The sequence below is a fragment of the Novosphingobium aquiterrae genome (genome assembly GCF_042434435.1).
GTDB lineage: Bacteria > Pseudomonadota > Alphaproteobacteria > Sphingomonadales > Sphingomonadaceae > Novosphingobium > Novosphingobium aquiterrae.
In genome coordinates this window covers 53698-111368 of sequence record NZ_JBHLTL010000005.1, presented here as the reverse complement: position 1 = coordinate 111368, position 57671 = coordinate 53698, and the positions used below count along the sequence as shown (strand labels likewise).

Annotated in this window: 53 protein-coding genes (1 of these 53 running past the window's edge); 26 read left to right on the top strand and 27 right to left on the bottom strand. The window is 62.3% G+C overall.

What is annotated here, in order from left to right; all coding sequences use genetic code 11:
- Positions 1–543: the 3' portion of a Bax inhibitor-1/YccA family protein gene (locus ACFFF7_RS09020; protein ID WP_379481156.1), read on the top strand. Its footprint begins 159 nt before the window's first position; 543 of the gene's 702 nt are visible here — the last part of the coding sequence; the start codon falls outside the window, past its left edge; the stop codon is at positions 541–543.
- A gap of 13 nt (positions 544–556) precedes the next feature.
- A complete protein-coding gene (locus ACFFF7_RS09015) occupies positions 557–1180 on the top strand; it encodes an HdeD family acid-resistance protein (protein ID WP_066701749.1) in 624 nt (207 codons plus the stop codon).
- A gap of 73 nt (positions 1181–1253) precedes the next feature.
- Here ACFFF7_RS09015 and ACFFF7_RS09010 read toward each other — a convergent pair whose 3' ends face one another.
- Together ACFFF7_RS09010 and ACFFF7_RS09005 are read right to left on the bottom strand one after the other, a co-directional pair.
- Positions 1254–1490 carry an acyl carrier protein gene (locus tag ACFFF7_RS09010; protein ID WP_379481045.1) on the bottom strand — a complete coding sequence of 79 codons (237 nt, stop codon included), beginning with the start codon at positions 1488–1490 and terminating at the stop codon, positions 1254–1256.
- A 67-nt stretch (positions 1491–1557) separates the two neighbouring features.
- Positions 1558–4509 (bottom strand): Tn3 family transposase, encoded by a 2952-nt coding sequence (locus ACFFF7_RS09005; RefSeq protein ID WP_021226799.1) that lies wholly within the window; start codon positions 4507–4509, stop codon positions 1558–1560.
- Positions 4510–4637: 128 nt separating this feature from the next.
- Between ACFFF7_RS09005 and ACFFF7_RS09000 the strand changes: the two genes are divergently transcribed.
- Together ACFFF7_RS09000 and ACFFF7_RS08995 are read left to right on the top strand one after the other, a co-directional pair.
- Complete coding sequence (locus ACFFF7_RS09000; protein WP_021226800.1) at positions 4638–5243, top strand: recombinase family protein; 606 nt, start codon at positions 4638–4640, stop codon at positions 5241–5243.
- Entirely contained in the window at positions 5240–6601 is a 1362-nt protein-coding gene (locus ACFFF7_RS08995; protein WP_021226801.1) for a DUF7986 domain-containing protein, read from the top strand. The genes ACFFF7_RS09000 and ACFFF7_RS08995 overlap by 4 nt, the downstream gene beginning before the upstream one ends.
- A gap of 23 nt (positions 6602–6624) precedes the next feature.
- On the opposite strand, the gene ACFFF7_RS08990 is transcribed toward ACFFF7_RS08995, so the two are convergent.
- From ACFFF7_RS08990 to ACFFF7_RS08970, 5 genes are read right to left on the bottom strand one after another with little or no spacing between them, the layout of a single operon-like run.
- The gene (locus ACFFF7_RS08990) at positions 6625–6873 is read right to left on the bottom strand and encodes a hypothetical protein (protein ID WP_379481044.1); all 249 of its coding nucleotides are present in this window, start codon (positions 6871–6873) and stop codon (positions 6625–6627) included.
- A 20-nt stretch (positions 6874–6893) separates the two neighbouring features.
- On the bottom strand, positions 6894–7640 hold the full coding sequence (locus tag ACFFF7_RS08985; RefSeq protein ID WP_379481043.1) for a mechanosensitive ion channel family protein: 747 nt from the start codon (positions 7638–7640) through the stop codon (positions 6894–6896).
- The gene (locus ACFFF7_RS08980) at positions 7637–8719 is read right to left on the bottom strand and encodes a transposase (protein WP_379481042.1); all 1083 of its coding nucleotides are present in this window, start codon (positions 8717–8719) and stop codon (positions 7637–7639) included. The genes ACFFF7_RS08985 and ACFFF7_RS08980 overlap by 4 nt, the downstream gene beginning before the upstream one ends.
- Entirely contained in the window at positions 8689–9189 is a 501-nt protein-coding gene (locus ACFFF7_RS08975; protein ID WP_379481041.1) for a mechanosensitive ion channel family protein, read from the bottom strand. Before ACFFF7_RS08975 ends, ACFFF7_RS08980 begins: the two co-directional genes overlap by 31 nt.
- On the bottom strand, positions 9186–10031 hold the full coding sequence (locus ACFFF7_RS08970) for a LysR family transcriptional regulator (protein ID WP_379481040.1): 846 nt from the start codon (positions 10029–10031) through the stop codon (positions 9186–9188). The genes ACFFF7_RS08975 and ACFFF7_RS08970 overlap by 4 nt, the downstream gene beginning before the upstream one ends.
- A gap of 132 nt (positions 10032–10163) precedes the next feature.
- On the opposite strand from ACFFF7_RS08970, the gene ACFFF7_RS08965 reads away from it, so the two are divergent.
- The 5 genes from ACFFF7_RS08965 to ACFFF7_RS08945 all read left to right on the top strand — a co-directional run bounded on the left by ACFFF7_RS08965 (position 10164) and on the right by ACFFF7_RS08945 (position 16055).
- Positions 10164–10583, top strand: coding sequence for a hypothetical protein (locus tag ACFFF7_RS08965; protein WP_379481039.1), 420 nt, complete (start codon positions 10164–10166; stop codon positions 10581–10583).
- Positions 10580–11317, top strand: coding sequence for a superoxide dismutase (locus tag ACFFF7_RS08960; protein ID WP_379481038.1), 738 nt, complete (start codon positions 10580–10582; stop codon positions 11315–11317). The genes ACFFF7_RS08965 and ACFFF7_RS08960 overlap by 4 nt, the downstream gene beginning before the upstream one ends.
- Positions 11318–11379: 62 nt before the next feature.
- The gene (locus ACFFF7_RS08955; RefSeq protein ID WP_379481037.1) at positions 11380–13128 is read left to right on the top strand and encodes an SLC13 family permease; all 1749 of its coding nucleotides are present in this window, start codon (positions 11380–11382) and stop codon (positions 13126–13128) included.
- 6 nt (positions 13129–13134) lie between these two features.
- The gene (locus ACFFF7_RS08950) at positions 13135–14418 is read left to right on the top strand and encodes a cation:proton antiporter (protein ID WP_379481036.1); all 1284 of its coding nucleotides are present in this window, start codon (positions 13135–13137) and stop codon (positions 14416–14418) included.
- Positions 14415–16055, top strand: a complete 1641-nt coding sequence (locus tag ACFFF7_RS08945; protein WP_379481035.1) for a TIGR00341 family protein — start codon at positions 14415–14417, stop codon at positions 16053–16055. Before ACFFF7_RS08950 ends, ACFFF7_RS08945 begins: the two co-directional genes overlap by 4 nt.
- Before the next feature lie 23 nt (positions 16056–16078).
- On the opposite strand, the gene nhaA is transcribed toward ACFFF7_RS08945, so the two are convergent.
- The 3 genes from nhaA to ACFFF7_RS08930 all read right to left on the bottom strand — a co-directional run bounded on the left by nhaA (position 16079) and on the right by ACFFF7_RS08930 (position 22410).
- The gene (gene nhaA, locus ACFFF7_RS08940) at positions 16079–17353 is read right to left on the bottom strand and encodes a Na+/H+ antiporter NhaA (protein ID WP_379481034.1); all 1275 of its coding nucleotides are present in this window, start codon (positions 17351–17353) and stop codon (positions 16079–16081) included.
- A 59-nt stretch (positions 17354–17412) separates the two neighbouring features.
- Entirely contained in the window at positions 17413–18738 is a 1326-nt protein-coding gene (locus ACFFF7_RS08935; protein WP_379481033.1) for a chloride channel protein, read from the bottom strand.
- A 702-nt stretch (positions 18739–19440) separates the two neighbouring features.
- The gene (locus ACFFF7_RS08930) at positions 19441–22410 is read right to left on the bottom strand and encodes a Tn3 family transposase (protein ID WP_379481032.1); all 2970 of its coding nucleotides are present in this window, start codon (positions 22408–22410) and stop codon (positions 19441–19443) included.
- A gap of 66 nt (positions 22411–22476) precedes the next feature.
- Here ACFFF7_RS08930 and ACFFF7_RS08925 point away from each other — a divergent pair, with 66 nt between their 5' ends.
- A complete protein-coding gene (locus tag ACFFF7_RS08925) occupies positions 22477–23406 on the top strand; it encodes a recombinase family protein (RefSeq protein WP_379481031.1) in 930 nt (309 codons plus the stop codon).
- 29 nt (positions 23407–23435) lie between these two features.
- Here the strand turns inward: ACFFF7_RS08925 and ACFFF7_RS08920 are convergent, their stop codons facing one another.
- The 12 genes from ACFFF7_RS08920 to copC form a co-directional block, all read right to left on the bottom strand.
- Positions 23436–23807 (bottom strand): copper-binding protein, encoded by a 372-nt coding sequence (locus tag ACFFF7_RS08920; protein WP_379481030.1) that lies wholly within the window; start codon positions 23805–23807, stop codon positions 23436–23438.
- Positions 23804–26938: an efflux RND transporter permease subunit gene (locus ACFFF7_RS08915; RefSeq protein WP_379481029.1), complete on the bottom strand. Its 3135-nt coding sequence runs from the start codon at positions 26936–26938 to the stop codon at positions 23804–23806. Before ACFFF7_RS08915 ends, ACFFF7_RS08920 begins: the two co-directional genes overlap by 4 nt.
- Positions 26935–28170: an efflux RND transporter periplasmic adaptor subunit gene (locus ACFFF7_RS08910; RefSeq protein WP_379481028.1), complete on the bottom strand. Its 1236-nt coding sequence runs from the start codon at positions 28168–28170 to the stop codon at positions 26935–26937. Before ACFFF7_RS08910 ends, ACFFF7_RS08915 begins: the two co-directional genes overlap by 4 nt.
- Positions 28167–29396: a TolC family protein gene (locus ACFFF7_RS08905; RefSeq protein ID WP_379481027.1), complete on the bottom strand. Its 1230-nt coding sequence runs from the start codon at positions 29394–29396 to the stop codon at positions 28167–28169. Before ACFFF7_RS08905 ends, ACFFF7_RS08910 begins: the two co-directional genes overlap by 4 nt.
- A 137-nt stretch (positions 29397–29533) precedes the next feature.
- Positions 29534–29803, bottom strand: a complete 270-nt coding sequence (locus tag ACFFF7_RS08900; RefSeq protein WP_379481026.1) for a hypothetical protein — start codon at positions 29801–29803, stop codon at positions 29534–29536.
- 68 nt (positions 29804–29871) lie between these two features.
- Positions 29872–30243: a hypothetical protein gene (locus tag ACFFF7_RS08895; protein WP_379481025.1), complete on the bottom strand. Its 372-nt coding sequence runs from the start codon at positions 30241–30243 to the stop codon at positions 29872–29874.
- Positions 30240–30686 (bottom strand): Cu(I)-responsive transcriptional regulator, encoded by a 447-nt coding sequence (gene cueR, locus ACFFF7_RS08890; RefSeq protein ID WP_379481024.1) that lies wholly within the window; start codon positions 30684–30686, stop codon positions 30240–30242. Before cueR ends, ACFFF7_RS08895 begins: the two co-directional genes overlap by 4 nt.
- Positions 30683–30886: a DUF2933 domain-containing protein gene (locus ACFFF7_RS08885; protein WP_379481023.1), complete on the bottom strand. Its 204-nt coding sequence runs from the start codon at positions 30884–30886 to the stop codon at positions 30683–30685. The genes cueR and ACFFF7_RS08885 overlap by 4 nt, the downstream gene beginning before the upstream one ends.
- The gene (locus ACFFF7_RS08880) at positions 30883–33177 is read right to left on the bottom strand and encodes a heavy metal translocating P-type ATPase (protein ID WP_379481155.1); all 2295 of its coding nucleotides are present in this window, start codon (positions 33175–33177) and stop codon (positions 30883–30885) included. The genes ACFFF7_RS08885 and ACFFF7_RS08880 overlap by 4 nt, the downstream gene beginning before the upstream one ends.
- Positions 33178–33362: 185 nt before the next feature.
- On the bottom strand, positions 33363–33635 hold the full coding sequence (locus ACFFF7_RS08875; RefSeq protein WP_379481022.1) for a hypothetical protein: 273 nt from the start codon (positions 33633–33635) through the stop codon (positions 33363–33365).
- A gap of 96 nt (positions 33636–33731) precedes the next feature.
- Positions 33732–34664, bottom strand: coding sequence for a copper homeostasis membrane protein CopD (gene copD, locus ACFFF7_RS08870; RefSeq protein WP_379481021.1), 933 nt, complete (start codon positions 34662–34664; stop codon positions 33732–33734).
- A 5-nt stretch (positions 34665–34669) separates the two neighbouring features.
- On the bottom strand, positions 34670–35053 hold the full coding sequence (gene copC, locus ACFFF7_RS08865) for a copper homeostasis periplasmic binding protein CopC (protein WP_379481020.1): 384 nt from the start codon (positions 35051–35053) through the stop codon (positions 34670–34672).
- A gap of 139 nt (positions 35054–35192) precedes the next feature.
- On the opposite strand from copC, the gene ACFFF7_RS08860 reads away from it, so the two are divergent.
- From ACFFF7_RS08860 to ACFFF7_RS08835, 6 genes are all read left to right on the top strand, one after another.
- Positions 35193–35471 carry a hypothetical protein gene (locus tag ACFFF7_RS08860; RefSeq protein WP_379481019.1) on the top strand — a complete coding sequence of 93 codons (279 nt, stop codon included), beginning with the start codon at positions 35193–35195 and terminating at the stop codon, positions 35469–35471.
- Positions 35468–35908 (top strand): periplasmic heavy metal sensor, encoded by a 441-nt coding sequence (locus ACFFF7_RS08855; RefSeq protein ID WP_379481018.1) that lies wholly within the window; start codon positions 35468–35470, stop codon positions 35906–35908. Before ACFFF7_RS08860 ends, ACFFF7_RS08855 begins: the two co-directional genes overlap by 4 nt.
- A complete protein-coding gene (locus tag ACFFF7_RS08850; RefSeq protein WP_379481017.1) occupies positions 35905–36468 on the top strand; it encodes an RNA polymerase sigma factor in 564 nt (187 codons plus the stop codon). Before ACFFF7_RS08855 ends, ACFFF7_RS08850 begins: the two co-directional genes overlap by 4 nt.
- 69 nt (positions 36469–36537) lie before the next feature.
- Positions 36538–38304, top strand: coding sequence for a copper resistance system multicopper oxidase (locus tag ACFFF7_RS08845; protein ID WP_379481016.1), 1767 nt, complete (start codon positions 36538–36540; stop codon positions 38302–38304).
- Positions 38301–39497, top strand: coding sequence for a copper resistance protein B (locus ACFFF7_RS08840; RefSeq protein WP_379481015.1), 1197 nt, complete (start codon positions 38301–38303; stop codon positions 39495–39497). Before ACFFF7_RS08845 ends, ACFFF7_RS08840 begins: the two co-directional genes overlap by 4 nt.
- Positions 39494–40234 (top strand): PepSY domain-containing protein, encoded by a 741-nt coding sequence (locus ACFFF7_RS08835; protein ID WP_379481154.1) that lies wholly within the window; start codon positions 39494–39496, stop codon positions 40232–40234. Before ACFFF7_RS08840 ends, ACFFF7_RS08835 begins: the two co-directional genes overlap by 4 nt.
- Positions 40235–40424: 190 nt before the next feature.
- On the opposite strand, the gene ACFFF7_RS08830 is transcribed toward ACFFF7_RS08835, so the two are convergent.
- The 5 genes from ACFFF7_RS08830 to ACFFF7_RS08810 all read right to left on the bottom strand — a co-directional run bounded on the left by ACFFF7_RS08830 (position 40425) and on the right by ACFFF7_RS08810 (position 42948).
- Positions 40425–40811 carry a DUF302 domain-containing protein gene (locus ACFFF7_RS08830; protein ID WP_379481014.1) on the bottom strand — a complete coding sequence of 129 codons (387 nt, stop codon included), beginning with the start codon at positions 40809–40811 and terminating at the stop codon, positions 40425–40427.
- A 62-nt stretch (positions 40812–40873) separates the two neighbouring features.
- On the bottom strand, positions 40874–41626 hold the full coding sequence (locus ACFFF7_RS08825) for a c-type cytochrome (protein WP_379481013.1): 753 nt from the start codon (positions 41624–41626) through the stop codon (positions 40874–40876).
- Positions 41627–41658: 32 nt separating this feature from the next.
- On the bottom strand, positions 41659–41868 hold the full coding sequence (locus tag ACFFF7_RS08820) for an SHOCT domain-containing protein (RefSeq protein ID WP_379481012.1): 210 nt from the start codon (positions 41866–41868) through the stop codon (positions 41659–41661).
- Positions 41869–41918: 50 nt separating this feature from the next.
- Positions 41919–42332, bottom strand: coding sequence for a hypothetical protein (locus ACFFF7_RS08815; protein ID WP_379481011.1), 414 nt, complete (start codon positions 42330–42332; stop codon positions 41919–41921).
- Positions 42333–42522: 190 nt separating this feature from the next.
- Positions 42523–42948: a MerR family transcriptional regulator gene (locus tag ACFFF7_RS08810; RefSeq protein ID WP_379481010.1), complete on the bottom strand. Its 426-nt coding sequence runs from the start codon at positions 42946–42948 to the stop codon at positions 42523–42525.
- A 135-nt stretch (positions 42949–43083) separates the two neighbouring features.
- Here ACFFF7_RS08810 and ACFFF7_RS08805 point away from each other — a divergent pair, with 135 nt between their 5' ends.
- The 10 genes from ACFFF7_RS08805 to ACFFF7_RS08760 all read left to right on the top strand — a co-directional run bounded on the left by ACFFF7_RS08805 (position 43084) and on the right by ACFFF7_RS08760 (position 57463).
- Complete coding sequence (locus ACFFF7_RS08805) at positions 43084–45000, top strand: FTR1 family protein (RefSeq protein WP_379481153.1); 1917 nt, start codon at positions 43084–43086, stop codon at positions 44998–45000.
- A gap of 210 nt (positions 45001–45210) precedes the next feature.
- Positions 45211–47193, top strand: coding sequence for a heavy metal translocating P-type ATPase (locus tag ACFFF7_RS08800; protein ID WP_446686287.1), 1983 nt, complete (start codon positions 45211–45213; stop codon positions 47191–47193).
- Between the two features lie 53 nt (positions 47194–47246).
- A complete protein-coding gene (locus ACFFF7_RS08795; protein ID WP_379481009.1) occupies positions 47247–47588 on the top strand; it encodes a hypothetical protein in 342 nt (113 codons plus the stop codon).
- Between the two features lie 122 nt (positions 47589–47710).
- Entirely contained in the window at positions 47711–48979 is a 1269-nt protein-coding gene (locus ACFFF7_RS08790) for a TolC family protein (protein ID WP_379481008.1), read from the top strand.
- A 78-nt stretch (positions 48980–49057) separates the two neighbouring features.
- Entirely contained in the window at positions 49058–50212 is a 1155-nt protein-coding gene (locus ACFFF7_RS08785; protein WP_379481007.1) for an efflux RND transporter periplasmic adaptor subunit, read from the top strand.
- A 3-nt stretch (positions 50213–50215) separates the two neighbouring features.
- On the top strand, positions 50216–53461 hold the full coding sequence (locus ACFFF7_RS08780; protein WP_379481006.1) for an efflux RND transporter permease subunit: 3246 nt from the start codon (positions 50216–50218) through the stop codon (positions 53459–53461).
- Positions 53462–53472: 11 nt separating this feature from the next.
- Complete coding sequence (locus ACFFF7_RS08775) at positions 53473–53817, top strand: DUF190 domain-containing protein (protein WP_379481005.1); 345 nt, start codon at positions 53473–53475, stop codon at positions 53815–53817.
- Positions 53810–56266 (top strand): heavy metal translocating P-type ATPase, encoded by a 2457-nt coding sequence (locus ACFFF7_RS08770; protein ID WP_379481004.1) that lies wholly within the window; start codon positions 53810–53812, stop codon positions 56264–56266. Before ACFFF7_RS08775 ends, ACFFF7_RS08770 begins: the two co-directional genes overlap by 8 nt.
- Positions 56267–56269: 3 nt before the next feature.
- Positions 56270–56956, top strand: coding sequence for a ZIP family metal transporter (locus tag ACFFF7_RS08765; RefSeq protein WP_379481003.1), 687 nt, complete (start codon positions 56270–56272; stop codon positions 56954–56956).
- A 201-nt stretch (positions 56957–57157) separates the two neighbouring features.
- A complete protein-coding gene (locus ACFFF7_RS08760; protein ID WP_379481002.1) occupies positions 57158–57463 on the top strand; it encodes a hypothetical protein in 306 nt (101 codons plus the stop codon).
- Positions 57464–57671: the final 208 nt, after the last annotated feature.

The following is a 57671-nucleotide window of genomic DNA, read 5'->3' as shown; positions in this document are numbered from 1 at the left end:
TTCGGCACGCCGCTAAAGTGGGTGGCGATCTTTGCGCCTCTAGCCTTCGTACTCCTGCTATCGTTCGGCCTACATCAGATGTCGGCCGCCATGGCCCGGACAGCCTATTTCGTCTTCGCCGGCGTCATGGGCGTTTCGATGGCAAGCATCTTCCTGATGTTCACGGGCGAGAGCATTGCGCTCGCCTTCTTTACGGCCGCGGCGGTGTTCGCGGCGATGAGTCTGTGGGGCTATACCACCGGCGCTGACCTGTCGCGTTGGGCCCCCATCCTGATGGTTGGCCTGCTCGCTATCGTGGCGGCCAGCATCGTCAACCTGTTTCTGGGATCCTCGACGCTGCAGATGCTTTTCTCGATCGCGGGCATCGTGGTGTTCACCGGCCTGACGGCCTGGGATACACAGCGTCTCAGGAACGAGTATTACGCCTATGCCGGGCAGGAAGAGGCAAGCAAACTCGCCATCGTTGGCGCACTCTCGCTCTATCTCAACCTGATCAACCTGTTCCAGTTGCTGCTGACCTTCATGGGTCAGCGGCGCGAATAAAGGAGGACGGCACATGCACGATACCTCGCTCTGGCGCGGCGTTCCGCTGGTGGCGCAAAACTGGAAATGGATGATGGTTCGCGGTGTCCTGGCTCTGGCGCTGGGCATAGCGGCGCTGCTGTTCCCTGCGGGCGCACTCTTTGCCTTCACGATGCTGTTTGCCGCTTTTGCTGGCGTCGACGGCATCGCCTCGCTGATCGCCGGGATACAGGGCGCCGCGCACAAGGAGGATCGGTGGATCGCCTTGGTCCTGCGCGGCGTGCTCGGACTTGTAGCAGCCGGCCTCTTCGTAGCCTTGCCGCTGGAATTCACCGTCAGCTACGCGTTGGCGACACTGGTTCTGGTTGCTGCCTGGGCGATAGCGGTCGGCTTGCTGGAGATCGTCGCGGCGGTTCGGTTGCGCAAGGAAATCCGCGGGGAAGTGCTCCTCGCCCTTTCCGGCACGATCACCGTCGGGCTAGGCGTCGCGATACTGGTCCTGCTCTATCTGCAGCCGATCGCCTCGATCCTCTCCGTCGCATGGCTTATCGGCGCCTGGGCCTTGCTCGGGGGCGGGCTGTTGATCAGCCTTGCCTGGCGGCTGCGGGCTTCGCGACAGGGACACAAGGGACCTGATCCAGAGGCGGTGGCGGCGTAAAAGGAAGCGTGCGGCGACCCAAGTCGAAACTTGGGTTCGCCGCATCGATCCCGAGGGTGGCGCCGCAGGCGCCTTAGACCATCGCGGCTTCGATATAGACAACGGCATCCCTCACCGTCACGATCTTCTCGGCTTCATCGTCCGGTATCTGGACGTCGAAGCCTTCCTCGATCGCCATGACAAGCTCGACGACATCCAGACTGTCCGCACCCAGATCCTCCATGAAGCCGGATTCCGGCCTCACCTTGTCGGGGTCAACACCCAGTTGCTGGGCAACCAGGTTTGCAACGCGCGTAGCAGTATCAGTCATGTCTTTGCCCCCGGGCCATGCTGGCGGATGCCGCATGGTGGCCCCTGTGCATTATGCGGACACAGATTCACGGTAGCGGTTTGATGAGCAGCGGCATGAGGCCATTGGCGTCGAGATCGAGGTGATCGGACCAGACATAATCGCCGGTGAGATTGATGCGATCCCAACCCAATGGTGAGAGCCGAGACAGCATAGCCGGATCGATCTGGCTTCCGCGGCGGCGCATTTCTTCGACGGCGTGCCCAAGATAGCGACAGTTGAACAGGATGATCGCTGCGGTGACGAGGTTGAGGGCAGCCGCGCGGGTTTGCTGGTTCTCCAAGCCACGGTCGCGAAAGCGACCGAGCCGATGGAAGGCGACCGCTCGCGCCAGGCTGTTGCGCGCCTCGCCCTTGTTCAACTCGGCGGTGACCGTGCGGCGTAGCGCCGGATCGTCGAACCAGCGCAACGTGAACAGCGTGCGCTCGATCCGTCCTACCTCGCGGAGCGCCGCGGCGAGGCTGTTCTGCTGGCGGTAGGCGGATAGCTTTTTGAGGATCAGCGAGGGCGTAACGGTGCGATCACGCATCGCGCCGATGACGCGTTCGATATCCGGCCAGTGGCTGACGATCAGATCCCGGTTGAGCCTGTGACCGAACAGTGGCGCAAGCCTGCCATAGCGCTTCGAAGGTTCGAATGCGTAGAGGCGCCGGTCGGACAGGCGAGGAATGCGCGGCTCGAAATCGAGCCCGAGGAGATGCATCGTTGCGAACACGATGTCGGAAACGCCGCCTCCATCGACGTGCAGCGCGGTCAGATCGGCGTTGCTGTCATGGCCGAGGAGCCCATCGAGCGCATGGATGGCTTCTCCTGCCGTGCCGGCGATCACCGTCTGGTGCAGCGGCGCGTAGCGGTCGGTGATGGTGGTGTAGATCTTGACCACTGGGTCGCGACCATAATGGGCGTTGACCGCTCCGCCGGCTTCGCCCGGCCCGCCCAGGTAGAAGGCCTGGCCATCCGCGGAAGCCCGGTGTCCTTGCCCAAACCAGGCGGCGATCGGCTCGGCGTGGATGGCGTCGGTCAGACAGGCGAGCGCCGCCCGAAAGGTTTCCTCGCGCATGTGCCATGTCTGCATGCGCAGCAGCGCGCGGCGTGACCCTGCGCCGCATACCTCGGCCATGCGCGACAGCCCAAGATTGGTCGCTTCGGCAATCAGAGTGGCGAGGAAGGCCTGCTCATCGCCAGGCGGCAACCCGGTCGAGACGTGCCCGAAGTGCTGGGTGAAGCCGGTCCATCGTTCGACCTGCGACAGCACGTCGGTGATACGCGTGGCAGGCAGCATACCGTAGCAGGCAAGCGTCAGATGCCGTCCTTCGTCGTGCCCGGCATCATCGTCCTTCAGTTCCTTGGGGAAGCGCAATCGCTCGCCAGCGAACAGGGCAGCATCACGTCCGGCCAGATTCTGGGCGACGTCGCACAAGGCTTTGTCGAGTTGCGCGGCGCGCTGATCGAGCCATGCGTGTGGATCACCGAGCGAGAACACCGGTTGCAGCGCTGCGCCACTTGATGGCGCGAGCAGCACCTCCAGCGACCTGTGCAGCCGTGACCTCGGCACCCAGATATCACCCGATGCCAGTGCATTGGCGAGCGCCCCGTAGGTGGCCATCTCCCAATGCGTCCGGTCGATCTTGCCGGCGACCACGACATGGCGGTGCCAGCGCCGCTCGACATGACCGAGCGGAACGTCGGCAGGGAGCGGCTTGCGCCAGTCGCCATCAAGATCCGACAGGACCGTCATCGCATTGCGCAACGCCGCGGTGCCGGCCCGGCCGTGGAAATCGAGCGTTTGCAGGAATAGAGGTCCTATTCGTTTGAAGGTCCGGTATTCGGCTGCGATCTCGCTCAACACATCGTCCCTGTGAGGTGCCGCGGTACGACGGATGATCGCGGCATCGGCATCGAGCATGTCGAGAGGCACGATATCCCTGAGGGCCGCGCCGATATCTTCACCGGTGCGTGCTACCCGGCTAACTGTTTCCAGCACGGTGGCGATGCGCATCAGTCGGTCACGGCCTTCGCGTCCCGAAATCGCGATTCCCTGTTCCAGGCGTTTGCGGGCACGAAGGTGAGCGCGTCCCATCAAGGCGCCGAACATGGCGATCGCCGCGTCGGTAAGCGTGGCTTCCATCTCGCGCAGCGTAGCAAGCAGGATGACCCGCCTGCGGGAGGCGCGCATCTGTTGGAAGGCCTGGGCGGTATAGCGCACGCCTTCGCGGGCGAACTGCGTCATGCGTGGCTCGTGCAGGGGATCGACCGGAACACAGGAAATTCCGGTCCTGCGGATCAGAGCGACCTTCTCAAGGATTTCGGCGAGCGAGGCTGACGCGACGCGGGGCTGTGGTTCGCGCAGCCACGACAAGCGGCTCTGTCGATCATGCACCTTCTCATCGACCAGCGTATCGAGGCGCTGACGCATATCCGCATCGAGTTTATCATGGATTGCAGCGACCAGATCGGTTTCCACCCGCAGCATCGCCTCGGCCGCCATCCGCTCGACTACGCTGATGCCGGGGATAACGATGCGCCGCGTGCGCAGCTCGTCGAGCAGTCGATCGAGCAGAATACGCCCGTCCACGATGGGCATGGCTTCGATTTCCAGCCAGGTCATCATGATACCGCGCGCTGGCCGGCTCAGATCGGTGAAGCCGAAGCGCGCCTTGATGGCGGCAAGCTGATCGTAGCGGGTCGGCGCTCGCCGCGCGAAGTCGGCGATGGCGCCTGCATCCACCCCGACCTGCTCGGCGATATGGTCGAGCATGATCGCAGGCAACAGCTCGCCTGCGCGCAGATGCCGCCCCGGAAAGCGGAGGCAACAGAGTTGCAGGGCGTAGCTCAACCGGGTTGCCGGAGTGCGCGCGGTGCCGATTGCAGCAAGGTCCTCGGCATCGAGGCCATAGTGTCGCACCACCGCCGCCTCGCTGTCGGGCAAAGCAAGCAATGCGGCGCGCTGCCGCTGGGTCATCGGAATACGTGCGGGCATGTTTCATCCTTCAAAAACCTCTTGCCTTTTGCCCGCTTAATGAAAGAGGATTGTGAAAGGCCCAAGGCTGCGGAAATTGGTGCATCCTGTTTCCACCTCCGGATACGGCCGTTTGTGAAAGAAGCTGGATGACGCGCGAATCCTATCTGATCGGCTATGCCCGCGTGTCGAAGGGCGACGACCAGTCGAACGCCACGCAGCGGCGCGCGCTCGACGCGCTCGGCTGCAAACGTGTATTCGAGGAGACCGCTAGCGGCGGGCGATGGGACCGACCCAAGCTCCTGGAGATGATCGGGCAGTTGCGCGAGGGAGATGTCGTCGTCGTCTGGAAGCTCGACCGGCTGTCGCGCAGCCTGAAGGACATGCTGCACATCATGGAGCGGATCGAGCTCGCGGGAGCGGGCTTTCGTTCGTTGACCGAAGCGATCGACACCACCACCGCGGCAGGGCGGATGATGATGCAAATGGTGGGAAGCTTCGCCGAGTTCGAGCGGGCCATGATCCGCGAACGCACCAGCGCCGGCCTTGCCCAGGCACGTGCCGAAGGGCGGATCGGCGGACGACGGCGCAAGCTCGGCGACAAGCAGCGTCGCGAAATCGCCGAATCCGTCACCTCCGGTCGCAAGTCCGGTGCCGAGATGGCACGGTTGTACGGCGTCAGCGAACCCACGGTCTCGCGCATCGTCGCCGCGCACCGCCAGCAATTCAGTCAGCAGCAGAGGGAACAGGCATGAAGCGTGGTCACGATCTGTCCGGCGTCATGAAGTTCGCCACCTCGCCGGCCTGGGGCGAGCATCTGGGCGAGGCGCTCGGCGATCATCTCGGTCTGGCGATGGAGGAGTTCGACTTCGAAGCGGACGAGCTGGCAGACATCGTCGGCGATCATTGGGCCGGCGTGTTGTGGGGATGCGCGTTCGAGGATCTGCTCACGCGCACCATCGAACCCGGGGACCGGAACATTGTTGATGACTATATTCGGCGCCGGGGTTGGAACGAGAGCGGCTCGACCAAAATCTACCTGCGTGCCCTTCGATCGTCGGTGATGAGCCTCTACGAAGTCAGCGAGGTCGAGCCCGGGAGCGGCTTCCTTGTGCGCGACCTGATCCAGGGCGACGAGCCACTTCGAGTATCCGAGCGCAGCGCCTCGCAGACGCTGAAGCAATGGGACAGGATCGGTGCCCGCGTCGTGCAGGTCGGAGGCAAGCACCTCCTGTCGGGCGGCGTGCTGTCGTTCACGATGGAGGCGGCCGAGGCGCTCGTCGCCGATCTGCGGCGCTCGAAGGGCAAGCGCAGCCCGCGCACCGCGTTGAACCTAGACGCCGACGATCTTGCTGCGCTTCCAGCCCTCATCAGCACGGCATGGCTGTTCGATGTCGTTCCCAAGACCATGGGACCGGCGTCGATCCCTACGCTGCACAACAGTGATGGCGAGGAAGTGGTGTTCCACCGCGTGCGCTTTCCCTTCGCACGCGGCGTGACCCAGGCGCTGGTCGGTGAGCGGCTCGATACTATCCCTGCGCTTCAGCGGGAAACCACGCACTTCTGGAACTGGCTGGGCGAGGAACCGAACGGAATAGCGAAGAGCACCGGGCGTATGGCGTGGGGTGTGACGATGGCGGACGGCACCCCGGTGCTCGGCAATGTCGAATTGAAAGGCCGCGCCCTGATTCTCGCCGTCACCTCGGCCGAGCGGGCGAAACGCGGCACCGCGCTCATGACCGATGCGCTAGCCGGGTTGGTCGGCTCGCCGCTGACCACGATCGAGACGGTCGAACAGGCCATGGCGGCGCGGGCCGAGGGACTGACAATGTCCGAACCGGCACCCGCCATTGCGCCAGAGGTGGCAACCCCGCTCATCCATGCCATGCTCGACCGTCAGTACCGCGCGACGCTCGATGAACCCATCGGCATACTCGGCGACATCACCCCGCGCGCAGCCGTTCAAACGGCCGCAGGCCGGCACCGAGTAGCCGGGTGGCTCAAGCATCTCGAAAACCGCAGCAGCAGCCAACTCGACGCGAACGACCCGATGGCCACCTACGACTTCACCTGGATGTGGCGCGAACTTGGCATCGAGAACCTGCGCAAATAGTTGGCTACCCCTGACGTCGATGCCTACCGTGAATCTGTGTCCCTACAATGCACAGGGGCCAGCCAGCGTCGCAAGTTGCCGTAAGCAAATGCGCGGCAGGCCAGATCAAGCGCCAGAATCGCCGCGATGGCGTAATCGATCAGGAAGAAAATCGCGTCGCGTTCAATAAATGGCGCGGCAACGAAGAAACCTATGAGGGCGACATCGAGCAACAACAGCCAGCTTTGAAAGCGCAAGGCTGACCCGGAGGCGCCATAATATAACTCATGCATTCTGTCTTGCAGGTTCGGTCTCAAAGCGCCCCACCTTCTGCAATATCATCGGCCGCATCATTGGCGGATTTCGCTGGCACATGAGTTGAGGAATTTGGTGGGACATCAGAGTTGCGACCGGAAACGGCATCGATGGCGGCGTCACCCTCGCGGCCGAAGAGGCCTCGGATGCGCAGATCATGCTGAGGGAACGGGATTTCAACTCCGTTTTTGCGCAATGCATCGTCAAGAGCCCAGTAATATGCTGCCATCATACTACCGGGGCGTTTTACGGCATCGAGGCTCGGCCAGACGATCAGGGCAAATTCCAGTGCGGAATCGCCGAACCCGGTCAACCAGACCTGCGATTTTCTATCACCTTCATCCGGCAAGGTAAACGGCACGGAGCGTGCAGCTTCAAGAGCGGCCTGTTTTACGATCTCCTTGTCAGTCCCATAGGCCACGGTGAATGGTACGCGAACTCGCCGCGAGGCACGATCACGGGTCCAGTTGGTCAACTTGGCACCAAGGAGATTGGCGTTAGGAACCACCACATCGACATGATCTGTCGTGCGCAGCGTAGTCGCTCGCGGTCCGATTGCCGCAACAGAGCCAGCGGTCCCATCATCTAGCTGGAGACCCGCAAAAACCGGGTAGTTTGAGGCGGATTGGTCCGCCGAGGACTGCCCCCTATGTGCCGCTGGGCCATAACGACCGCGCCGTAGGTCTGTTTCCGGCGGTAATTCGGGCGGTTTGAGGCGGGTCTCCAGGGTTTTGGGCAGAATCATCCCATGCTTTGGCGGCGCTCGTGGAAGATCAGCCGGTTGAAGTTGTAGGCCAGATTGCAAAGGGTGAGCTTCGCTTCGGCGCGGGCCAGGCCGATGGTGCGGATGAACATCCCGAACCGGTTCTTCTGGTGCGCGAAAACATGTTCGACGTGGGCCCGGATCGAGGACTTTGCGGCGTTGGCCCTGGCGATCGCTTTCGGCATAGGCTTGCCCTTGGGTTTTCGCCGGTGAATTCGCGATGTGAGCATCCGATCCGACAGCCACTTCTCGTTGCGTTTTGAGCGATAGGCGCTGTCTGCCCAGACATCGGAGCCAGTGTTGTCGGTGCTCACGACGTGTCGAAGGAGACGCCCATCTGCGGCCGATGCCGAAGTGACCGCCATCTCCCGGATGAAGCCATAGCGTCGGTCGATGCTGATATGCGATTTGTAGCCGAAGACCGGCAGGGCAATCATGGGCAACGCCGTGCCGTCCTCGCGATAGCGCACCTTGCCGCCGATCTTGAGCGTCCAGCGTGCATCGGTGTCCTTCTGCGCGGCCTTGTTCGGTTCATCGGGCCAGATATCCTTCGCTCTCTTGCCCGACTTGATCGCCTCGCGTTCGCCCTCGGTATTTCGCTGCTTCGGCGCAGGCACCAGCGAGGCGTCGACAATCTGCCCAGACATCGGGATGTAGCCCTTCTTCTGGAGTTGCCAGTCGAAGGCCTTCATCACCCGCTTCAGCGTTCCGGTCTCGGTCAGGCGGTTGCGGAAATGCCGAATCGTGTTCTCATCAGGCGTGCAGTCCCCGAGCGACAGCCCAAGAAAGCGCAGCCAACTCAGGCGATCCCGGATCATGAATTCCATCCGCGCATCCGACAGGTTGTGCTGCGCCTGCAGGATCAGTGCCTTGAACATCATCACCGGATCGAACGGCGGTCGCCCGCCCTTCGCGCCATCGCCGTAGCCCAGCCCCCCAACAAGCCAACCGCGGAAATACTCGAAGTCCACCGTCTGCTGCAGAACTTCAAGCGGATCGCCGTCCTTGCTCAAGGCCTCGAGATGATCGCTCAAACTGAACAGGGACTTTGGATCCACCACGGCTCTCCATGATCGCTCCCGATCAATGAATCACCATAGCCGCCGAAACTCCATCGGTTTTTGCGGGTCTCCAGCTCGACATAGTCGCCAATCTCGATGCTCCCATCGAACAGAAGAATGATCCCGCAAACGAAGTTCTTGACCACGTCTTGAAGTCCGAGGCCTATGCCAACGCCAAGTGCTCCGGCGAAAAGCGACAAAGCCGAAAGATCGACTCCAAGGGCAGAGATGGCTGTGGCAATGGCTGCAAAAACAATGATATACCGGACGACTTGGCCGGCAACGTAAAGTGTCGATGCCCGCCCCTCTCCTAGCCGACCCTGCGCACGTTTCGTCAACTGGCGTATGATCCAAATAGCCGAAGCGGCAAGTACGAGAATGAAGCCTGCGGACAGGAGCGAGGACAGAGTGATGCCGGTGCCGCCTATACTGACAATGGGATGTGCCATCGTTCCATCCAAGCTGTTCATGCAAGCAACCCTCCCATCCACTGTTTGGCAACTACCACCATTTCACCGATCAGGTCTTCGTCCATCGAGGTGCGCCAGCAAACGAAAGGCGAAAACTCCAGATGGGGCATCCCGCCAACAGGGGTTAGCTTGCCCGCACGCAGGTATGCAGTAGCCAGGCGTTCCGGGACATACCCGCAGGATTCTGTAGCGACGAGCCAGTCAAGCGACAGAATACCAAGATCAAGGTCCAGACCTGCCGCAGGCAGGTCCCCGAGGCGGGCGCGCAATTCGGCGGCTGCATTCTCGCCCCAATCGATCCGCGTGAAATTGTCCTGCCAGGGCTGGGATGGACGAGCGGTTACCAGGATCAGCCTGTCCGACGCCAGTTGTTCAATACGCAGCCCGCGGCGTAGAATTGGATCATAAAGAAAGGCGAGATCCATTTCCTCGTCTTCCAGAGCCCGGTTCAGCTGAGCAGGTGCCGCCGCCGTGGCATGAAACGCCACATCCGGTCGCGCATCGCGCATGTCCTTCAGCCAGGGGATGAGAACCGATGGCCAGAGAGCGTGCTGGCCACCCACCCTGACAGCTTGTGTAAAACGCTGCGGTAAGGCGGCTTGCTCGCAGCCTTGTTGCCATGCCCTGAGCAAATTCTGCGCCGGTATCAGAAAGCGCCGTCCTGCGGTGGTCAAGCGGCATCCTCGCTTGTCCCGATCGAAGAGGCGGACACGCAATTCGTGTTCAAGCTGCTTTATTCGCTCGGTCACCGCAGAGGGGCTGGCATGAACCCGTGTTGCCGCCTCGGAAAAGCTGCCCGCGGCCGCTGCTGCGAGAAATGTTCGGATCGTCGCTACATCCATAAATTCTGAATATCAGAAGTTAATATTCTGACAATTCCGTTTCTACAAATTAAATATGAGTGCCACTGTGCCAGCGAAGTCCGAAGCCGTTGTAAGGTTTGTCGGCATTCAATGACCGTTCGGGAGAGGCGGGTGGTTGCGCTGAACGCTGATAGTGACCGAGACAGCGCAACCATCCGACCTGGCAAGGGGATGTCCGACGCGCGGACACGCCAACTCGCTGCAAACAAGAGGCAGGCGTCATTGCAGGCGCAGCTAAATCGGTTGCGGAAACTGGAGGTGAAGGCTGGCCAGAGGCTGATCGCGCACAAGCGACAGTTCGTCACTGCGGACTGGCAACGCGGTTACCATGAGCCTGGGACGACAAAAGCTGTCTACTGGGCGCAAAAATTGTCCGCGGCCCTGCAGGGGTGGCAGGCTGCGGCTACTGAACTGCTGTCGATCACAGGGCAGATATCCATGCTCGAGATCACGATTGCGCAATCCCTGGCAGAACCACGCCCCGATTGCTCCGTTTCGCCAGCATCCCGAATAGTGAAAGGATTCACATGAAAACGTCCGAAACAGATAACGCGGTCATGGATCGGCATCCTGCCCACATGGCTCAAGTCAATCGGGGGATATCTCTGCCATTTACAGCGTCGCCGGGATTTGAGTTGAAGCCCAGGCCGCTGGGCTTTGCTTATGACGCGCTAGAGCCGCACGTCTCGGCAGAAACCATGCATTACCATTTCGACAAACATTACCTTGGCTATCTTGCGAAAGTGAACGCGATGGTTGCGGGGACAAATCTTGCTGCCTTGCCGTTAGAAGATATGGTTCGTCAGGCTGCCTGGAAGCGGAAGCGCGCGCTGCTCATTAATGCCGCACAATCGTGGAATCATGCCTTTTTCTGGGAGTGCCTGAGCCCGGAAGGCAAGAATGGTCCTGACCTGATTCTTGCCGAGGCTTTGGCCAAGGCGTTCGGCAGTCTCGAGAAATTTCGCCAGAAATTTATCGAAAAGGGAATGGCGCACTTTGGATCGGGCTGGCTGTGGCTGGCCTGGCATCAGGATCGAGGGCTCATGCTCAGCACGACCGACAACGCGACGCCCGTCTGGTTGGCTAGCGGCCGTACTCCGCTACTAGTAAGCGATCTGTGGGAGCATGCCTATTACCTCGACTGGAAGAATGACCGAGCAGGCTGGCTGGAGGCTTTCATCACCGATTGCGCGAACTGGCATATGGCGGGCGCACAGCTAGCGGCTCTCGTCAATGGCACTCCCACATGGCGGTTCTCGACATGATCTGGAGAAGCATTCGCTCCGATTAGCTTGCTTACACATAGCCGGGCTCTAAAGCTCGGCGGATGAACAATGCGCTTATAATATCTTTGATCTTTATGGCTGGGCTTATCGGGTTTGCGACCGACAAGCTTCGGCATGATCTCGTCGCTCTCTTGATGCTGGCTGCTTGTCTGATGCTGGGCCTCGTCCCGGCAGGTCAGGCATTTACAGGCTTCGCCGATCCGGTGGTGATTACCGTCGCTGCGGTGATGATCGTGAGTGCCGCCATCTCGCGTTCGGGTATGCTGGCTCATGCGCTTCGGCCATTCCAGCGCTGGATGCGCGCTGAGACTGGCATTGCCATTGTCTATTCACTGCTGTGCGGAGTGGCTTCAGCCTTCATGAATAATGTCGGCGCACTGGCTTTGCTCCTGCCAGCTGCGCTTGCGACTTGTCGGTCGGCAAAGGTCTCACCCAGCCGTATTCTCATGCCTATGGCGTTCTCCTCCTTGCTGGGAGGCCTCGTGACGCTGATCGGGACGCCACCGAACGTCATTCTGGCGGAACTGCGCACTGACTATGGCAAGCCGGCCTTCGGCATGTTTGACTTTGCCTATGTCGGGCTGCCGCTCGCCTTGGCTGGATTGATCCTGACCATCCTGCTCGTTCGTTTTCTTCCATCGCGCGCAGCGAGCGAAGGTGACCCGCTGAAATTCAAGGTGGCCGACTATCTGTTCGAACTGCGAGTCCCTGCTGGCGTTTCTCATAACCTGACCGTGGAAAAGCTGGCGTCAGTCGGATCGGGAGATGATCGGCTTGCGGTTCACGCAATCGATCGTGGCGGGATTCTCGTCACCGCTCCGCGCCAGACCCGTCCGCTGCTGCCGGGGGACATCATTCAAGTCGAGGGACGTGCTCCCGTTGTCGAACAGGCGCTGGAGCGCCTTGCTCTCGAAATCGCTTCCGACGCTGAAGATGACTTGCTTGAGGGCTCGTTTCTGGAATGCGTTGTCACCGAGAACAGCAGCCTGGTGATGAAAGATGATGCCACGAGGATGCTGGCCCAGCAGGGTGCGTCTCTCGTTGCCATCAGTCGCCGGGGCAAAAGCATTGCCAGCGGACTGGCCGCGATGCGGTTGCAGGTTGGCGATGTCATTCTCTTGCAGGCAGACCCAACTCGCACCGGCGACCTTGCCCATGCTTTCGATCTGCTGCCGCTTGCCGAACGGCCATTGAACCTGCGCGTAACCGCAAAGGACTGGCTACCCATTGGCGCGCTTCTCGGTGCCATACTGGCCGCATCGACTGGCATGGTCGGCCTTGCTGTCGCCCTCATGCTTGCCGTGACCGCTCTGGGAGTAACGGGCCGACTGCGCGGGCAAGTCTATCACGACATCGACTGGCCTATCATCATCCTGCTTGCCGCGCTGATTCCCGTGGCGCAAGCCTTCGCGGCCAGTGGTGCTGGTGAATCAATTGCCGGCGTGATCAGTAGTGTTGGCAGAGGTCAGCCAGAATGGATTTTGGTGGGCATAGCGCTAGGGCTGACAATGGCCGTCACGCCATTTCTCAACAATGCCGCCGCCGTTCTGATCATGGGGCCGATTGCGGCTCAGACCGGGCTGGAAACCGGTGTGCCTGTCGATGCCATGCTGATGGCGGTGGCAATCGGTGCATCTTGCGATTTTCTGACCCCGATCGGGCATCAATCCAATACGCTGGTGTGGGGGCCAGGCGGATACCGTTTCTCCGACTATGCCCGTGTCGGCACGCCGTTGACCTTGCTTGTGCTTGTCCTCGGTACCGTGCTCATTGTTTCGGCTTGGGGATAAGGGCAGATGCAAGAAAACGCGCTTGGCCCATTCGATATCGCAGCCGTCCTGATCCTGCTCGCGGCCGCGCTCGGTTACGCGAACCATCGCCTGCTGAAGCTGCCTTCTGCAGTAGGAATGACCCTGATGGGGGCACTGGCTTCACTGGCCATCATCGGCACCGGCCTTGCCTTCCCGTCGTGGGGGTTGACCCCGATAGTCGAACGTTTTCTTGCCAGCATTGATTTCCACGCGGCGCTGATGGAGGGCATGCTGTCCTTCCTGCTCTTTGCCGGTGCGTTACATGTCGACTGGCAGGATATGCGCGCCAACCGGGCGGTGATATTCGGGCTCGCCACTGTCGGTGTCGTGATTGCCACCGCGCTTGTAGGGCTAGGAGCATGGTGGCTGTCTGGATTGATGGGGTTGGGTATTCCGTTGGTCTGGGCGCTGGTTTTCGGTGCCTTGATCAGCCCGACCGACCCGGTTGCGGTTATGGCAATCTTGAAACGCGCCGCTGTGCCGCCTGCACTCCAAGCTACGGTTGCCGGTGAGAGCCTGTTCAACGATGGCATCGGTGTCGTGATTTTTGCAATCCTGCTCTCAATCGCGACGGGATCGGAAGCATTCAACTGGGCTCACGTGGCGAGCGACTTTGCGCGCGAAGCACTTGGCGGAGCGGCCTTTGGCTTTGCTGTTGGCTGGTTTGGGTTCGTGGCCATGCGTTCCATTGACGACTACGGTGTCGAGGTCATGATCAGCCTGGCTGTGGTCATGGCAGGCTACAGCCTGTCGCACGCCCTGCACGTCAGTGGCCCGGTAGCAATGGCGGTGGCAGGCCTGCTCATCGGCAATGCGGGTGTCGCGCAAGCCATGAGCGACGTGACGCGCGATTACCTTATCAAGTTCTGGGAGTTGGTCGACGAAATCCTGAACACAGTGCTGTTTCTGCTCATCGGCCTCGAAGTCGTGCTGGTCACCCGGCAACCGGCACTGCTCCTGTTCGGTGTTCTGGCCATTCCGCTCGCCCTGGGCGCGCGCTGGCTATCTGTATCCGTGCCATTGATCCTGCTTCGTGCGCGGATCAATCTGGGCCGACTGGCCGCCCCTACGCTTGTCTGGGGTGGCCTGAGGGGCGGAATTTCCGTAGCGCTGGCATTGTCGCTTCCGCCCAGTGCTTATCGAACACCGCTCGTTGCCGCGACATTCGTAATCGTCCTGTTTTCCGTTATCATTCAAGGGGGGAGTATTGGTGGGCTGATCCGTCGGCTCAACCAAAAGCATGGATTGCCTGCGGGAGGGGATAAATGACGCCAGACAATGACGCTTCACTGTTCCGGCTCGGTAGAGTGAAAGACAATGCGCTCCGTTCGTTCCAGGCCTTTCGCGCCCAGATCGACAAAACTGGGCTATTCCCCGATCTCAAGGGTGATCTGGGAAAGAACCTGCGCCAATCGGTACGGGATGAGGGGCGGCTGACAAAGTCGTACATGCTGATGTGCGGGCTTTCGGCAGGTATCGCCGCGCTCGGCCTTCTCCAATCCTCAACGGCTGTCGTCATCGGGGCCATGCTGATCTCGCCTCTCATGGGACCGATTGCCTCGATGGGCTTTGGTTTCGCATCGTTTGATGGACACCAGATCAGGGATTCGGTGAAGGTCATAGCGATAGGCGCTGCGATCGGTATCCTGACCGGTATCCTGCTGACCTGGCTCAGCCCAATTCGCAATGCCACGCCAGAAATCATTGCCCGAACCGAGCCGACATTACTCGACCTGGTGGTTGCCATTTTCTCCGGCATCGCTGGGGCTTACGCGACGGTTCAGCAAAAGGGTGCGACTGCGATCGGGGTGGCGATCGCCACCGCGTTGATGCCGCCGCTGGCGACCGTTGGCTATGGGCTGGGCGTCGGCAGCCTGACCTTCGCCTTTGGCGCCTTCCTCCTGTTCCTGACCAATTTGGCGGCGATTGCATTTTCATTCGCACTGGTTGCTCGATTGAGCGGCGCCGCGCGGCCGCTGTCCAATGTCGAAATTACTCCGCGCTATATCATCGCAGGCATAGCTGCCTTCGCCGTTCTGGCAACGCCGCTGGGTGTGACACTCTACCGTGTGACGGCAGAGGCGAAAGCTCAAGCCACAGTCAGAAGGCTACTTGAGGAAGATTTGAAACTCAGGCCGGCCAATATCGCGCAATTGCAGGTTAAATGGCCTCTGCGTGGAACGCCGTCCGTCGACGCCGTCGTTGTTGCTCCACAGTATTCGAACGATGCCGAACGGCGTCTGTTGGCGAAGTTGGAAACGGAATGGGGTGAGCGGCCTGCGTTGAATCTGCAGCAGGTCGTTGCCGCTGACCTCAAATCGCAAACCGCGGCAATCGTCGATGCGGCGGTCGAGCGTTCCGCTAACGGCATTGCCCAGGACGTTCCGCCGCTGGTCGCCATCCGTGAGGCGGTCGGGCTTCCGACGCAGGCACTTTGGGTTAATCGTTCCGAGCGAATGGTCCAGATCGTACCGTTCGCTGCCGACGGATGGAAACTGGCTGATTACCGCGCAGCCGAGCAGGCGGCTGCTGCGGCGGGCTCTGGTTGGCAGGTCAGGGTCATTCCTCCGGTTCAACCACGCTTGTTTGTGCCCATTGCCGTCCAAGATGGTGCGCCTCAGCGCAACGCAGCATTGGAGGATGCCATCTGGGCGATCAATCGCTGGGGTGTGCAGGGCATCACTGTTGCCGGATTGGTGAACGCAAACGTCGCGTCGGCGGATCAATCGCAGGCGCTTGGGCTTGCCCGGTTTGTATCGACTGAACTTCAAGGATTGGGCATCCGCTCGCGCCCGATCAGCTTGGAGCAGGAGCGTCTCCTACTTGCGCCCCGGGGAGAGGCTGGGGTTCTGGTATTTATTGTCGCACCGCCAAGGCGTTCTGGCCAGACGTCGCTATCTCAGTAGCGCGGTGGGCGTGTCGGCGTAAATCACCCCTGCGCTTCGATCCCCGCGACATCGCCGTCTTCGCTGATCTCGCGCTCGATTTCGGATTCTATCGATGCCGAATCTTCGACGGGCTTAGCAAATCGCAAAATCAGGAAGCCCAACAGGCCGGACAACAGTGATCCCACGATTACACCCAGTTTTGCCTGCTCGACTAGTTCTGGTGCCGCTGCGAAGGCCAGCATGCCGATGAACAGGCTCATGGTGAAACCAATGCCGCACAGCACCGATAAGCCATAGACCTGGAGCCACGATGAGCCACGCGGGCGCTGGGTCAATCCCAGCTTCACAGCCAGCCAGATCGCCGAGAAAATGCCCAGCTGCTTTCCAAGGAACAGCCCAGCAGCAATGCCCAACGGCAGCGGCGCGAGCAGCGTGTCCAGGCCAAGGCCGGTCAGGGCGATGCCGGCGTTGGCAAAGCCGAACAGCGGCACGATCAGGAATGCCGACCACGGATGCAGTGCGTGCTCCAACTTGTGCAGCGGTGAATTCGGTGAGTCCGGACGGCCGGGGGTCGCCACGACCGGCACGGTGAACGCGGCCAACACGCCAGCGATCGTGGCATGAACTCCGGATACCAGGACCGCGAGCCACAGCAGGACAAACCCGGCCAGGTAGAATGCCAGGTGGCGCACGCCAGAGCGGTTCAGTACCATCATCGCGCCAAAAATTGCAGCCGCGGCGAGTAAGGCGATACCCTTGATACTGGCCGTATAGGCGAGCGCGATAATCACCACCGCGCCCATGTCATCGACGATGGCGACAGTGGTCAGGAACAGCTTCAGGGCCGTGGGGACGCGGCTTCCAAGCAATGCCATGACTCCGATCGCGAATGCGATGTCCGTCGCCGCTGGAATTGCCCAGCCCTGCGCGAGGTTACGCGAGCCCGACGTCACCGCGAGGAACACTAGCGCCGGCGCCGCCATGCCGCCAAGCGCCGCGATGAACGGGAGTCGGCGCTGGTGCCAGGTAACGAGGCGCCCATCGACGAACTCGCGCTTGATCTCCAGTCCGACGAGCAGGAAGAAAACCGCCATCAGCGCGTCGTTGATCCACAGGTGCACGGTCATTGGCCCGAGCTTGTCGCTGAGCACCGGGCCGGTTTGGGCATGAAGAAGATGGAAATAGTCGTCCGCAAACGGGCCGTTCGCCATGATCATCGCCAACGCGGCCACGATCATGAGAATGACACCGCCAGCAGCCTCGCTTGCGAGAAATTCCCGCAATGCCGAGGTTTTAAGGCTGTCTCGCATTTTCATTCCCATGATTGGATCCGCGCATTTCAACGTGAGAGTTACTATGGAACAAAGGGAGCCGATCAATCCGGTGCCAGATTTGCACCAGTTGCGGTTGGGGTTTCAGGGGCGGTGCGGCGCTCAAGGGGGAGGCGAAAGCCTTGCGCCAGCGCGTGGTAGAGCTTGGGGTGACTCACTCGACTGCTAACCCAATCAGCAAGAATTGCCGTGATGAACAACGGTATGATCATGGAACGGTCGGCGGTCATTTCCATGACGATGATCACTGAAGTAAGCGGTGCCCTGACAACGCCCGTAAAATAGGCTGCGACCCCAAGGAGGACGAGCGCACCCGAGGGTTCTCCCTTGGCGAAGAAGGCGACTAGATGTCCAAGACCAGCCCCAACTGAAAGCGATGGCGCGAATATGCCGCCTGGTGCACCACTCAGCGCTGTAGCCAGAGAGGCGACGAACTTTGCGGGTCCAAATGCGAGCGAGGCCTGTTCGCCGCCAAGCAATTGCCGAGTGGTTTCGTAGCCAGTGCCCCAACTCGTCCCGTTACTGGCAAGGCCGGCAAACGCTACCAGCGTGCCACAAAAGAAGGCAAGCGCCAGCGGATGAGCGCGAGCAATCACGAATGGGCGATACGTCGAATTGGTTATGGCTATGAGGATGCGCGAGAAACCCCCTCCTGCAAGACCGCCAAGCACACCGATAACCGGCGCCAGCACAACAATGTCGCGTATGGCGAGATGGCGCGTCATCGCTCCGAAGTAGACGTAGTCACCCGCGATCCCAAGGCTGACGAGCCCTGAAATCATCACCGCCGCCATGACAAGGACTGCGACCTTCTGTTCGAATGCGGCAGCCAGTTCTTCAATCGCGAAGGCAACACCTGCAAGCGGAGTATTGAAGGCGGCGGCGACGCCTGCCGCGCCGCCAGCGATGATCACGCCTGCATTGATAGGCACACGCAACCAGCGATGAACTGCGATCATTAGCGCTGCGCTGATCTGCACGGTGGGACCTTCGCGGCCAACCGCCCCTCCGCCGAGCAGCATCGCCAGAGTCCCGATAAACTTGGCCATTGCGGTGCGGAGCGAGATAAGCCGACCGTTGGCACTCACTGCCGGATTGTGACTTGCCGCCATGACCTGGGGAATTCCCGAGCCCCTCGCATCCGGAAACCACCGCCTGGTTATGCCCACAACCGCGACGAACACGAACGGAGTGACTGCTGCTGCCAGATAGGGCGATGCGGCAAATCCGCGCGCAAATGTTTGCTGGGCTACCTCGCCGCATTTGGCAAAAGCAATTGCAGCAAGGCCGAGGAGGATTGCGCCGAAAACCGTCGCGCTTCGACGCATGAGGGAAGTTGAATCAATCCGATATTTTCTAAGAAGGCTCATTTGGAGCGCTTAGGGTAGCGCCCCGACTGTTACAACGGTTTGCGCCGGTGCCCGATGCCATCCGTGCGTGACGCGGCCGCTCCACATGCGCAAGCTGTTCGGGCTGAGGCCGGTCATCAACTCTGACTCCGAGGAAATTGAAGGCTTGATTCTGGTATGCGCGGCGCACGAACACGAGCATGTGCGTGAGGCATAAAATTGGCATTTATGCCTCACGGCTCAACGGGCGGGCTATGTAACATCGGTAATGTTACATAGCGCCAAGGGCGCTAAACCGTGCTCCGGAAGAGGCCTTCCAGACTCTTGACGGCGCGGCGAAGTTCCCAAATCCGCTCACGTCTTGCGGCCCGCTGCCGCGCGACGGTGACCTGCCTCTCCAGCGTCGACGAGCACGCTCGTCGATCCCGAACGAAGCGATCGATCGCACTGTCCGACGCAATCCGCGCGAACATGTCCAAAGCAGGTTCACCATCCTCTGGCCAGATGTTGCCTGTTTCGAAGCTGGCATCGAGAATTTCGGCGCATATCGCAAGCAGGGTTCGACGCAGCGGTACCTCTGCGAGCGCTAATGGCATCTCGAATGGCAGGTCCTGATAGCAATCCTCACTGAGCGTGAGAGCCGGGTTGGCGAAACGTTCGAACAGGGCCTCACCTCAAGATTTGTTCGCCAGACAACGCTAAGGCGGACATAGTGGGAACAACCTACGCGACGAGCCGCAACCTGCCACTTGGGTCGTGAAGTGGTCGGTACCCGCCACCGTCTCTGAACGACGCATCCTCCCATAGGTAGTCGCCGGTTAGGCCGATATGTGACCAACCCAGAGGCGAGACATGGGCCAGCAGTGCCTCGTCGATCTCCGCCCCGGAATGGCGAATGTAATCGGCAGCGCGGCCGAGATAGAGAGTGTTCCAGTATGCAATTGCTGCGATGAGCAGGTTAAGGCCAGATGCTCGGTATTGCTGGTTCTCGAAGGTACGATCAGTAAAGCGTCCCTGGCGATTGGTATAAATTGCATCAGCCAGAGCGTGCCGGGCCTCTCCCTTGTTCAAACCGGCTTGGCAGGCGCGGCGCAATTCTGGCTGTTCCAGCCAGTCGAGTGTGAACAGCGTTCGCTCGATGCGACCGAGTTCGCGAAGCGCGAGGTCGAGCTTGTTCTGCCGACGATAGGCGGAAAGCTTGCGCAGAATGACTGACGGCGCAACCGTCCCCTCACGGATCGACGCCGCCATGCGGACCAGGTCGTCCCACTCTGCCTCGATCGCGCCGACTTTGATCGCTTGGCCGAACAGACATTCGATGCCTTTATAAGATGAGCTTGCAGCAATAGCGCCAAGCCGTCGATCGGCTAGGTCGCGCATCCGTGGGACGAAACGGAAACCCAGCAGGTGACACAAGCCAAAGACGTGATCGGATGCGCCGCCGGTATCAGTGTACAGCTCCTGCAGCGGCAATTCACGGGCGCCAAGCATCAGGCCGTCGAGCACGTATGGTGCCTCACTTGCGGTGGCAGACATGATGCGCGAACTGAACGAAGCGAAATGGTCAGACAGGTGGGAGTAGATCTTGATGCCGGGCTCGTGCCCGTACTTGGCATTGATTTCGGCTGCGCCGGAACGAATTCGGCCGGTGCGGAAGAACTGACCATCAGATGATGCGCTGATACCTTCTCCCCAGTTGCGCGCGAACGGCAGCTGGTGATGTTCGCGCACGATCTGGGCCAACGCGGCCTCGTAATTTTCGGGCGAGATGTACCAGTTCTGGGTCCAGGCAAGCTGCGCGTAGGTCACGCCCTGGCTCGCGTTTGCCATACGTTCGACGCCGAGATTTGTGCCATCTGCCAGAATGGCAGCGAGGATGGCTTGAGGTTTGTCGTGTTCCTTGCCCGAGCGGACATCCCGAAATGCCGCGAGGAAGCCGGTGCGCTCGGCAACCTCGAACAGGAGCTCGGTGATCCGGACACGCGGGAGTAGCGAATCCAGCCTGCGATCCAGAACTTCCGCGTCCGGCGGTGTTGCCGCCTGCAGCGGCACAACCTTCAGTTTGTCGCGAACGAGCGCCACACCAGACAAGCGGCCGGTCCGCAGTTGATGCGCGAAGTGGCACAGGCGCCGATCAAGTTCAGCATTTTTCTCAGCTAGATATTCTCCAATATTCACGTTGATCGGTAAGTCAGCTATCGCCGATTGTGCGGCTTTGCGGGGAAGCAGATAGGCATCAAATCGCTGGTAGGCGCGGGTTCCTTCGACCCAGACATCGCCGGCCCGCAACTTGTCGCGGAGAGTTGCAAGCACTGCAGTCTCGTAGCGCGCGCGGCTGACCTTTCCGCCCTCTGTGATCAGCTTTGGCCACTGTCGATTGGCAAAGGGCATGGGTGGATTTTCCGGCAGGTGCGCGCCACGACTGGCGTTGGTCTGCTTGAGGAGATCGATAGCTGAAAGCAGGTTAGTTCCGCTGCTCGAGGCCTTGAACGTGAACGTGTCGAGGAAGCTGCCGGAAAACCGGCGCAGCGTGGCGTACCGTTCGGTCGCAAGGACCAGGGTGTCTTCTTGGGCGAGATCAGCCAAGGCATCGACGTGGGGGCGCGCGGCCATCAAGCGATGCCAGCCCACCATCTCATCGATCAGGATCAGCGGATCACCGCCGGTTTCCTCCGCCATATCCAATGCCGCGATAGTTGCTCCGAACAGTCGCATGAGTTTGCCGACCGACGGTGCCGTGTCCTGATAACGTCGTTCCTGGCCCCGCTTGGCACGGGTGAACAGCCCACCAATCAGACGCTCGAACATCAGAATCGCGGCATCGGCAAGACTGACCTCAAGATTGACGACTGCAGCCGCCAGCGTTGCCCTTCGGCGATTGGGGGAATAGTCGGCAAGCAGAAACGGCGGAGCCACTCTGCCTTCACGCACGAACTGGCCGAAGCGGAAGCCCGTCGTCGCCAAGCTGATCCCGGGATCGATCCCGAGCTGCCGTATATACCGCAGACGTTTGAGCAGCGCGTTCATGTTCTTGGTCGACGGCGACCCCGGCATGTCGCGGAGCCATGCGAGTGGGGTCACGCCGAAGGCAGGCTCGTTGATCAGGAGCGCGTCGAGCAACTCCAACGTTTGGCCGTCCAGCGCAGCAACCATTTCTGCCGCCGCGCGCTTGCGCGCGCGGGCCCGGCCAGCGAGCCCGGACCGTTCGAGGGTGTCCGGAAGAGGCAGAACGAAGCGATCCGCCTTGAGACTGTCCATAAGGGAGCGTGCAATCGTCTCGCCGCGGTCGCTCTGCATGGCTGCCCGGGCCGCAAGTTCGATGGCATGGGCGACGTCGGCTCGCTTGAATGGTTGGAGGCCAAGGTATTCGGCCGCAGTCGAGCTATGATCGGTTCGCGTCTGCGCTCGTTGCCCATAAGTCTCGAATACGTTCGGCGAGACATCTAGCTGCGCAGCCAGGTAGTTGAGCACGGACTCCGGGACGTCCGAGTTGATCCGCAGGCCAAAACCCGGGTGCCGCAAGAGCGCGAGGTGTGCAGCAATGCCGAGCCAATTGACAGCGCCTCGCCGCCTTCCGATGAAGGCCAAATCATCGGGCGCCAAAGTGTAATTTCGGATGACCGAAAAGTTGTCGATGCGTGGCAGGAAAAGCCTATCGCGCTCGTCCTGCGCCAGCAGATTGCGCCGCGCCATGATGCACCTCACAAGATTCGGGATGACCCCCAATCGGTCAGGCTAGACCTGCGTGGCAGCGTAGGCATGCATAAAGAATTCCAGTGTGTTCGCCATTTGTCTGACTTAGCGTTGTCTGACGAACAGACCTTGAGGTGCCCCCAACAAGACACCGCCGCCCAGCAGGATGCGCTGCGCGTGCAGGGTTGCAGCGTGATTTTCGAGGACAAGGCGAGCGGCGCCAGCAAGGAGCGTCCAAACCTCGCTCGCGCGCTGGACCGAGTGGGGAAGGGGGATACCCTGCTGGTGGTCCGAATTGACCGTCTGGCGCGCTCGCTGGCGCACTTGCTGGAGATTGTCGAGACGCTGCGTGCCAAGGGCGCATACTTTCGGTCAATCAACGATCCGATCGACACTTCAAGTGCGCAGGGCATGCTGATGACTCAGATGCTCGGCGCCTTTGCCGAGTTCGAGCGGGCGCTGATCCGGGAGCGGACGAGGGCAGGGCTCAAGGCGGCGGTTGCGCGCGGGGCTAAGCCCGGCAATCCAAAGATGCGGGCTCGCGATCCGATCGCAATTGCCGAAATCCGTTACAGCCACAACGAGCGTCATCTCAATGAGCTGCTCGATGGCCGGGATCGCTGGTTACCAACCGTGGAGCGGCTGCGCCCGCATCTGCCTTGGGCACTGGTGCTTCGCCAGATTCGCGTGATCGCACCGCCCGTGCGCTCGTTTAGCGAGCGCACGCTGATCAAAGCTTGCCGGACACTGGTTGGGGCGGGTTATGCCGATCCCGTCATCCTGCAAGCCGCCCCGCGCCTGCCGGCCGATACACGTACGGCAAGGCTGGTCGCTGACCGGCTGAAAATGCATCCGGGCGCTTCCCTGCGCGATATTGCGGCATGGTTGTCACGCGACTTGCGCGAGCCGACGCCGCGTGGTGGGCTCTCCTGGTCGGCCGAGGGAGTCAGGCGTGTGATCGAGCAGGCGAGGGAGTTACGCCTGCTCGATGCATGACCATACCTGCGTCGGCAGAATCAAATCGGTTATCGCGACTTCTGTATCTTTGTGATCAAGCCCTTCTGGCCATCCCAATCGATCTCGAAGGTTACCTTGTCCCCGACCTTGAGATCGACGAGCTGCTCCCGCTTTGCCGAAAAACTCATGGTCATCGCTGGCCATTTGAGTGCGGCGATCTCGTGGTGATCGAGGGTTACGGTGCTTTTTGCAGCGTCAATCGCGGTTATGGTGCCAGTGCTCGCACCATGCATCATCGGTCCGGCCATGGGCATGCTGGCCATGCCGCCGTTGCTGGAAGTGGTGGATTCCGCGGGTTTCGGCGCTTCGGCTTCCTTTTTGCAGGCAGCAAGCGAGGCTATCAGCGCAAAACTGGACGCAATAATCAGGGTCTTCTTCACTGTACTTCTCCTTCGGGTTGAACTTGAGATTGGGATTTGCGGCGCATCAGTAGATAGGCAGCGGGGATGATCAGCATTGAGAGCAGCGGCGCGGTCAGCATGCCGCCAACCATCGGCGCGGCGATCCGGCTCATGACCTCCGAGCCAGTGCCACCGCCCACAAGGACCGGAAACAGGCCGGCGAGGATTACGGCCACCGTCATCGCCTTGGGTCGCACGCGCAGCAATGCGCCTTCGCGCACGGCGGCGACGACATCGCCGTCCTGACGTGCCTCAAACGCTTGCTTCAGGTAGATCAGCATCACTACGCCGAATTCGGCTGCAACGCCCGCAAGCGCGATGAACCCGACCGCGCTCGCCACCGACTGGTTGTAGCCCAGCCAGTAGAGCAACCACAGCCCGCCAGTCATCGCGAACGGCAACGTGCCCATGATCAGCAGCGCCTCGTCCCAGCGGCGGAAAGTGAGGTAAAGCAGCGCGAAGATGATCACGAGCGTCACCGGGATGACCAGCTTCATCCGCTCCTTGGCGCGGACGAAGAACTCGTACTGGCCGGTATAGGAAACGCTGACGCCCGGCGGGAGCCCGACCTTGCTGGCGATGGTCTGCTGGATGTCGCCGACCAGCGTCTGCATGTCGCGGTCGCGGCCATCGACGTAAATCCAGGTGACCGGCCGGCCGTTCTCGCTTCGGAGCATCGGGGGACCGTCGCTGATCCGGACAGAGGCCACGGTGCCAAGCGTGATCTGCTGGCCGGACGGCGTCAGTACCGGCAAAGCTGCGAGCTTGTCCGGACTATCGCGCAACTCGCGGGGATAGCGCAGACTGATCGGGTAGCGGGCGAGACCTTCGACAGTCTGGCCAATATTCTCGCCACCGATCGCGCCCGAAACCAGCGCCTGCACGTCGGCAACATTGAGACCATAGCGGCCCGCTGCGGCGCGGTTCACATCGACGTCGATGTAACGACCGCCCGTCAGGCGCTCGGCGAGCGCCGAAGCGACACCGGGCACGGACTTGACGACCTGTTCGATCTGCTTCGCGGTCCGGTCGATTTCAGCAAGGTTCGAGCCCGCGACCTTGATCCCGACCGGGCTCTTGATGCCGGTCGCCAGCATGTCGATGCGGTTGCGGATCGGCGATATCCAGAAATTGGCGAGCCCCGGCACCTTCACCCGTGCGTCCAGTTCGTCGACCAGCTTTTCGGGCGTCATGCCGGGTCGCCATTGACCACGTGGTTTGAAGCGGATTGTCGTCTCGAACATTTCGAGCGGGGCGGGATCGGTGGCGCTATCGGCGCGGCCGGCCTTGCCGAACACGCTCTCGACCTCGGGCACGGTCTTGATCATCCGATCGGTCTGCTGGAGCAGTTTCCCCGCTTCGGCGGCCGAGAGGCCCGGCAGTGCCGAGGGCATGTAGAGCAGATCGCCTTCGTTCATCTGCGGCAGGAACTCTCCGCCGATCCGGGTCATCGGCCACAACGTGGTGGCAAAGATCACGGCTGCAATCAGCAAGGCCTGCTTGGGTCGCTCCAGAACCCAGTCGATTGCCGGGCGGTAGAGGCGTGCCAGCCAGCGGTTTATGGGGTTCGCTTCCTCGCTGGGGATGCGGCCACGGATCAGGAGCCCCATCAGCACCGGAATCAGCGTGATCGAAAGGAACGCGGCAGCTGCCATCGCGTAAGTCTTGGTGAAGGCCAGTGGTGCGAACAACCGTCCTTCCTGCCCCTGAAGCGTGAAGATAGGCAGGAACGAAAAGGTGATGATGAGCAGGCTGAGGAACAGCGCAGGTCCGACTTCCGCAGCGGCCTCTGTGACGAGCCGCCAGCGAGTCACCGTATCGGGCTCTGCATCAGGGTGCTGGTGATGCCAGCGTTCGAGATGCTTGTGGGCATTCTCGATCATCACCACCGCCGCATCGACCATTGCCCCGATGGCGATGGCGATGCCGCCCAATGACAGGATGTTGGCGTTGAGCCCCTGCAGCCGCATGACGATGAAGGCGATCAATATGCCAAGCGGCAAGGTCAGGATCGCCACCAGCGCCGAGCGCGCGTGCCAGAGGAACAGGCCGCAGACCAGCGCGACGATAACGAACTCTTCGATCAGCTTGTGATTGAGGTTCTCGACCGCGCGGTCGATCAGCCCTGAACGGTCGTAGGTGGGCACGATCTCGACGCCCGGCGGCAGGCTCTTTTTCAGCTCATCGAGCTTTGTCCGAACGCCCTCGATTACCGCGCGTGCGTTCTGGCCCTGGCGCATGACGATGACGCCGCCCGCCACTTCGCCTTCACCATTCAACTCGGCGATGCCGCGGCGCATCTCGGGGCCGACCTGGACGGTGGCGACATCGCTCAGCGTAACGGGTATGCCTCCCGCTGCGGTCCGGATCGGCACGGCGCGGAAGTCGTCGAGAGTCTCCAGGTAGCCGCTAGCACGTACGGTATATTCGGCGCCGGCCATCTCGACGCTCGCGCCGCCAGTTTCCTGATTGGCGCGCTTCAGGGCTTCACCTACCTGGTCTGCAGTGACGCCGTAGGCCGCGAGCTTCTGCGGATCGACCACGACCTGGTACTGCTTGACCATGCCGCCGATGCTGGCGACCTCGGCGACGCCGGGCACGGTTTTCAGCTCGAAGCGCAGAAACCAGTCCTGGATCGAGCGCAGCTGTGCCAGATCGTGCCTACCGGTCTTATCGACCAGCGCATATTCGTAGATCCAACCCACCCCGGTCGCATCGGGACCGAGCGAAGCCTTCGCCCCTTCGGGCAGGCGGCTCTGCACCTGGCTAAGATATTCGAGGACGCGGCTGCGCGCCCAATAGAGGTCGGTGCCGTCCTCGAACAACACATAGACGAAGCTGTCGCCGACGAAGGAATAGCCCCGCACGACCCGCGCGCCGGGAACCGAGAGCATCGTCGAGGTGATCGGATAGGTGACCTGATTTTCGACGATCTGCGGTGCTTGCCCCGGATAAGTCGTGCGGATGATGACCTGCACATCGGACAGATCGGGCAGCGCATCGACCGGAGTGGTGCGCACCGCGCCGATACCCACGGCGGTCAGCACCAGCGCCGCGACCACGATCAGCCCCCTTGCCTTGACCGAGGTCCGGATGATCCATTCGATCACTTGACCGCTCCCAACTTGCGGGCCGGGATCCCGGTCAGGCTCGCTTCGGAATCGAGCAGGAATTGCCCCGAGGCGACGACCTTTTCGCCAGTAGCTAGGCCTTCCAGTATCTCGGTCTGCCCGCCACCTTCGCGGCCGGTGCGGACTTCGGCGGGCTGGTAGCGACCATTGCCGGTGGCGAGCATGACGATCGTGCGCGTCCCTGTGCGGATCACCGCTTCGCTTGGCACCAGCAGCGCCGTGCTTCCCGTTCCACCTAGCGCGACCTGCGCGAACATGCCGGGGCGCAAGCGACCGCCGCGATTGGCCAATTCGATCCGCACGGTGAGCGTGTGGCTTTCGGCCTGTGCGGTTGGCAGCACGGCAAGAATGCGCCCGTTGAACGTCTCGCCGGGGAAAGCAGCCAACGTCGCGCTGGCGCTTTGCCCAATGCGAATACTTCCCGCTTGCGCCTCGGGGACGGCGGCATTGAGCCATACAGTGCCAATGCCTGTGACCTGCGCCAGCGTCTGACCTTGAGCCAATGTTACTCCGGCACGAGCATCAAGCGTCTGGATTACGCCGCTGATCGGCGAGGTGATGGTGGTTGTTCCATTGGTTCGCCCGCTGCGCTCGACCCCGGCAATCACGTCTTCTGACATGCCCAAAAGCCGTAATCTCTGGCGCGCGGCAGCGGTCAGATCGGGCTTGCCGAGCCGTCGAACCGCTAGAAACTCGGTCTGCGCACCACCCCATTCGGGCAACTGCACATCGGCAATCGGCGCGCCCGCGCGGATCACGTCGCCCGGCGCGCGGGCGTAAACTCGGCTCACGAACCCGCCGGACCGCGCCTGAATGATCGCGACATCGCGTTGGTTGAAGTCGATGCTGCCGGTCACGTTGAGTGAGGTGGCAAGACTGCCCATTTGCGCCACGACGACGCGGACACCGAGATTCTGCATGGCGGCGGGATTGACCGTTACCCCCGGTGCTTCGCCGGGGGTGCCACCTTCATCAGCATATTTGGGCTGGGTCTTCATCCCCATCGAAGAGAGCGCACCGGGATTGTCATAATGCTCTAGGGGCACCATCGGATCATACCAGTAGAGGATTTTCCGCCCCGCCTGGCCTGAAACGGACTCGGTCGCCGATCCGCCGCGCTGCCCGAGCCAGTATCCTCCTCCGCCCACGATGAGAACCGCCGCCAATATTCCTGCGCGCCAGCGCGCCGCTGTTGTCGCTTCCATGTTCATGGCCGCATCCCCCCATAGGTATAGTTGATCCGGATGGCATCGCGCGCCACGTCGGCCTCGCGCGACAGCGCATCGACTTCGGCTTCTGCCTCCGCTAGCGTCGAGAGCAGCGCGCTGCCGAGATCGAGTTTGCCTGCGGCATAGCTCGCCATGTCGAGTTCGGCTCGGCGCTTGGCGAGTGGCACCAGGGTATTTCGCGCATTCATCAGCCGCTGATGGTGCATGACATGATCGGCAAGATCGCCGTCGAGCGCGGCAATGATTTCGCGTTCTCCCGCCGTCCGCATCAGGCGTGCCCGATCAGCCTCGCTTGCACGCGCGGCGATTTTCGGATCCTGCCTGCGTTTGGCAAACAGCGGCAGATCGATGCTGACGCCGACCGAGACCATGTCGCCGTAAGCGGGATCGCGGCGACCGTAGGAGGTGCTGACCCGCCAATCGGGGCGCTTATCCGCGCGAGCGAGTTCGGTTTCCGCGTCCGCGGCGCCGACGCCCGCGTCCAGCGCCTGCAGGCTCGGGAGCGAAGCAAGCCCTGCCACAAGCCGGGCGCGATCGACTTCAAGGGTCGGCGGATCGCCTGAAACGTCGGCCAGGGGATCGCCGGTAAACCACGCCAGCCTTGCCTGCGCCTTGGCGACATCGGCTGCAAGTTCGCTGCGCCGGTCATTGACGGCGGCACGCAACTGGTCGGGTTCAAGCGCCGCGCTGGGCCGCGCCGAGCCGGAGGCCAGCCTGGCCGAAACGGTCGCTTGCAAGTCGCCGAGGCTTTGATCCAGAACCTGCAACTGGGCGAGCCGCCGCTTGGCATAATAGAGATCGACCCAGGCAAGCGCGGTCTCAAGCCGCACGTTCTGCGCTTCGACCGCGGCCCCTGCCTCGGCAATACCGATGTCCGCTTGTGCGCGGTCTCGCTGGGCGCGGCGCTTGGCGGGATTGGGGAACGGCTGTTCGATCCCGATCCGTGCCATCGTCATGCTGTCGCCATTGAACGTGAAGGCCGGCGGTCCCGAAACCGGGAAATTATCGATGCCGATATTGATTGTCGGATCGGGCAATCTGCCTGCGGCGACGGCAGACGAGCGTGCGGCATCGACACCGGATGCGCTCGCCTGGAGCGATGGCGCCTCGCGTGCTGCACGCTGGAGTGCGGCATCGAACGTCAGCGGTTCGGCCAGCGCTACGCTCGGGATCGCTGCGAGCAGCAGCGCCAGAACAATCAATCGCATGGGAATCTCCTGATTGGGAGAGCCATGGCCAATACCGAAACGGTAAGCTGGACGAACGGGCGCCGGCGAAGGGGGCATACTCCGCCGGCGCCACGCGCCCGGCCGTGTTGTTATCGGTTATCGGCCAGGCAATCGCCTTAGCCGGCCGATGGAGCCTTGGGCTTGCCGGGCATGTCCATCATGCAATCGGCTGCGCTCATCTTTATCATGTCGCAGTTGCAATCCGCCATTTCGGAATTGCGGTCCTTGACCCAGACGCGAACCTGCGGAGACAGGTTGGACTTGTTCGGTCCGAAAGTGGGGCGGGATTGCCATTCCCAATGGCCACCGGCGTTGTCGTGGGCCGAGGCCACGGATGCGCCTGCGAGTGCCGCTGCAACGGCAGCGAGCGTGAAAATCGTCTTCATGTTGAAAATCCTTGATTGAACTATGAGGTGACGCACGACGAACGCGAGTTCGCCGGCGCCGCTTGGGTTCAGCCAAGGCGTGTGGGTGGCTCGGGCTCCGGGCCGGTATTGCGACCATCAAGCGGCGCGACCGGCATTTGCGGTGGAGTTGCCGCACGAAATTCTCGCGCTACGCCGGGAGCGAGGGGAGGTAGCAGCGCCACAGGCACGGCGCAGCCCATCTTGGCGATGCAGTCTGGCGTCATGCCTTGGCAGGGTTTCTCGGGCTGCGGTTTCTGCTTTGCGAGACCCATCATCTCCGCACATTCCGCGCTCATTTGAGACGCGGCTACGGTCTGCTCGACTTTCGCGACCGGCATGACATGCGCAAACGCAGCTTCCTGGCCCAAGAGGCCAAGCAGTGCCCCCAAAAGGAGCAGCAAGGAGAACCAGCGCTTCACGCTACCCTTCTCGGCTTGGTCTTGCCTGCTGTCAATTCCCGCGCCGAATGTTGCCGGGTTTCTGCAAGTCCGGCAAGAATTGGACAATCAGGTCTTGCATCACCGCTGCACCCCTCGACCAGCTCGAGCAGAGTGCGGCGCATCGCTTCCAGCGCCGCCGCCTTGCGGGCAAGTTCTTCGGCATGCTCAAGGGCAATCGCCTTGACCTCGCTGCTGGCTCGTTCGCGGTCGTCCCACAGACCGAGAAGCGCGCTTATCTCTTCGACCGAGAACCCGAGGTCGCGGGCATTGGCGATGAAACGCAGACGCTCGATCGAGCGTGGCGGATAGTCCCGATACCCGTTGTCGCGCCGATCGGGCGGCGGCATCAGACCGATGCCCTCGTAATGGCGGATCATCCGGAGTGACACGCCTGTCACCTTCGAGACCTGTCCGATATTCACGGCAGGTGCTCGCCTGATCGCCGATGCTGACCGTGGTGATGGCCGCCGTGGAAGAAGTGCAGCAACGGGCAGGCAAACAGGAAGGCGTAGGGGATCAGGCCGAACAGATGCTGGCGATGTTCCGGATAGATTAGAAATACTGCGATCAGCGCGGCTGAAGCCGCCGACAGAAGCCAGGCCCGTTTGTTGGAGAAATTCATAGTGCGACCCTCCTTAAACGCAGTGAATTGCCGATGACGCTGACCGAGGACAGCGCCATCGCCGCCGCTGCGATGATCGGCGAGAGCATGAGACCGAACAGCGGGTAGAGCGCGCCCGCGGCCACCGGTATGCCCGCGACATTATAGGCAAAGGCGAAGAACAGGTTCTGGCGGATGTTGCCCATGGTCGCATGGCTCAGGTGGCGGGCACGGGCAATGCCGGTAAGATCGCCCTTGAGCAGCGTGACGCCGGCGCTCTCGATCGCGACATCGGTGCCCGAGCCCATGGCGATCCCGACATCGGCTGCGGCAAGCGCTGGGGCATCGTTTACACCGTCGCCGGCCATGGCGACGATCCGGCCTTGTTCGCGCAATCGCTTCACGATCTCGCTTTTCTGATCGGGCAGCACATCGGCCTCGATATCGGTGATGCCCAACCGGCGGGCGATCGCCTCAGCGGTCACATGATTGTCCCCGGTCAGCATGATGACATGGATGCCGGCCTCACTGAGCGCCTGAAGCGCGGCAGGCGTCGTTTGCTTGATTGGATCGGCGATGCCGATCACACCCGCGATCTTGCCATCAATGCCAAGAAAAATTGCGGTTGCGCCTTCGCTGCGCAGACGGTCGGCCCGCTCACCGAGCTCGACAACCGGAATGTTTTGCTCACCCATGAAGCGGGCGTTGCCGGCGACAATGCGGCGTCCGTCGATCAAGCCGGTGATCCCTTTGCCGACCGGCTGATCGACCTCGCTCGGCTCGCTGATGGAGAGGTTCCTGCCTTGCGCTGCCTTGACGATGGCCAGGGCCAGGGGATGCTCGCTGCTGCGCTCGAGGCTGGCGGCGAGGCGCAGAACTTCATCTTCGCTGAACCCTTCGACGGTCTCGAGGGCAACCACCGCCGGTTTGCCTTCCGTAAGCGTGCCGGTCTTGTCGACGACGAGCGTATCGACCTTTTCCATGCGCTCCAGCGCTTCGGCATTCTTGATCAGAATGCCCGCCTGCGCGCCGCGTCCCACACCGACCATGATCGACATCGGGGTGGCGAGGCCCAAAGCACAAGGGCAGGCTATGATCAGCACCGCGACTGCTGCGATCAGGCCATAGCCCATCGCTGGCGATGGTCCGATGAGTGACCAGACGATGAAGGCAATCGCTGCAACAGCGATTACCGCAGGCACGAACCACGCTGAAACCGTATCCGCAAGCCGCTGGATCGGCGCGCGGCTGCGCTGTGCATCGGCGACCATCTGGACGATGCGCGAGAGCATGGTATCGCGCCCGATCTTCTCGGCGCGCATGACCAGGCCGCCGGTTTGGTTGATCGTGCCGCCGATCAGCTTCGACTTTGCTTCCTTGGTCACCGGCATGGACTCGCCGGTCACCATCGATTCGTCGACGGTGCCACGGCCATCGAGAACCACACCGTCAACCGGCACCTTCTCGCCGGGACGGATGCGCAAGGTGTCGCCGACCAGAACCTCGTCGAGTGTGACTTCCTCATCTGATCCATCGGCGCGGACCCGGCGGGCGAGTTTGGGCGAGAGATCTAGCAAGGCACGGATCGCGCCACTGGTCGTCTCGCGGGCGCGCAGTTCGAGCAACTGGCCAAGCAGAACTAGCACGGTGATCACCGCCGCCGCCTCGAAATACGCCGGGACTGCACCGTGCGCAGTTCGGAACGCCATTGGGAAGATACTCGGCAGGAGCGCAGCCACCATGCTGTAGGCCCAGGCAACGCCCGTTCCCATCGCGATCAGCGTGAACATGTTGAGATGGCGGCTCTTCACCGAGGCCCAGCCTCGCTCGAAGAACGGCCATCCCGCCCAGAGCACGACCGGTGTCGCGAGCACCATTTGCACCCAGTTCGACCACTGCTGATCGATCAGGCGGCCCATCGCCAGCAAATGCCCGCCCATTTCGAGTGCTACCACCGGCATGCTGAGGACCAGCCCGACCATGAAGCGCCGCTTCATGTCGGCATATTCCGGGGAGGGGCCATCGCCGAGCGTCGGGGTCATCGGCTCCAGCGCCATTCCGCAGATCGGGCAGCTTCCCGGACCCGGCCGCTGGACCTCGGGATGCATCGGGCAGGTCCAGATTGCCCCTTCGGGCGCGGGCTTTGTGACCCGTGGTGCATCGCCAATATAACGCGCCGGATCTGCCTCGAACTTGGCGAGACAGCCCGCGCTGCAGAAGTAGTGATGCGCGCCCGCATGCGTCGCGACATGCTGTGTGGTCGCAGGATCGACGCTCATCCCGCAAACGGGATCAGTTACCATTCCCGGCATCGAAGTCTCGGCACGGACGCCGTGGATGTGATCGTGATGCGACTCGACCATGCAATGTGCTCCTTCAGTCGCCACTTCATGAACCTTGACATCATGTCAGGGTCAAGGGGAGAATTCTCCACGGCGCATCTGGAGCTTGCGGGACAGCGCAGGAGCCGAAACGAACGCAATTTTCCTGCTTTCGCTCAGTTGCGATCCAACGACGACAGTGCATTGTAAACCAGCGCGAAGAGTCCGCCTGCAATCAAGCCGAAAGCGAGCGACCAGCAGAGCCCCTGGAAGAGGGCGGTCGCCGACGAACCCGGTTCGCTCGTGAACAGATTGAGATACATGTGTGAAGCAGGGCCAATGGGAAGAAACGACCCCAACCAGCACATCGCAAAGAAGACCGCTGCGGTGATCGCGCCGGCGACGGCGACCCGGGCAACGCCAAGTTTCATTTTCAGTTGGTCTGACATGGAACACCTCCACTCATTGCAATTTGAAAGACCTATTTGCTGCATTTCAAAGCGTCATTGACGATCATCAACACTCGCTTGCCCGAAAGCATTGCGTCATCCTGCGGTGCCTGGCGGCTCCAGGGTTCCAAGCCAGGCGACCAATGCGAGGATCGCCAGCGCCGCCGCGCTCTCCAGGATCAAGCTTCGTCTGAGATCGCGAATGGCCGGAGCTGGATCGGCAGTACCAATCACAGCACCAAGCGCCGGCGTGAGCCGCCAGCGATTTGCACCGGCTAGCGCCAGCATCGCCCCGAACAGACCCAGCTTGGCGAGCAGCAACTGCCCGTAGGGCGATGCGAGCAATCGGGAAGGGCTGGGCAATCCCAGCAAGATCAGACTGTTGATCAAGCCGGTTGCGACGATCAATCCGACCGCGAGCGTGCCCACTTGCGAAAACTGCTCAAGCGCCCGGTGAGCCACCGACAACTGCTCGCTGCCCTGTCGCCCGATTGGCCGCAACAGCATCCACGAAAAGGCAGCAATGCCGCCGATCCAGACTGCTGCCGCCAGCATGTGGACGATGTCGCTCAGTCGGTGGATGGTTCCGGTCCAGCCTTCTGTCGCCCCGGCGTGACCGGTCCAGACCAGCGTGGCGATGGCAAGTGCGCTCGATGTGAGCAGGGCAAAGCGCGCCGCGGACGGACGGCGATCGAGCGCACTGGCGGCAAGTACGGCAAAGGCCATCGCCACCATGCGGACGATCCAGGCCGTGCCGATCGCGCTCTTGCCGATGATTTCGCGCAGGACTTGGCCGTCGAGTGCCCAGAGGCTCGAGCCGGTCATCGAGGCAGTGAGCGCAAGCATGCCCAAACCCGACAGCATAAGTCCAACCAATGTTAGGACAACTGCGGGTCTGATCAGTGGCAGAATGCCTGAGGTTTGCTCCTCCGCGACGAGGGCGTAGAGCGAGAATGCGACCATGCCCGCCAGCACCATCAGGTCGGCATAAAGCGCGAACCGGATGATAATGACGGGCAGGTTGTCCATTCGTCCTAGCGCACAGTGAAGTTGAAGTTGCCGCTCATGCGGTGCGTGTCTGTGCCCGCAGCGGTCCAGGATACCTGATAGGTGCCAGCCGCAAGCGGACGCCTGAGCAGCAGCGTCATCGATTTCCGGTCCTTGCCCATCTGGGCGGTGAATCCGGTTATCGGCATCGGCGCATGGCTTGCCATGCCGGGCATGCCGGTCATCGCGATCGTTGCGCGCGCGGTGGCACCGATGACCGCCTCGTTGAAGCGCAATTCAATCTTGGTCGGGGCGGCGACCGTGGCATTGGCCGCCGGACTCGACGCCACGAGCTGGGTGTGTGCGGCCGCGATCTGCGGGGCGGTGAGCCCCAGTGCTGCGACGGCGAGGACAAGACAGGGGAAGCGCATCAACAATCTCCTTGGAGCTGGGTATCATCGGGGAATACGCAGCCCGCGCCACTGCCCCTTGAAATTTCCGCAATGGAAATTTCCTGAGGGGTCGCTCCTGCCCCTGCGTATAAGGAGCCAAGACATAGGGAGATTGCTCGTGCCCGACATTGATCAGGCGCTTTACCGCCTCGGCGCATTGCCGGTCCCGGCCGGGCTGGCCGAGTTGGACGATGCCGTATTGGCAGGCCTTGCGCGTAGTCGGCGAGAGGCGGCGGTATCTCCGCGCCTGATGGGTTACGCTGTCGCCTTCGCGTTGGTCGTAGGCTTTGCCGGGGGCGGGTTCACCGGAAGTGAACCTGCCACTGCGCAGGCGCTGTCGCCGTTTGCACCAGACAACCCACTCGCACCCTCGACATTGCTGGATGTTCATCAGTGAGCTGGAGCAAGCGAATCGCATTGATCGCCCTCGTCGCCTTCGTGGCGGCGATGGGGGGCACCTACGCCGGGCGGGCGCTCCTCGCGCCCGAAAAGCAGACCGAAACCGAACTTCACGCACTGTTGCATACCGAACTCGACCTCGATGCCGCGCAGCAAGCCAAAATCGAGGCGATCGAGCAGCGATTCGCTGCTCGCCGAAAGGCGCTCGAGCTCGAGATGCGCGCTGCGAATGCCCATCTCGCCGCCGCGATGCAGACCGAGCACGGCTACGGACCCGAAGTAACCGCCGCGATCGATCACACCCATATGGTCATGGGCGAGATGCAGAAGGAAACCCTCGAGCACCTCTTCGCTATGCGTGCCGTTCTTCGGCCCGATCAGGCCGTCAAGTTCGACAGGACCGTCACCAGGGCCCTGACCCCCGACACACGGTGAGCCTGCCGCTGACTGACGGCAGCGATGCGGAAATCGCGGCACTGGCGCTCGCCGGGCGACAGGACGCCTATCGCGAATTGCTGTCGCGGCACCGCGAGCCGGTTTTTCGCCTGGTGCGCGCGACCACCGGCGATCCACATGAGGCTCTCGACATTACCCAGGAAACCTTCGTCGCGGCGTTTGCCGCACTCGCGCGCTACGATCGCGAACGTCCGTTCTCGGTGTGGATCAAGCAGATCGCGCTCAACAAATGCCGCGATTGGGCGCGGCGGCGCAGGGTTCGATCCTTTTTCACCCGCGCAGCTCCATTGGAAGACGCCTTCAGCGTGTACGATGATGCCGTTCCCGCCGATGTGCAGGCCGCCGATCGAGCTGAGCTGGCGCGGGTGACCGCTGCCATTGTCGGGCTGCCGGTGCGCCTGCGTGAGGCTCTGGTGCTGAGAACTGTCGATGGCCTGAGCCAGGCCGAGGCCGCGGATGTGCTGTCGGTCAGCGAGAAGACTATCGAAACCAGGCTATATCGTGCCCGGTCAAAGCTGAAGGCCTTGCTCGGCGATTAGTTTTTGAGGGGCATGGCCCGGCGCTGCGTATGAGGCACTGACAGTCAGCCACTCAATCCGGTAACAATCATGCCAGCAATCTCCCTCGATCGACGCACCCTCATCCGTTCCGCCGCCTTGGGGTGCGGGGGACTTGCCATGTCGACGGCGCTGCCCGCCTGGGCGCGCAGAGGGACGCCGGGGCTTGCCGCACCGATGGCAAGCGCATCAGGCGAGGAGATCGCCCTTTCGATCGGGCACGCGATGATCGGCGTTGGCGGCCGCGAAGGGCATGCCATCGGGATCAACGGCGGCACTCCCGGACCCATCATCCGCCTCAAGGAAGGCCAAAAGGTTCGCCTTGCGGTTACCAACACACTTGCCGAAGAAAGCTCGATCCACTGGCATGGGATGCTGGTTCCGTTTCAGATGGACGGCGTTCCAGGCGTCAGTTTTCCAGGAATAGAGCCAGGCGCGACCTACAGCTATGAGTTCGATGTCAGGCAATCGGGCACGTACTGGTATCACAGCCATTCGGCCATGCAGGAAGCGATGGGGCTTTACGGGGCGATCGTCGTCGATCCTGCCGGTCCCGATCCGGTGGCCTACGACCGCGAGCATGTGATCCTGCTAGCCGACTGGAGCTTTACCCACCCGCACACACTGCTGCGCAAACTGAAGGCCCAAGGGGGCTATTTCAACATGCAGAAGCAGACACTGGCTGGCCGCCTGGCAGGCAAGGACCAGTCGCCAGCCGAGCGGCGCATGTGGGCGGGGATGCGGATGGATCCGACCGACATCTCGGACGTCACCGGCTCAACTTACCATTTTCTCGTCAACGGACACGACACCGCCGCCAACTGGACAGGACTGTTCACGCCGGGCGAGCGTGTGCGCCTGCGGATCATCAATGCCTCGGCGATGACCAATTTCAATGTCCGGATTCCGGGACTGCCGATGACCGTGGTCGCCGCCGATGGGCAGAATGTGCAGCCGGTCGAAACCGACGAGTTCCAGATCGCCATAGCCGAAACCTACGATGTGATCGTCCAGCCTTCGTCGGACCAGGCCTACGGCTTCATTGCCGAGGGGATCGACCGTTCCGGACAGGTCCGCGCGACGCTGGCGCCGCGCCTTGGCATGGTCGCGCCGATCCCGGCAATTCGCGAACGCCCACTACTCACGATGAAAGACATGGGCATGGGCGACATGGACATGTCAGGCGGCGGTGACATGGCGGGAATGGACATGTCTGGCGGTGATATGGCCGGTATGGATCATGGGGCGGGGGGGCACGGCGCGATGAATATGCGCGATCCCTCGGTCGCGCCGCAGGTCAAAATGGGTCCGGGGGTCGCTACGCTATCCCCGATGCCGACTGACCGGACCGGCGAGCGTCCGACCGGCCTCGAAAAGGTCGACCACCGGGTCTTGACCTACCGCGACCTCAAATCGCTCGCGCCCAATGCCGACACCCGCGCGCCGTCGCGAGAGATCGATTTGCATCTGACCGCCAACATGGAGCGCTACATGTGGTCGTTCGATGGCCAGAAGTTCAGCGAGAACACCGAACCGATCCCCTTCCGGCACATGGAGCGGGTCCGCGTCAATCTGATCAACGATACGATGATGCCGCACCCGATCCATCTCCACGGACACTTCTTCGAGGTGGTGACCGGCAATCCCGGTCATCACCCGGTCAAGCACACGGTCAACGTCCTGCCCGGCGGCAAGGTCTCGTTCGACCTGACAGCCGACGCGCTCGGCGACTGGGCGTTCCACTGCCACATGCTGCTCCACATGATGTCGGGCATGTTCCGCGTCGTCACGGTCCGCCACGAGGAGGATGCGGCATGAAGCTCCTGCTCGTCAGCACTGCCGTTGCTATCGCGCTTGCGTCCCCAGCCGCCGCGCAGATGGACATGAACATGCCGGGCATGAAAATGCCCCCACCGGCGGCCGCACAGGTGGTCAGGGCCAAGCCAAAGGCCAAGCCCGTCAAGCGCCGCGCGCCCAAGGCCCGGATAAGAGCAAGGCCGACACAGGTGGTCGCGCCAACCCGTCGTGCAGCACCGCCGGTGCCCCATCCCGCAGCCGGTCACGGCACGGCCGGTATGCCCGGAATGGACAAGCCGCCAGCCGCGCCCGCCCCTGCGCCAGCTGGTCAGGAGACACCCGCCGCGCCTGGACACGACATGGCATCCATGCCTGGCATGGACATGGGGAAGCCGGACACCACCGTTCCGGCCGACCCCCATGCGGACCATGACATGACTGCCATGCCGGGCATGTCATCAGGAGATGCAGAAATCGGCACTGCGCCAGCCCCGGCGGCGGCGACTGATCACGCCGCCGATGCCTTGTTTGACCCGGCGGTGATGGCGCGGTCCCGTTCCGCGCTGCGGCGTGAGAACGGCGCGTTCAGTGGTTCGATGATCCTGTTCGATCTCGCCGAATATCAGCCACGCCCGGGCGGCGACGGCTATCGCTGGGAAAGCGATGCCTGGTTCGGCGGCGATATTGACCGCCTGCAGATCAAGACCGAGGGGGAAGGTAGCTTTGGCAAGCCGATCGACGACTTCGAGGTTCAGGCACTCTATTCGCGTGCGATTTCGCCGTTCTGGAATGCCCACGTCGGCATCAGGCATGACATTGCTCCCAATCCATCGCGCACCTATGCCGTGTTCGGCGTCGAGGGGCTCGCGCCTTACTGGCTGCATCTGACCGGGCAGCTGTTCCTTTCGGACAAGGGCGATGTCCGTGCCCGGTTCGAAGGCAGCTACGACGAGCGAATTACGCAAAAGCTCATTTTGCAGCCGCGTTTCGAATTGAACCTCTCGGCGCAGGACATGCCGGCCATCGGTATTGGCTCGGGATTGACCAGTTTCGAGCTGGGTGCCCGCCTGCGCTACGAGCTGCGCAAGGAGTTTGCGCCCTACATTGGGGTTGAGTGGTCCGGGCAGACCGGCGATACCGCGCGCTATATGCGTTTGTCTGGGGACAAGCCCAATGCAGTCATCGTCGTTGCCGGCATAAGGTTCTGGTTTTGAGAGGCAAACATCGCATCCACCTGTTCGCCAGCCATTTGCACAAGTGGCTGGCGCTGTTCATAGGTGCCCAGCTGCTGATCTGGTTTGCCAGCGGGGCGCTGATGAGCTTGCTGCCGATCGCCAAGGTGCGCGGCGAGCATCTTGTAAGCCGTAATACGGTCGCACCGATTCCGACTGGACTGCACTTGGTCCCGCCCGAAAAGCTGCTCGCGCAGGTCGGAGTGCCGGTTGAAGCTTTGACCTGGCGCATCCTGGACAACAAGCCGGTCGCAGAAGTGGCGACGGCACGAGGGGTTCGGCTTTACGATGCCACCAATGGCAATGCGCTGCCCCCGATCGATGCCGCGGCAGCAACGCGAATTGCCGAACGGGCTTGGAAATCGGACCAAAAGCCGGGTTCGACGGTCACCCGCATAACCGAGGAAAGCCCCGAATATCGCGGCACTGTTCCCTCTTGGCGGATCGCGTTTGCCGATCCCGATGGAACAAGCGTGTTTGTCGCAGCCGACACCGGCAGGATCGCCGCCGTACGGACCGGCACATGGCGCCTCTACGACTTCTTCTGGAGCCTCCACATCATGGATTGGAAGAACCATGAAGATTTCAATACGCCGTGGCTGGTGGCATTTGCCATTGGCGGTTTGCTCTTTGGGCTGGCAGGTACGATGCTGTTGTTCATGCGTTGGCCGATTCGGCGCAAACGTGCGGCAAAGGCGTTGGGACCCAGCAAACTCTAGACCGGGAAAGTTGCCCGAAGGGGTGGTGTCTGTTGCGGTCGGAAATCTGTGAGAACCGAATGTTGAGCTCGGACCCATTTGGGGTTTCTCTTCAAGCTCGTTCACTCCGCCGACATGACGCTTTGCGACCGCGACCTTCAGCTGTCTGAGCAGGCGTCTGCAGGCAACCGAGGGTTGCTTCGACCCGCTGTCAGAGACTTCCGATCGCCCTCATCAGCTTCTCACGCACCTGTTCGGCGGCCAGCTTTAGTCGCGGATTGTCGATGGCCCTCATCGAGGCGACCGGATCAATCGCGGCAATCTCAACCCGGCCACCGCCCACATCCTGAACAACGACGTTGCACGGCAGCATTGTGCCAACCTTGTCCTCAATCTTGAGCGCCTCATGCGCCAATTGGGGATTGCAGGCCCCCAGGATGCGATAATCGCGAAAATCGACCCCGATCTTGGCCTTGAACGTATCCCTGACGTCGATCTGGGTGATGATTCCGAAGCCGTGCGCTTTCAGAGCCTCCGTGGCGCGCTGCACGGCACTTTCGAAATCGGTCTCCAGCGTCTTGGCAAAATAATAGCTCAATGTGCTTTCCTCAGCAGAAAGAGACAGGCCAGGCTTTCCATTGGCGGCCCGAATAACAAGGTTCAGGGAGCGCTCGACAGGAAATCGGCAATCGCCTGCCTGTCCGCGTCATTCAAGCTCGCGGCCATCCGGTTCATGACTGTGCCCTGGCGCTCGCCGCTGGCGAAGCGGTTCAGTTGATCGACGATATAGGTCGCGTGCTGGCCCTCGAGGTTGGGGACATTGGCCGTACCCGGCCCCATCATTCCGCCCATGCCACCACCCATCATGCCCCTCATGGGCATCCCGCGTCCGCTACCCGAGCTGTGGCACATCGCGCAGGAGGGCATGCGGGAATAGAACAGGGATTGACCTGCGGCGATCCGGCTTTCGTCCTTTTGCTCATCGGGCTTGCGGGTCTGTTGACTGAAATAGGTCGCAACATCGGCGATGTCTTCATAGGCGAGCGCGGTGACATTGGGGGCCATAATGTCGGATTTGCGCGTTCCTTCCTTGAAGGCGCGAATTTCCCAGTAGAGGTAGGGCAGGCTTTGCCCTGCCAATTTCGGGACATGCGGGTCGGGACCGCCACTTCCATCGGCGCCATGGCAGGCCCCGCACTTTTCCTGCGCGATCCGTAGGCCTCGCCCGGCGTCACCGGCTATTGCGTCCGCTGCTTGCACGTTGGCCCACGGCTGATTTTCTGTTGACGCTTGTGCTGTCACCTGGTGCGAGTCGCAGCCGCTCAGGGCAGCACTTACTGCGAGCACGAGCCAGAACGGGCCAGTCCCGGCACAAACCAGAATTGCCTTCTGTCGCCTTACCGGTTTGGGCATCTCGCCAAAAGGATCACTGGGGCCCTGCATTCCTAAGCCCCGAGGTCGGCCTTCTTCTGCAAATATTCTTCCCGTTCGATTTCACCGCTGGCGTACCGCCGTTCGAGGACGTCGAGAGCAGGCGGACGATTACCCGCATCGCCGGAACCTGCCCGCGGCTTCAGGCCGATACGGAAGAGAATAACGATCCCGACAATTCCCAGCAGAAGCAGCAGAAGGGAGAAGGCGCCATGGAACATCATTCCGCTGCCCCAACCAGCATTCTGGCAGGCGCCGTTCGCCCACATCGGTATCACGGCACCTGCTGCCAATAGCCGGTGTGGCGGTTGACGGCATAGCGCTGCACGAGCGCTTCCTTGTCGACCGTCACGACCTCTGCCGTGATCGTGTCCGCATTGGCGGCGGCGACCTTGCCCGGCTTGAGGCGAGGATTGCCCGTCATGGCGATCCAACGCTCGACAGAGCCCCTGACATCATCGACCGAGAGGTTTAGATTGGCTTGTGGCTGAGCATACCCGCCCATCATGCCGGAACCCATCATAGGCCCCATCATTCCGGGGCCCATCATCCCCATCATGCCCGGCCCCATGGGACAGGGCGTCGGTGCCGGTGCCGGTGCTGTCTGGGCAATCGCAACACTAGCAAGAAGCGCCGAACCCGTTGCAATCACAAGGCCAATTCGGCCAAAACCATTTGCTTTTTTCATTGCACCACTCCCCTGCCCACCGTGCGCCGAGGTTGCGACGACTCGATAAGTCTACAATCTACAGACACTGGAGGAGCAAGCCTTGATTGCGATCAATTCTTCATTCCGTCGGACTGTGAACGCCATGGAAACACACGTCAGCCGCGCGACTGGGTCACGCGAAGAAACCGCGTTTCAATTTGCCTTGAGATCAGGCCTCTATTGACAGGTCGCCTCCTGCGATCGCCTCAATCACGCGGCAATCTGCGGCGCGGCCGCCATCACAGGACGCAGCGACGCCCACTAGTGCGCTGCGCAGGGTTTGCAGGCGGGCGATGCGCTCTTCGATGTCGCGTAAATGCTGGCGCGCGATTGCCGCCGCTTCCCCGCAGTCGCGTTCAGGCTGATCCGATAGCGCCAACAGTGACCGGATTTCGTCAACCGAAAATCCCAGGCTGCGGCCATGGCGGATGAAAGAGAGGCGGCGGACGTCCGCTGCATTATAGGTTCGCCTTCCCGAGGCGGTCCGTTGCGGACGCGGGAGCAGGCCGATGTCCTCGTAGAACCGGATCGTGTTGACCTTGGTTCCGGTTTGCCGAGCCAGGTCGCCAATCGCCAAACGCGCGGGTTCACCCATCGTATTGCCCCATATTGCGAATCGCTCGCAAAAACTGCTTGCTTCTACAGATACTGTAGATTGTATCGGGGACCGATGAGCAAGACCCAATTCGCGAATCACGCCCCGAAATCCATCAAGGCCGCGACCCGCGCGCTGCGCCTGGTCGCCTTGGTGTTGTCCCTGCTGGTGGCTGGAACGGCCCCCGCCTTTGCAAACCCGAGCGACGAGGATGTCCAGACGGCCTGGCGGCTGCTCGACTATGTCGCGGTCGATTATGCGGGGGCAGTCGCCGCTGGAAAGGTGAAGAGCCCGCAGGAATATGCGGAGATGACCGAGTTCGCCGGCGCGGTTGAGACCAAGCTCGCGGCGCTGCCGCCAGCAGCGCAGAAGGCGGAGCTGCTGTCCGAGGCGAAAGCGTTTCGGGGCATGGTCGCGCAGAAAGCCGCGCCGAAAGACGTAGCGAAGTCCGCGCGGACGCTCGCCGCGCACCTGTTGACGGCCTATCCCGTCCCGCTCGCACCCGGCAAAACCCCTGATCTGGCGCGCGGCAAGGCACTCTACGCGCAAAACTGTGCAGGCTGCCACGGCCTGAGCGGCGACGGTCATGGACCGGACGCCGCCAAGCTCAACCCCGTGCCGGTTGCCTTTGCCGATGCGTCGCGTGCCCGCGAGAGAAGCCCCTTTGCGCTCTATCAGGTGATCGGCCAGGGTCTCGATGGCACGGCCATGCGCAGTTTTTCCGAATTGCCCTCGCAGGACCGCTGGAACCTAGCGTTCTACATCGGCCGCTTCGCTTTCCCCGATGCTGGCAAGGGCGAGCAGCTCTGGAAGAGCGATGCCGCATTGCGCAGCCAGGTTCCCAACCTTGCCGCGCTCGCCGGGATGACGCCTGCCTTGCTCGGGCGGCAGATTGGCCCCGACAAGGCTGATGCGGTCCTTGGCTATCTGCGGGCGCATCCCGAAGCGGTGAGCGAAGCCAAGGCCGGATCGCTGACAGTTGCTCATGAAAAGCTTCAGGCGAGCCTTGCGGCTTACGAGGCCGGCGACAGAGAGGCGGCCAAGAAGCTCGCGCTGTCCGCCTATCTCGACGGGTTCGAGCCGGTCGAGCCGGCGCTCGCGGCGCGTGATGCGACGCTGATGGGGCGGATCGAGACCGAAATGGGCAATCTTCGCGCCGCCATCGGCCGCGGCGAACCTGTCAGCGCGGTCAAGGATCGCATGGCCGTCCTTGATGGGCTGTTCAGCGATGCCGAGGAGGTGCTGTCGCCCGATGCCGCTAGCACAGCGTCCACCTTCCTCGGCGCATTCACCATCCTGCTGCGCGAGGGCGTGGAAGCGCTGCTGATCGTGGTCGCTATGATCGCCTTTCTGCGCAAAGCCGATCGCGGCGAGATGGTTCGTCATGTCCACGTCGGTTGGATCGCGGCCCTTGCCGCAGGAGCGCTGACCTGGGCCATTGCGACCTTCTTCATCGGCATCAGCGGCGCGAGCCGGGAATTGACCGAAGGCTTCGGCTCGCTGTTCGCCGCCGTGGTCCTGTTGTCCGTCGGTATCTGGATGCACGGCAAGTCGCAGGCTGGGGAATGGCAGCGCTATATCAACGAGACACTCGGCAAGGCGCTGTCGCGTAGCTCCGCGTGGTTCCTGTTCGGCCTCGCCTTCATCGTCGTCTACCGCGAGGTGTTCGAGACGATCCTGTTTTATGCGGCGCTGACCGCACAGGGGAACGGCGCAGTCATTCTGGCTGGTGCAATCTCGGCCGTCGTCGTCCTAGCGCTGATCGCCTGGGCCATGCTGCGGTTCAGTGCCCAGCTGCCGGTGGGCGAGTTCTTCAAATACAGCTCCTGGCTGATCGCAGTGCTGGCGGTCGTCCTCGCCGGCAAGGGTGTCTCCGCGTTGCAGGAGGCGGGGATCATCGACATTGCCCCGCTCGCCCACATGCCCCGCATCCCGGTGCTGGGACTGTTCCCGACCTGGCAGTCGATTGGTGCGCAACTGTTGACGATCGCGGTCATAGTGGCTGGGGGATGGTATAACGAAAGGCTGGCCCGCAAGGCGGTGGCGGCGTGATGGAGTAGTACCATGGCCGACACTTGCTGCGGTTCAAGTTCAGCGCCTGCTTCCCTGGACGAGACAGTTCCGTCCACGCTTTCGGCTGTGCCTGAGGGTAGCAGCGTCACTCGTTTGCGCATTGCCCAGATGGATTGTCCGACCGAAGAAGCACTGATCCGCAAGAAGCTCGGCACCATGGGCGAAGTCCATGGGCTCGAATTCAATCTGATGCAGCGCGTGCTGACGGTCGTCCATCGAAGCGGCACAGTGACCGAAGTCCAGGCGGCCATTCGCGAACTCGGCATGGAAGCCGAACTCTTTGAACCTAGCATCGACGAGGCGCCTCACGAGGAAGCCGCGAAGCCGTGGTGGCCCTATGCCGCGGGCGGCCTTGCGGCGTTGGTCGCGGAGATCATGCACTGGTCCGGCTTGCCCGAATGGACGGTCGCGTTGGTCGCCTTGCTCGCCGTTGCGGTCTGCGGGCTCGATACCTATCGCAAGGGCTGGATTGCGCTGCGCCACGGCAACCTCAACATCAACGCATTGATGAGCATCGCGGTGACGGGCGCGCTCCTGATCCGTCAGTGGCCTGAGGCCGCCATGGTCATGGTGTTGTTCGCCATCGCCGAGCTGATCGAGGCGAAATCGCTCGACCGTGCCCGCAATGCCATTCGCAGCCTCGTCCAGCTCGCCCCCGACCACGCCACCGTTCGTCAGCTGGACGGCTCGTGGGTCGATCGCCCGGCCGCATCGGTGCGCATCGGTGACATTGTTCGAATCAGGCCAGGTCAGAGCATCGCGCTCGACGGCACCGTCACAAGCGGTCGTTCGACGATCAACCAGGCGGCGATCACCGGCGAGAGCATGCCGGTCGAAAAGGCAACCGGCGATCAGGTGTTCGCCGGCACCCTCAACGAAGCCGGTTCCTTTGAATACGAAGTGACTGCCGATGCCCGTCACTCGACGCTCGCCCGGATCATCGAGGCCGTGGAGTCCGCCCAAGGCGCCCGCGCACCGACCCAGCGTTTTGTCGACCAGTTCGCGCGCATTTACACGCCGGTCGTGTTCCTCGGCGCCGTTGCGGTAGCCCTCGTTCCGCCGCTGCTATTCGCTGCCAATTGGCTAGACTGGATCTACAAGGCACTGGTCTTGCTGGTGATCGCCTGTCCTTGCGCGCTCGTCATCTCGACCCCGGTCACGATCGTCAGTGGCCTCGCAGCCGCGGCGCGCCGGGGCATCCTGATCAAGGGCGGGGTCTATCTCGAACAGGGTCACAGGCTCGCGGTGCTCGCGCTCGACAAGACCGGGACGATCACGCACGGCAAACCGGCGTTGACCGATACCGTGCGGTTCCGTGCGGCAGAGAGGATCGATAGCCTAAGCATTGCGACCAGTCTTGCTGCCCGCTCGGACCATCCGGTTTCCTATGCGATCGCTGAAGCTGGCCGAAAGTCCGGCATCGGCTTGCTGGATGTGACTGACTTTGCCGCGCTGCCAGGACGCGGGGTGAAGGGCGCGATTGGCGGCATCGACTATCTGCTCGGTAATCACCGGCTGATCCACGAAACCGGCGTATGCTCGCCCGCGATTGAGGCGCAGCTCACCAAACTGGAAGCACAGGGCAAGACGGTCATTGTCCTGACCGACGGCAAGGGGCCGCTCATTCTCCTCGCCGTTGCCGACACCATCAAAGACAGCAGCCGTGTTGCCATCCGGGACTTGCACGAGCTTGGCATCGAGACGGTGATGCTGACCGGCGACAACTCCCGCACCTCCGCAGCCATCGCGCAGCAGGTCGGGATCGACAGGGCACTGGGCGACCAGTTGCCTGCGGACAAGCTCCAGGCGATCGAACGCTACATCCGCGATGGCCGCTATGTCGGCATGGTCGGCGACGGCATCAACGACGCACCGGCGCTTGCGCGCGCCGACATCGGCTTTGCGATGGGTGCTGCGGGTTCGGACACCGCCATCGAGACGGCCGACGTTGCCTTGATGGACGATGATCTCAACAAGATCGGGCGTTTTGTCCAGATATCCCGCATGACCCGCACGGTGCTTATCCAGAACATCACCTTGGCACTGGGCATCAAGGCAGTGTTTCTGGCACTTACGATGCTCGGATGCGGAACCATGTGGATGGCCGTGTTTGCCGATATGGGCGCGAGCCTGCTCGTGGTCGCCAATGGTCTGAGACTGGTCAGACAATGAAAGGCGCTATCCTCTCCTTGCCGTCGTTCAACACGACTGGTATTCGCGCTAATATGAAGGTCCGGTTCGTTTCCTTGCTGCTGCTGTTGGCCGTGTTGATCGGCACTGTAGTCATGCCCGAAACCGGCCACGCCGAAGGAATGCTTGCAGGTCATGCGAGCGAGGTTCTCAACATCGAAGATTATGTCGATGCCGCGATCGGTCAGCACGACAAGCAAGGTGGGGATGTGCCCTGTCATGCGGTTGCTCACCACCATTGCAGTATCGCGATCAAGATCGATACCGAGATTGATGCGCTGGGGATCTGGTCTGTCACATCCCTGGTCATGCCGCAGATGGTTTATCCGCTGACCTCGCTTGGGTCGGCTCCGCCCATAGAGCCGCCCGCCGCCTGAAGATCATCCGCTGGCGCCACACGTGCGCCCAAGGCTCATGATTTTCAGGAAAATACTTCATGCAAGACAGTCAAACGGACGCGTGCGCGTCCGTAGCGCGCGATAGGAGCGCCCGTGCGCCGGTGCCGCGCGTCCTTGCGGCGGCGATCCTGCTCGGCACGATTGGTCAGGCCGTCAAGGCCGAAGCACCGGTCTCGGCGGCCACCGTCCCCGCACCGGTATTCACGCTCGATCAGGCGCTCGCCGCCGCAGGCAGCAGTGCGCCGGGGCTCGATGCGGCCGCCGCTGACCTGCGTGCTGCACAGGCCGGCCGGAACGTCGCGGGATTGCGCCCAAATCCGGAGGTGCAGGTCCAGGTCGAGAATGTTGGCGGGACAGGCGAGTTCAGGGGTACCCAAAGCGCAGAAACGACGACGGGCTTTGCCTTGCCGATCGAACTCGGGGGCAAGCGTTCGGCGCGGATCGCGGTGGCCGATGCCCAGACTTGGCGCGCCGAGGTCGAGGCTGCTGTCGTGGCCGCCGACCTGCGCCTTCAGGTCACGCAAGCCTACATTGCCGCGATTGCCGCCGAGCGGCGGGTCGAGATCGCCCAGATGGAAGCCGATTTCGCGGGCGTGGGCTTTCGCGCCGCCAGCGCGCGGGTTACAGCAGGAGCAGCCTCGCCAATCGAACAGCAACGGGCCGACGTCCTGCGGATCAACGCCGATGTCGCGCTCGATCGTGCCCGGCGTGAAGCCGAGACCGCCAGGGCCAATCTCGGACGGCTGATCGGTCAGCCGGTCGTCGGACTGCTTGATCGGAACTGGTTCGAACGCGTCGATTCCTATGGTCCGTCCGCTCCGATCAAGGCCGAGGGGACACTGACGCTGGCCGCCGCCGAGGCCGACCTCGCGACTGCCTCGGCGCAGGTGCGCCTCGCCAGATCGCAGCGCGTGCCGGATGTGACTTTGAGCGCCGGTGCAAAGCGCCTGTCCGCGTCGAACGACACGGCCGCAGTTTTCGGAGTTTCGATCCCGCTGCCCTTGTTCAATGGCGGCAAGGCGGCGCTCGATCAGGCAACCGCGCAAGAGTCCGCCTCGGATGCCCGGCGGCGCGTGGCGCTGATCGACACTGAGCGCGAGATTGCCTCGGCGCAGGCTGAACTCGCCAATGCCGCCGCCAGTGCGCGCGCCGCAGGCGGTCCGGGCCTTGCTGCTGCGTTCGAGGCCGCCCGGATCGCCGGGATCGGTTACGCCAACGGCAAGTTCAGTCAGCTCGACCTGATCGAGGCACAACGGACCCTGGCGCAGACCCGATCGGCCTATGTCGACGCGCTGTTCGTCTATCACAATGCCGAAGCACGCCTTGCACGGCTCGTTGCGCCTGCTCCCGACCGGGGAACTGCGCAGTGAAGCTGGATGACCTGTTTTCCCGATGCCTGCCGTGCGCCGCAACCGGCGCCGGGCGTCGCCCCATTTCGGAGATTACCCATGTACTTTGACGACAAGCGCCTCGTCGCCGGTGTTGCTGGCGCACTCGTGCTCGCAGCAGGGGGGGGCTTCATGGCTGCCCGCTGGACCAGCGAATCGTCCACTGCCGCCGCGCCGGCCGAGGAAGCTGCTGAAGCGGCTCCGACCTCGCTCGATCTCTCCGCCGAAGCGATCCGCAATTCGGATATCGCCGTCGAAGCGGTGTCGGCAGGCGGGTTCGGCTCCGAGATCGTGGTTCAGGCCGTGGTCGCGTCGTCGCCAACCGGTGAAGCGGTGTTGACCGCCCGCGCCGGGGGCGCCGTCACCCGCGTGTTCAAGCGGCTTGGCGATCCGGTTCGCGCCGGTGAAGCACTGGCGATCGTGGAAAGCCGGGATGCCGGCCAAATCGCGGCCGAACGCTCGTCAACTGCGGCGCGTGCGACGCTCGCGCAGCGCAACCTTGCTCGCGAGCGCTATCTCTATGAGCAGAAAGTCTCCTCGCGCGCCGACTACGAAGCCGCACAGGCCGAGGCGGCGGCAGCCGAAGCGGAAGCCAGGCGCGCGAGTGCCGCGATGGGCGCAGCCAATGTCACGCGCGATGGTCGCGGCACCGCGGTCAGCAGCCCGATCTCGGGCCGGGTGACATCCGCGACTGCCATTCTGGGCGCCTACGTCCAACCCGAAGCCGAACTGTTCCGCGTTGCCGATCCACGCCAGATACAGGTCGAGGCGTCGGTCGGCCCGGCTGACATGGCGCGTCTTGCCGCCGGCAATCGCGCGGTGATCGAATTGCCGGGAGGGGGCACGGTTGAGGGCCGAGTAAGGGCGGTAACGCCCACGCTAAATGGTCAAACGCGCTCGGCGACCGCGGTTATCGATGTTGTTGGCGAAGCATTGCAACCGGGCCTCGGGGTCAGGGTTCGGCTTTATCCCAGCCTCGGTACGCCCGGCAACGCCATTGCGCTGCCCGAAGATGCGCTCCAGTCGCTCAATGGCAAGGACGTGGTCTTCGTGCGCACGACCAAGGGGTTCCGGGTTCAACCCGTGGTCGTAGGCCAGCGCAGTGCCGGGCGGGTGGAAATCCTCTCGGGTCTGAAGCCGGGCTTCCAGGTCGCTACTCGCAATGCATTCCTGCTCAAGGCCGAACTCGGCAAGGGCGCGGGCGAGGAGGAATAAGTCATGATCGCAAGCCTCATGGCGCTTTCCGTCCGTATGCGCTGGGCGGTGGTGCTGTTCTTCCTCGCCGTCGCCGGCATTGGCCTGTGGCAGCTCACCCGCCTGCCGATCGATGCCGTGCCCGACATCACCAACAACCAGGTGCAGATCAACACCATCGATCCGGGTCTGTCTCCGGTCGAGATGGAGAAGCTGGTCACCTATCCCATCGAGACGGCGCTGGCAGGCATCCCGGGTCTGGAAACGACCCGCTCGCTATCGCGCAACGGCTTTAGCCAGGTCACCGCGATCTTTTCCGATTCCACAGATCTCTACTTTGCCCGCCAGCAAGTTGGCGAGCGCCTGATCCAGTCGGGAGAGAAACTTCCCGCAGGTTTACAGCCGCAGATCGGCCCGGTGACCACGGGTCTTGGCGAAGTCGTCATGTACACGGTCGGCTATGCCAACCCGGACGGCAAAGGTGCGCGCCGGGTCGCCGGGCAGCCGGGTTGGCAGCCCGATGGCAGCTATCTGACCCCTGAAGGCCAAGTCCTCAACGATGAAGTCGCCAAGGCCGGATACCTGCGCACCGTGCAGGACTGGATTCTCGCGCCGCAATTGAAGAGCGTGCCGGGTGTTGCAGGCGTCGATTCGATCGGCGGCTATGCCAAGACTTTCGTGGTCGAGCCCGATCCCACCAGGCTCACCGGCTTCGGCATTTCCTACAGCGAACTCGCCAAGGCGCTCGAAGCCGCTAATCTCGCGGTCGGTGCCAACTACTTCAATCGCGGCGGCGAGGCCTATCTCGTGCGTGCCGATGCGCGCATCCGCTCGGTCGATGAAATCCGCAACGCCGTGGTCGCGACGCGTGGCGGCGTTCCGATCACCGTGTCCCAGATCGCCAATGTCCGCATCGGCGGCGATTTGCGCACCGGTGCAGCCAGCCTGAACGGGCGCGAGGCCGTGGTTGGCACCGCGCTGATGCTGATCGGCCAAAACAGCCGGACCGTTGCCGAAGGCGTCGGTGCAAAGCTCGATCAGGTCGCCAAGACACTTCCGCCGGGTGTGAAGGTAGAGGTCGTGCTCGACCGCGCCAAGTTGGTCAACGCGACCGTCGCCACAGTCGAGCGCAATCTCGCCGAGGGCGCGATCCTCGTCGCCGCCGCGCTGTTCCTGCTGCTCGGCAACTGGCGCGCGGCGATCATCGCCGTACTGGTCATCCCGTTCTCGTTCCTGATGATGGCGACGGGAATGAATATTGTCGGGGTGTCCGGCAACCTGATGAGCCTCGGCGCGCTCGACTTCGGTCTGATCGTCGATGGCGCGGTGATCATCATCGAGAATTGCCTTGCCCGGCTTGCCCACCGGCAGGCCCAGGTAGGCCGCGTCCTGTCCTTGCGCGAACGGCTTGAAGAAACGATGCGCGCCAGCCAGGAGATGATCAAACCAACGGTGTTCGGCCAGGCGATCATCCTCCTCGCCTTTGCTCCGCTGCTGATGTTCACGGGCGTCGAGGGCAAGACCTTCTCGCCGATGGCGATCACCATCATGCTGGCGCTGGTCGCCGCGTTCATCCTCGCCATCACGCTGGTCCCGGCGCTGGTCGCGCTCCTCATCCGCGGCGAGGTTGCCGAAAAGGAAGTCTGGCTGATCGCCCGGACCAAGCAGCGCTACCTGCCGCTGCTCGACCGTTCGCTCGAGCGTCCGTGGCGCTTCATCGGCGCAGGGCTGGCCTTCTTCGTTGCGGCCATACCCGCTTTTGCCCTGCTGGGGTCCGAGTTCATTCCCCAACTCGACGAAAAGAACCTCGCGCTCGCCTCGACCCGCGTGCCTTCGGTCAGCCTCGAACAGTCGCTTGCCATGCAGCGCGGCGTCGAGAACGCGGTAACGAAGCTCCCCGAAGTACAACTCATGTTCTCGAAGACCGGTACTGCGGAGGTTGCCACCGATCCGATGCCGCAGAACATCTCGGACGGGTTCGTGATCCTCAAACCGCAAGACCAGTGGCCAGATGGCGTGGACAACAAGCAGGACGTCGTCGAGCGGGTCGAGAACGCCGCCAACGGACGGTTAGGCCAGCTCTACGAGGTCAGCCAGCCCATCCAGTTGCGCTTCAATGAGCTGATTGCCGGGGTGCGCGGCGATGTTGCGATCAAGCTCTATGGCGATGATCTCGACAAGATGGCGCAGTCGGCGGGCGAGATAGTCCGGGTGCTCCAGTCGATCCCCGGCGCAACGAGCGTCAAGGCCGACCAGACCGGCGGGGCTCCGACGCTCGACGTCCGCTTCGACCGTGCAGCGATCGCGCGCTACGGCCTTAGCGTCGAAGAAGTGGCCGACACTGTCGCCGCAGCGATGGGCGGGCGCGAGTCCGGCCTGCTGTTCGAAGGCGACCGCCGGTTCGAGATCGCTGTCCGTGTGCCGGACACGACCCGGGCGAGCCTCGACGAGGTCATGGCGCTCCCGGTCATGCTGCCTGCGCAGGACGGCCAGGCGCGCCGCTCGGTTCCGCTGAGCCAAGTCGCTCAGATCCGCTTCACCGAAGGGCTCAACCAGATCACGCGCGAAAACGGCAAGCGCCGCGTCGTGATCCAGGCGAACCTGCAGGGCCGCGATGCCGGTTCGTTTGTCGCCGAGGCTCAGGCCAAGGTCGCCAAGGTCAAGCTTCCAGCGGGCTACTATCTCGAATGGGGCGGCCAGTTCCAGAACCTGCAGGCGGCCGCCGATCGGTTGTCGATCGTCGTGCCGCTATGCTTTGCGGCGATCTTCGTACTGCTGTTCCTGGCGCTCGGTACGCTGCGGCGGGCCTCTGCGGTGTTCCTTGCCGTGCCGCTGGGCCTTGCGGGCGGCGTGTTCACGCTGGCCGTGACGGGAATTGCCTTCTCGGTATCGGCGGCAGTCGGGTTCATCTGTCTCGCGGGTGTCGCGGTACTCAACGGGCTCGTCGTGATGACTGCCATCCGCGAGCGGCTCGAAGAAGGGCTCGTCCTTGTCGAAGCGATCCGGGCCGGCATGATCGACAAGATGCGTGCCGTCATCATGACCGGGTTCGTGCCCGCGATCGGTTTCGTACCGATGGCGCTGGCACATGGCACCGGCGCCGAGGTGCAAAAGCCGCTGGCAATGACCGTCATCGGCGGACTGATCGCAGCGACCGTTCTGACGCTGCTGGTCCTTCCGGCGATTGCCCGGGTTGTCCTGGGTCCGAAGGAGGGCTTCCGGGAGGATGAACAAGGCGAGCAGCCGCATAGCCCTAGGTTGGCGAAGTGAAGGAGATGGACATGACCAATGCTGCGAGACTGCTTCGCGTCTACACTGACGAGAGCGCCTATGTCGGCGATCGCAAGGTATTCGAATATGTCACCGCCCTGGCCCGCGAGCGCCGCCTCGCCGGTGCAACGGTGCTCGAAGCCCTCATGGGCTTCGGACACTCCGCGCACCTGCACCGGAAGCACGTGTTCGAAAGCGACCGAGCCCTCGTCATCGAAATCGTCGACGGTGAGGACAAGCTGCGCGGCTTCGCTGCCGAATTGGCCGGGGTTTCCGGCATCGGCCTCGTCACGCTCGAGGCGGTCGAAGTGCTGAGCGGTCTGGCACTATCAACGGATGGTGACGATCATGGTTAAAAAGGTCAAATTCGACGTTCCGCTGATCCTGCCCGAAGTACACGACGCGGCTGATCGCTGCGTCGAGCGCCTGCTGGCAGTGCTGAAGGCGCGCGACGGCGTCGATGATGCGCATATCGCAAAGTCCAACGGCGACACGCCGGTGCTGTGCGTTCACTTTAACCCGGGTGCGCTGTCACTGCCGCAGGTGCGCTCGGTCATCGAGGCCGCAGGCGCGGATATATCGGCGCGTTTTGGCCATGTCGGATGGGAGCTGGGCGAGACCATCCGCCCGCGAGAAGCAAGCAGGATCGGCGAGCAACTCGGCAAGATTTCTGGTGTGCTCGAAGCCGGGGTCAGCCCGGCGGGTTTTGTGCGGGTCGAGTTCGACCGGAATCAGATCGACGAACCGGCAGTCCTGGCGGCTTTTGAGAGGCTGGGCCTGCGACAGAAGACCGCGGCCAAAGAGGATCACGCCGGACATGACCACGGCCCTGGCAAGCATGACCATGGCCACGGCGGAATTTTTGGTTCGTGGACCGAACTGGTCTTCGCGCTCGGCTGTGGTCTCGTACTCGCGATCGGATTCGCCATCGAGAAGCTTGGCGATGCACCTGGTTGGATTCCATTGGGTTGCTACATTGTCGCCTATGGGCTCGGTGGCTTCTTCACGCTGCGCGAGGCGTTCGAGAACCTGAAGGCCCGGCGGTTCGAGATCGATACGCTGATGCTGGTCGCAGCCGCCGGCGCCGCCGCGCTTGGCGCCTGGGCCGAAGGCGCACTGCTGCTGTTCCTGTTCAGCCTTGGCCACGCCCTTGAACACTATGCGATGGGTCGGGCGAAGCGCGCCATCGAGGCGCTGTCAAAACTGGCCCCTCGCACAGCGATGGTGCGCCAGAGCGATGGGTCGACGCGCGAGGTGCCGGTGGAGGAACTCACGCTCGGTGACGTCCTCGCCGTGAAACCTGACGAGCGCATTCCGGCCGACGGCTTTGTCGTCAAGGGCTCGAGCGCGGTCAACCAGGCCCCGGTGACCGGTGAGAGCATGCCGGTCGACAAGCGGGCAGTGATGGACGACGATGCCGCGCGCACCAATCCCGATCGGCTTGAGTCCGCCTATCGGGTTTTTGCTGGAACGATCAACGGTAGCGGTGCGCTCGAGATCGAAGTCACCAAGCTCGCCAGCGAGTCCACGCTTGCCAAAGTCATCAAGCTAGTCAGCGAAGCCGAGACGCAGAAATCGCCGACCCAGCGCTTCACCGACAAATTCGAACGCTACTTCGTGCCTACGGTACTGGGCCTGACCGTCCTGCTGCTCTTTGCCTGGGTCGTGGTCGACGAGCCGTTCCGCGCCAGCTTCTACCGGGCGATGGCGGTGTTGGTTGCGGCAAGTCCCTGTGCGCTCGCCATAGCGACGCCCAGTGCTGTGCTCTCTGGCGTCGCCCGCGCGGCGCGGGGTGGCGTCCTCATCAAGGGTGGCGCGCCGCTTGAGCTGCTTGGTGCGCTCGATGCCATCGCCTTCGACAAAACCGGCACTCTGACCCAGGGCGAACCGCGCATCCAGGAGATCGTGCCCGCACCCGGCATCAATAAGCAGGACCTGATGGCGGTGGCGATTGCGGTCGAGAGCCAGAGCGGTCATCCGCTCGCGCAGGCAATAGCCCGTGACGGCAAGGACCATGTCGGTGATCGTCCGATCCCGGAGGCGACCCAGATCGAAAGTCTGACGGGGCGCGGGGTCTCCGCGCAGGTCGACGGCGAGAGAGTGCTGATCGGCAAGGCCGAAATGTTCGGCGCGGACGGCATCGTTGCCTTGTCCGAGCCCATGGCCGACGCGATCGAGAAACTGCGTGCCGGAGGGTACACAACGATGGTGGTGCGGCGCGGCGATACCGATCTCGGTGCTATCGGCCTGTTCGACACGCCTCGCGAAACCGCTCGCGACGCGCTTGATCGCCTGCGGCAACTCGGCATCCGCCGCATGGTCATGCTCTCGGGTGACCACCAGCGTGTGGCCGATGCGGTCACGCGCCAGGTCGGGCTCGACGAGGCATGGGGCGACCTGATGCCCGAGGACAAAGTCACCACCATCCGCAAGCTGCGCAGCGAAGCACAGGTCGCAATGGTGGGCGACGGGGTCAATGATGCCCCTGCCATGGCTAGTGCGACGGTTAGTATTGCGATGGGCGCGGCAGGCTCGGACGTCGCGCTTGAAACCGCTGACGTCGCGCTGATGGCTGATGACCTATCGCACCTCCCGTTCGCGGTAGGACTATCCCGTCAAACTCGCCGTATCATTCGCCAGAATGTGTTTGTCAGCTTGGGGGTCGTCGCTCTGCTCGTGCCGGCCACGATACTCGGCCTCGGGATTGGCCCGGCGGTGGCGATGCACGAAGGTTCGACGCTGATTGTCGTGTTCAACGCCCTGCGACTGCTTGCCTACCGCGAGGTAATTGACGGGGAACATTGAACAATGCAAGCACTGTCCTATACGCTACTGCCCCTTGGTGCCGTGCTGATCGGTACTTTCTGGGCGCTGTGGCGACGACCGGGAACCACTTTTGTTAGTGCGACGCAGCACCTCGCCGCTGGTGTCGTCTTCGCGGCAGCAGCGGTAGAAATTCTTCCCCAGATCAAGCACGAAGCGTCGCCTACAGCGACCTTGATCGGCGGGGCCATTGGCGTCGGCGTCATGCTGGCGATCAAGGCGCTCGAGGAGCGCTCATCCGGTCCCATTGCCATGCTGGCTGCGACCGGCATCGACATTTTCATAGACGGACTGGTGCTAGGCTTGGCCTTCATCGCGGGTGAGCGAGCCGGCATCTTGCTGGCGGTCGCCCTGACGCTGGAAGTTCTTTTCCTCGGGCTGTCGATCACCTCGGAAATGCAGGAAGGCAAGACCCGACCGAGCCGCACAATCGCAATTGCAATAGGACTTGGGATTTTGCTTCCACTGGGAGCGTTGATCGCCACGCCCGTGGCCCTACTCCCTCCAGTGGTTGTCACTGGTTTCCTGAGCTTTGGTTTGATGGCGCTCCTTTATCTCGTCACCGAGGAACTGCTCGTCGAGGCCCATGAAAAGCCGGACACCCCACTCATTTCCTCAATGTTCTTTGTCGGTTTCCTCGGTCTGCTCGTGCTCGAGGAATTGATGGGATGACCCGGCAGCCAGGCTCACATTGGCTTTCTCAGGCTCGGGTGGGTCGTGCCGTTGGTTGGATCAGCATTCGTCACTGCATCGACTGCACCATTGAAGGGAGGTAATTATCTCATGTCCATAATTCCGAGAGGTCAAAGTCTAGCGCTGTGCGCCGCATTGATCGTTGCTACAGGGGGCTGTGCGACGCTCCCTTCTGTACCCGTGCCGATTACCGCGAAAACCAATGCGCGAGTCGAGATACGCTCGGTCTATGCCTATCCGGCGAAGGACGGCGTTACCGTGAGTGGATTCGCCCGTCGTCGCGGGTTTGGCTTCCTACCGAGTGGAAGCCATTTACACGTTTCCGCCTTCCGGAAGGACGGAAACACTGTTGTGGAGGCAGATGCTTCTTGGCATCCGCCAGTACGCCATCGAACGCTCATATCATATTATCGGGCCAATCTGCGGGGCATCGAGGCAGGCAAGATCGCTCGGATCGATGTCGAATATCGGATGGTGCGGGACTAGGTATTCAGGCCACCCCTTCCAACTGGCCGATACGCCTGATTGCTTGACCAATTCTTGACGGTCCAGCGTCTCGAGCGGCAGCGCTAGGTCAGCTCGAACTCGGCGGCCTCTTTGGTTTCACTTCCCTCGACTTCGGCCCGATCAGCTATGTGCCGGTCCACTGAGCTGTTTGATGACACATCTGTCGTTGGGCCGCAGCTTGGCTCGC

Bases quoted from the DNA above. Each gene is read 5' to 3' on its own strand.
- ACFFF7_RS09015 (WP_066701749.1), top strand. From the start codon at position 557: ATGCACGATACCTCGCTCTGGCGCGGCGTTCCGCTGGTGGCGCAAAAC.
- ACFFF7_RS09010 (WP_379481045.1), bottom strand. From the start codon at position 1,490: ATGACTGATACTGCTACGCGCGTTGCAAACCTGGTTGCCCAGCAACTG.
- ACFFF7_RS09005 (WP_021226799.1), bottom strand. From the start codon at position 4,509: ATGCCCGCACGTATTCCGATGACCCAGCGGCAGCGCGCCGCATTGCTT.
- ACFFF7_RS09000 (WP_021226800.1), top strand. From the start codon at position 4,638: ATGACGCGCGAATCCTATCTGATCGGCTATGCCCGCGTGTCGAAGGGC.
- ACFFF7_RS08995 (WP_021226801.1), top strand. From the start codon at position 5,240: ATGAAGCGTGGTCACGATCTGTCCGGCGTCATGAAGTTCGCCACCTCG.
- ACFFF7_RS08990 (WP_379481044.1), bottom strand. From the start codon at position 6,873: ATGCATGAGTTATATTATGGCGCCTCCGGGTCAGCCTTGCGCTTTCAA.
- ACFFF7_RS08985 (WP_379481043.1), bottom strand. From the start codon at position 7,640: ATGATTCTGCCCAAAACCCTGGAGACCCGCCTCAAACCGCCCGAATTA.
- ACFFF7_RS08975 (WP_379481041.1), bottom strand. From the start codon at position 9,189: ATGAACAGCTTGGATGGAACGATGGCACATCCCATTGTCAGTATAGGC.
- ACFFF7_RS08970 (WP_379481040.1), bottom strand. From the start codon at position 10,031: ATGGATGTAGCGACGATCCGAACATTTCTCGCAGCAGCGGCCGCGGGC.
- ACFFF7_RS08960 (WP_379481038.1), top strand. From the start codon at position 10,580: ATGAAAACGTCCGAAACAGATAACGCGGTCATGGATCGGCATCCTGCC.
- ACFFF7_RS08955 (WP_379481037.1), top strand. From the start codon at position 11,380: ATGAACAATGCGCTTATAATATCTTTGATCTTTATGGCTGGGCTTATC.
- ACFFF7_RS08950 (WP_379481036.1), top strand. From the start codon at position 13,135: ATGCAAGAAAACGCGCTTGGCCCATTCGATATCGCAGCCGTCCTGATC.
- ACFFF7_RS08945 (WP_379481035.1), top strand. From the start codon at position 14,415: ATGACGCCAGACAATGACGCTTCACTGTTCCGGCTCGGTAGAGTGAAA.
- nhaA (WP_379481034.1), bottom strand. From the start codon at position 17,353: ATGAAAATGCGAGACAGCCTTAAAACCTCGGCATTGCGGGAATTTCTC.
- ACFFF7_RS08935 (WP_379481033.1), bottom strand. From the start codon at position 18,738: ATGAGCCTTCTTAGAAAATATCGGATTGATTCAACTTCCCTCATGCGT.
- ACFFF7_RS08930 (WP_379481032.1), bottom strand. From the start codon at position 22,410: ATGGCGCGGCGCAATCTGCTGGCGCAGGACGAGCGCGATAGGCTTTTC.
- ACFFF7_RS08925 (WP_379481031.1), top strand. From the start codon at position 22,477: ATGCATAAAGAATTCCAGTGTGTTCGCCATTTGTCTGACTTAGCGTTG.
- ACFFF7_RS08910 (WP_379481028.1), bottom strand. From the start codon at position 28,170: ATGAACATGGAAGCGACAACAGCGGCGCGCTGGCGCGCAGGAATATTG.
- ACFFF7_RS08905 (WP_379481027.1), bottom strand. From the start codon at position 29,396: ATGCGATTGATTGTTCTGGCGCTGCTGCTCGCAGCGATCCCGAGCGTA.
- ACFFF7_RS08900 (WP_379481026.1), bottom strand. From the start codon at position 29,803: ATGAAGACGATTTTCACGCTCGCTGCCGTTGCAGCGGCACTCGCAGGC.
- ACFFF7_RS08885 (WP_379481023.1), bottom strand. From the start codon at position 30,886: ATGAATTTCTCCAACAAACGGGCCTGGCTTCTGTCGGCGGCTTCAGCC.
- ACFFF7_RS08880 (WP_379481155.1), bottom strand. From the start codon at position 33,177: ATGCCGGGAATGGTAACTGATCCCGTTTGCGGGATGAGCGTCGATCCT.
- ACFFF7_RS08875 (WP_379481022.1), bottom strand. From the start codon at position 33,635: ATGTCAGACCAACTGAAAATGAAACTTGGCGTTGCCCGGGTCGCCGTC.
- copD (WP_379481021.1), bottom strand. From the start codon at position 34,664: ATGGACAACCTGCCCGTCATTATCATCCGGTTCGCGCTTTATGCCGAC.
- copC (WP_379481020.1), bottom strand. From the start codon at position 35,053: ATGCGCTTCCCCTGTCTTGTCCTCGCCGTCGCAGCACTGGGGCTCACC.
- ACFFF7_RS08845 (WP_379481016.1), top strand. From the start codon at position 36,538: ATGCCAGCAATCTCCCTCGATCGACGCACCCTCATCCGTTCCGCCGCC.
- ACFFF7_RS08840 (WP_379481015.1), top strand. From the start codon at position 38,301: ATGAAGCTCCTGCTCGTCAGCACTGCCGTTGCTATCGCGCTTGCGTCC.
- ACFFF7_RS08825 (WP_379481013.1), bottom strand. From the start codon at position 41,626: ATGCCCAAACCGGTAAGGCGACAGAAGGCAATTCTGGTTTGTGCCGGG.
- ACFFF7_RS08820 (WP_379481012.1), bottom strand. From the start codon at position 41,868: ATGATGTTCCATGGCGCCTTCTCCCTTCTGCTGCTTCTGCTGGGAATT.
- ACFFF7_RS08815 (WP_379481011.1), bottom strand. From the start codon at position 42,332: ATGAAAAAAGCAAATGGTTTTGGCCGAATTGGCCTTGTGATTGCAACG.
- ACFFF7_RS08810 (WP_379481010.1), bottom strand. From the start codon at position 42,948: ATGGGTGAACCCGCGCGTTTGGCGATTGGCGACCTGGCTCGGCAAACC.
- ACFFF7_RS08800 (WP_446686287.1), top strand. From the start codon at position 45,211: ATGCAGCGCGTGCTGACGGTCGTCCATCGAAGCGGCACAGTGACCGAA.
- ACFFF7_RS08795 (WP_379481009.1), top strand. From the start codon at position 47,247: ATGAAGGTCCGGTTCGTTTCCTTGCTGCTGCTGTTGGCCGTGTTGATC.
- ACFFF7_RS08785 (WP_379481007.1), top strand. From the start codon at position 49,058: ATGTACTTTGACGACAAGCGCCTCGTCGCCGGTGTTGCTGGCGCACTC.
- ACFFF7_RS08780 (WP_379481006.1), top strand. From the start codon at position 50,216: ATGATCGCAAGCCTCATGGCGCTTTCCGTCCGTATGCGCTGGGCGGTG.
- ACFFF7_RS08775 (WP_379481005.1), top strand. From the start codon at position 53,473: ATGACCAATGCTGCGAGACTGCTTCGCGTCTACACTGACGAGAGCGCC.
- ACFFF7_RS08770 (WP_379481004.1), top strand. From the start codon at position 53,810: ATGGTTAAAAAGGTCAAATTCGACGTTCCGCTGATCCTGCCCGAAGTA.
- ACFFF7_RS08765 (WP_379481003.1), top strand. From the start codon at position 56,270: ATGCAAGCACTGTCCTATACGCTACTGCCCCTTGGTGCCGTGCTGATC.